Annotated in this window: 51 protein-coding genes, 1 pseudogene and 1 other annotated feature (2 of these 53 running past the window's edge); of the genes and pseudogenes, 9 read left to right on the top strand and 43 right to left on the bottom strand. The window is 27.7% G+C overall.

The genetic code is table 11. The features are described from left to right. The 16 genes from ACTG45_RS09345 to gap all read right to left on the bottom strand — a co-directional run. Window positions 1-1,188 carry the 5' portion of a hypothetical protein gene (locus ACTG45_RS09345; RefSeq protein ID WP_021384577.1) on the bottom strand. 192 nt of this gene lie to the left of the window's left edge, so 1,188 of the gene's 1,380 nt are visible here — the first part of the coding sequence; it begins with the start codon at window positions 1,186-1,188; the stop codon falls past the left edge of the window. Between the two features lie 137 nt (window positions 1,189-1,325). Continuing rightward, entirely contained in the window at window positions 1,326-2,474 is a 1,149-nt protein-coding gene (locus ACTG45_RS09340; RefSeq protein ID WP_021384593.1) for a THUMP domain-containing class I SAM-dependent RNA methyltransferase, read from the bottom strand. Between the two features lie 53 nt (window positions 2,475-2,527). Further along, on the bottom strand, window positions 2,528-3,331 hold the full coding sequence (larE, locus tag ACTG45_RS09335) for an ATP-dependent sacrificial sulfur transferase LarE (protein WP_021384585.1): 804 nt from the start codon (window positions 3,329-3,331) through the stop codon (window positions 2,528-2,530). Window positions 3,332-3,718: 387 nt separating this feature from the next. After that, window positions 3,719-4,420, bottom strand: coding sequence for a DUF4253 domain-containing protein (locus ACTG45_RS09330; protein ID WP_021384578.1), 702 nt, complete (start codon window positions 4,418-4,420; stop codon window positions 3,719-3,721). A gap of 634 nt (window positions 4,421-5,054) precedes the next feature. Then, window positions 5,055-5,417, bottom strand: coding sequence for an arsenate reductase family protein (locus ACTG45_RS09325; RefSeq protein ID WP_021384572.1), 363 nt, complete (start codon window positions 5,415-5,417; stop codon window positions 5,055-5,057). 286 nt (window positions 5,418-5,703) lie between these two features. Next, on the bottom strand, window positions 5,704-6,375 hold the full coding sequence (locus ACTG45_RS09320; RefSeq protein ID WP_021384575.1) for an amino acid ABC transporter ATP-binding protein: 672 nt from the start codon (window positions 6,373-6,375) through the stop codon (window positions 5,704-5,706). A 31-nt stretch (window positions 6,376-6,406) separates the two neighbouring features. Then, a complete protein-coding gene (locus ACTG45_RS09315; protein WP_021384590.1) occupies window positions 6,407-7,018 on the bottom strand; it encodes an amino acid ABC transporter permease in 612 nt (203 codons plus the stop codon). Window positions 7,019-7,055: 37 nt separating this feature from the next. Beyond that, complete coding sequence (locus tag ACTG45_RS09310; protein WP_479920207.1) at window positions 7,056-7,859, bottom strand: amino acid ABC transporter substrate-binding protein; 804 nt, start codon at window positions 7,857-7,859, stop codon at window positions 7,056-7,058. Window positions 7,860-7,985: 126 nt separating this feature from the next. Next, window positions 7,986-8,248: a binding site (T-box leader), on the bottom strand. 85 nt (window positions 8,249-8,333) lie between these two features. Next, window positions 8,334-9,641, bottom strand: a complete 1,308-nt coding sequence (locus ACTG45_RS09305; protein WP_479920206.1) for a YopA family protein — start codon at window positions 9,639-9,641, stop codon at window positions 8,334-8,336. A gap of 486 nt (window positions 9,642-10,127) precedes the next feature. Continuing rightward, window positions 10,128-11,237, bottom strand: a complete 1,110-nt coding sequence (gene tnpB / locus ACTG45_RS09300; protein ID WP_479920205.1) for an IS200/IS605 family element RNA-guided endonuclease TnpB — start codon at window positions 11,235-11,237, stop codon at window positions 10,128-10,130. A gap of 824 nt (window positions 11,238-12,061) precedes the next feature. After that, window positions 12,062-12,505, bottom strand: a complete 444-nt coding sequence (locus tag ACTG45_RS09295; protein ID WP_021384520.1) for a hypothetical protein — start codon at window positions 12,503-12,505, stop codon at window positions 12,062-12,064. A 220-nt stretch (window positions 12,506-12,725) separates the two neighbouring features. Then, the gene (locus tag ACTG45_RS09290; protein ID WP_021384548.1) at window positions 12,726-13,103 is read right to left on the bottom strand and encodes a C-GCAxxG-C-C family (seleno)protein; all 378 of its coding nucleotides are present in this window, start codon (window positions 13,101-13,103) and stop codon (window positions 12,726-12,728) included. A 115-nt stretch (window positions 13,104-13,218) separates the two neighbouring features. Next, window positions 13,219-13,713, bottom strand: coding sequence for a methylated-DNA--[protein]-cysteine S-methyltransferase (locus tag ACTG45_RS09285; RefSeq protein ID WP_021384502.1), 495 nt, complete (start codon window positions 13,711-13,713; stop codon window positions 13,219-13,221). A 138-nt stretch (window positions 13,714-13,851) separates the two neighbouring features. Then, on the bottom strand, window positions 13,852-18,105 hold the full coding sequence (locus ACTG45_RS09280) for a 2-hydroxyacyl-CoA dehydratase (protein WP_021384527.1): 4,254 nt from the start codon (window positions 18,103-18,105) through the stop codon (window positions 13,852-13,854). A gap of 378 nt (window positions 18,106-18,483) precedes the next feature. After that, window positions 18,484-19,653, bottom strand: a complete 1,170-nt coding sequence (locus ACTG45_RS09275) for a CD0519/CD1768 family membrane protein (RefSeq protein WP_021384537.1) — start codon at window positions 19,651-19,653, stop codon at window positions 18,484-18,486. Between the two features lie 383 nt (window positions 19,654-20,036). Beyond that, window positions 20,037-21,053, bottom strand: coding sequence for a type I glyceraldehyde-3-phosphate dehydrogenase (gap, locus tag ACTG45_RS09270; protein ID WP_021384519.1), 1,017 nt, complete (start codon window positions 21,051-21,053; stop codon window positions 20,037-20,039). Window positions 21,054-21,997: 944 nt separating this feature from the next. Here gap and ACTG45_RS09265 point away from each other — a divergent pair. Beyond that, window positions 21,998-23,368, top strand: coding sequence for an MATE family efflux transporter (locus ACTG45_RS09265; RefSeq protein WP_021384518.1), 1,371 nt, complete (start codon window positions 21,998-22,000; stop codon window positions 23,366-23,368). 140 nt (window positions 23,369-23,508) lie between these two features. Here the strand turns inward: ACTG45_RS09265 and ACTG45_RS09260 are convergent, their stop codons facing one another. Together ACTG45_RS09260 and ACTG45_RS09255 are read right to left on the bottom strand one after the other, a co-directional pair. Beyond that, window positions 23,509-24,117, bottom strand: coding sequence for an NUDIX hydrolase (locus ACTG45_RS09260; RefSeq protein ID WP_044213383.1), 609 nt, complete (start codon window positions 24,115-24,117; stop codon window positions 23,509-23,511). A 77-nt stretch (window positions 24,118-24,194) separates the two neighbouring features. Further along, a complete protein-coding gene (locus tag ACTG45_RS09255) occupies window positions 24,195-24,896 on the bottom strand; it encodes a B3/B4 domain-containing protein (RefSeq protein WP_021384539.1) in 702 nt (233 codons plus the stop codon). 225 nt (window positions 24,897-25,121) lie between these two features. On the opposite strand from ACTG45_RS09255, the gene ACTG45_RS09250 reads away from it, so the two are divergent. Continuing rightward, window positions 25,122-25,388, top strand: a complete 267-nt coding sequence (locus ACTG45_RS09250; RefSeq protein ID WP_021384565.1) for a DUF1294 domain-containing protein — start codon at window positions 25,122-25,124, stop codon at window positions 25,386-25,388. 101 nt (window positions 25,389-25,489) lie between these two features. Here ACTG45_RS09250 and ACTG45_RS09245 read toward each other — a convergent pair whose 3' ends face one another. The 13 genes and pseudogenes from ACTG45_RS09245 to ACTG45_RS09185 form a co-directional block, all read right to left on the bottom strand. Beyond that, complete coding sequence (locus ACTG45_RS09245; RefSeq protein WP_479920204.1) at window positions 25,490-25,909, bottom strand: YjdF family protein; 420 nt, start codon at window positions 25,907-25,909, stop codon at window positions 25,490-25,492. Window positions 25,910-26,077: 168 nt separating this feature from the next. Next, window positions 26,078-26,860 (bottom strand): annotated as a pseudogene (locus tag ACTG45_RS09240) (PhzF family phenazine biosynthesis protein). Between the two features lie 31 nt (window positions 26,861-26,891). Further along, the gene (locus ACTG45_RS09235; protein WP_479920203.1) at window positions 26,892-27,653 is read right to left on the bottom strand and encodes an EFR1 family ferrodoxin; all 762 of its coding nucleotides are present in this window, start codon (window positions 27,651-27,653) and stop codon (window positions 26,892-26,894) included. 568 nt (window positions 27,654-28,221) lie between these two features. Then, window positions 28,222-29,448 (bottom strand): RtcB family protein, encoded by a 1,227-nt coding sequence (locus tag ACTG45_RS09230; RefSeq protein ID WP_021384568.1) that lies wholly within the window; start codon window positions 29,446-29,448, stop codon window positions 28,222-28,224. Between the two features lie 249 nt (window positions 29,449-29,697). Further along, the gene (locus tag ACTG45_RS09225; protein ID WP_044213380.1) at window positions 29,698-30,528 is read right to left on the bottom strand and encodes a class I SAM-dependent methyltransferase; all 831 of its coding nucleotides are present in this window, start codon (window positions 30,526-30,528) and stop codon (window positions 29,698-29,700) included. Between the two features lie 353 nt (window positions 30,529-30,881). Next, a complete protein-coding gene (locus tag ACTG45_RS09220; protein ID WP_021384524.1) occupies window positions 30,882-31,784 on the bottom strand; it encodes an SPL family radical SAM protein in 903 nt (300 codons plus the stop codon). Between the two features lie 36 nt (window positions 31,785-31,820). Next, window positions 31,821-32,282 (bottom strand): pyrimidine dimer DNA glycosylase/endonuclease V, encoded by a 462-nt coding sequence (locus ACTG45_RS09215; protein WP_021384510.1) that lies wholly within the window; start codon window positions 32,280-32,282, stop codon window positions 31,821-31,823. Window positions 32,283-32,333: 51 nt separating this feature from the next. Beyond that, a complete protein-coding gene (gene def / locus ACTG45_RS09210; protein WP_021384513.1) occupies window positions 32,334-32,789 on the bottom strand; it encodes a peptide deformylase in 456 nt (151 codons plus the stop codon). Further along, the gene (locus ACTG45_RS09205) at window positions 32,770-33,024 is read right to left on the bottom strand and encodes a helix-turn-helix transcriptional regulator (RefSeq protein ID WP_021384505.1); all 255 of its coding nucleotides are present in this window, start codon (window positions 33,022-33,024) and stop codon (window positions 32,770-32,772) included. The genes def and ACTG45_RS09205 overlap by 20 nt, the downstream gene beginning before the upstream one ends. 96 nt (window positions 33,025-33,120) lie before the next feature. Next, the gene (locus tag ACTG45_RS09200; protein ID WP_479920202.1) at window positions 33,121-33,837 is read right to left on the bottom strand and encodes an ABC transporter permease; all 717 of its coding nucleotides are present in this window, start codon (window positions 33,835-33,837) and stop codon (window positions 33,121-33,123) included. Continuing rightward, window positions 33,834-34,517 carry a fluoroquinolone export ABC transporter permease subunit gene (locus ACTG45_RS09195; RefSeq protein ID WP_479920201.1) on the bottom strand — a complete coding sequence of 228 codons (684 nt, stop codon included), beginning with the start codon at window positions 34,515-34,517 and terminating at the stop codon, window positions 33,834-33,836. The genes ACTG45_RS09200 and ACTG45_RS09195 overlap by 4 nt, the downstream gene beginning before the upstream one ends. After that, the gene (locus ACTG45_RS09190) at window positions 34,514-35,359 is read right to left on the bottom strand and encodes an ABC transporter ATP-binding protein (protein ID WP_021384544.1); all 846 of its coding nucleotides are present in this window, start codon (window positions 35,357-35,359) and stop codon (window positions 34,514-34,516) included. The genes ACTG45_RS09195 and ACTG45_RS09190 overlap by 4 nt, the downstream gene beginning before the upstream one ends. A gap of 115 nt (window positions 35,360-35,474) precedes the next feature. Continuing rightward, a complete protein-coding gene (locus tag ACTG45_RS09185) occupies window positions 35,475-36,065 on the bottom strand; it encodes a TetR/AcrR family transcriptional regulator (RefSeq protein ID WP_021384541.1) in 591 nt (196 codons plus the stop codon). A 277-nt stretch (window positions 36,066-36,342) separates the two neighbouring features. Between ACTG45_RS09185 and ACTG45_RS09180 the strand changes: the two genes are divergently transcribed. Continuing rightward, the gene (locus ACTG45_RS09180) at window positions 36,343-36,576 is read left to right on the top strand and encodes a hypothetical protein (RefSeq protein WP_021384535.1); all 234 of its coding nucleotides are present in this window, start codon (window positions 36,343-36,345) and stop codon (window positions 36,574-36,576) included. A gap of 214 nt (window positions 36,577-36,790) precedes the next feature. Here ACTG45_RS09180 and ACTG45_RS09175 read toward each other — a convergent pair whose 3' ends face one another. From ACTG45_RS09175 to add, 5 genes are all read right to left on the bottom strand, one after another. After that, on the bottom strand, window positions 36,791-39,178 hold the full coding sequence (locus ACTG45_RS09175; RefSeq protein WP_479918671.1) for a cell wall-binding cysteine protease Cwp13: 2,388 nt from the start codon (window positions 39,176-39,178) through the stop codon (window positions 36,791-36,793). A 190-nt stretch (window positions 39,179-39,368) separates the two neighbouring features. Beyond that, on the bottom strand, window positions 39,369-40,124 hold the full coding sequence (locus ACTG45_RS09170; RefSeq protein WP_021384549.1) for an acyl-CoA dehydratase activase: 756 nt from the start codon (window positions 40,122-40,124) through the stop codon (window positions 39,369-39,371). A gap of 23 nt (window positions 40,125-40,147) precedes the next feature. After that, a complete protein-coding gene (locus ACTG45_RS09165) occupies window positions 40,148-41,299 on the bottom strand; it encodes a double-cubane-cluster-containing anaerobic reductase (RefSeq protein WP_479920200.1) in 1,152 nt (383 codons plus the stop codon). Between the two features lie 207 nt (window positions 41,300-41,506). Further along, window positions 41,507-42,247 (bottom strand): EcsC family protein, encoded by a 741-nt coding sequence (locus ACTG45_RS09160; protein WP_021384533.1) that lies wholly within the window; start codon window positions 42,245-42,247, stop codon window positions 41,507-41,509. A gap of 72 nt (window positions 42,248-42,319) precedes the next feature. Next, window positions 42,320-43,309, bottom strand: coding sequence for an adenosine deaminase (add, locus tag ACTG45_RS09155; protein WP_479920199.1), 990 nt, complete (start codon window positions 43,307-43,309; stop codon window positions 42,320-42,322). Between the two features lie 252 nt (window positions 43,310-43,561). Between add and ACTG45_RS09150 the strand changes: the two genes are divergently transcribed. After that, window positions 43,562-44,815, top strand: coding sequence for a sodium/glutamate symporter (locus ACTG45_RS09150; RefSeq protein WP_021384560.1), 1,254 nt, complete (start codon window positions 43,562-43,564; stop codon window positions 44,813-44,815). Between the two features lie 97 nt (window positions 44,816-44,912). Beyond that, a complete protein-coding gene (locus ACTG45_RS09145) occupies window positions 44,913-45,137 on the top strand; it encodes a FeoA family protein (RefSeq protein WP_021384566.1) in 225 nt (74 codons plus the stop codon). Window positions 45,138-45,830: 693 nt separating this feature from the next. Here the strand turns inward: ACTG45_RS09145 and grdF are convergent. The 5 genes from grdF to ACTG45_RS09120 form a co-directional block, all read right to left on the bottom strand. Further along, window positions 45,831-47,138, bottom strand: coding sequence for a sarcosine reductase complex component B subunit beta (gene grdF / locus ACTG45_RS09140; protein ID WP_079746977.1), 1,308 nt, complete (start codon window positions 47,136-47,138; stop codon window positions 45,831-45,833). Window positions 47,139-47,223: 85 nt separating this feature from the next. Further along, window positions 47,224-48,510, bottom strand: coding sequence for a sarcosine reductase complex component B subunit alpha (grdG, locus tag ACTG45_RS09135; RefSeq protein ID WP_479920198.1), 1,287 nt, complete (start codon window positions 48,508-48,510; stop codon window positions 47,224-47,226). A 280-nt stretch (window positions 48,511-48,790) separates the two neighbouring features. Next, a complete protein-coding gene (locus tag ACTG45_RS09130; RefSeq protein ID WP_479920197.1) occupies window positions 48,791-50,113 on the bottom strand; it encodes a sigma-54-dependent transcriptional regulator in 1,323 nt (440 codons plus the stop codon). Continuing rightward, window positions 50,113-52,107, bottom strand: a complete 1,995-nt coding sequence (locus ACTG45_RS09125) for an ATP-binding protein (protein ID WP_479920196.1) — start codon at window positions 52,105-52,107, stop codon at window positions 50,113-50,115. Before ACTG45_RS09125 ends, ACTG45_RS09130 begins: the two co-directional genes overlap by 1 nt. Before the next feature lie 83 nt (window positions 52,108-52,190). Next, window positions 52,191-53,438, bottom strand: a complete 1,248-nt coding sequence (locus ACTG45_RS09120) for a GntP family permease (protein ID WP_479920195.1) — start codon at window positions 53,436-53,438, stop codon at window positions 52,191-52,193. A gap of 231 nt (window positions 53,439-53,669) precedes the next feature. On the opposite strand from ACTG45_RS09120, the gene ACTG45_RS09115 reads away from it, so the two are divergent. The 4 genes from ACTG45_RS09115 (at window position 53,670) to ACTG45_RS09100 (ending at window position 56,627) form a co-directional block, all read left to right on the top strand. Next, on the top strand, window positions 53,670-54,215 hold the full coding sequence (locus tag ACTG45_RS09115) for a helix-turn-helix domain-containing protein (RefSeq protein ID WP_021384563.1): 546 nt from the start codon (window positions 53,670-53,672) through the stop codon (window positions 54,213-54,215). 13 nt (window positions 54,216-54,228) lie between these two features. Next, a complete protein-coding gene (locus ACTG45_RS09110; protein WP_479918664.1) occupies window positions 54,229-54,915 on the top strand; it encodes a YjjG family noncanonical pyrimidine nucleotidase in 687 nt (228 codons plus the stop codon). 433 nt (window positions 54,916-55,348) lie between these two features. Next, window positions 55,349-55,930, top strand: a complete 582-nt coding sequence (locus tag ACTG45_RS09105) for a TetR/AcrR family transcriptional regulator (protein ID WP_021384511.1) — start codon at window positions 55,349-55,351, stop codon at window positions 55,928-55,930. 34 nt (window positions 55,931-55,964) lie between these two features. Next, complete coding sequence (locus ACTG45_RS09100) at window positions 55,965-56,627, top strand: nitroreductase family protein (RefSeq protein WP_021384506.1); 663 nt, start codon at window positions 55,965-55,967, stop codon at window positions 56,625-56,627. A 310-nt stretch (window positions 56,628-56,937) separates the two neighbouring features. Here ACTG45_RS09100 and ACTG45_RS09095 read toward each other — a convergent pair whose 3' ends face one another. Next, window positions 56,938-57,558 carry a hypothetical protein gene (locus ACTG45_RS09095; RefSeq protein WP_479920194.1) on the bottom strand — a complete coding sequence of 207 codons (621 nt, stop codon included), beginning with the start codon at window positions 57,556-57,558 and terminating at the stop codon, window positions 56,938-56,940. After that, window positions 57,548-57,671 carry the 3' portion of a uroporphyrinogen decarboxylase family protein gene (locus tag ACTG45_RS09090; RefSeq protein WP_479918663.1) on the bottom strand. The gene runs 899 nt beyond the window's last position, so the window shows 124 of its 1,023 coding nt (coding positions 900-1,023); its start codon lies beyond the right edge, outside the window; it ends in the stop codon at window positions 57,548-57,550. Before ACTG45_RS09090 ends, ACTG45_RS09095 begins: the two co-directional genes overlap by 11 nt.

The following is a 57,671-nucleotide window of genomic DNA, read 5'->3' as shown; positions in this document are numbered from 1 at the left end:
ATTCTTACGGTCTGAATAGTCAAAATAATAAAATTTAAATACTGCTTTTTCTCCAACAAATTCTTGTTCAACAAGAATTTTATCAAATAAATTATTTGGAATAAATAATTTAAAATTATATTTATAATTATAGTATATCTGACTTGTAAATATTAAGCTTGAACTGGCATCTTCTTTTCCATTCCATCTATACCAACTTATATTTGCAGATGCTTTAGAGCTATAAGTGTTTCTATTGTTACCTGCTACTATAGGTATTTCTATAATCTTATCTTTGTCAATATCATCTACAGGTATGTAATAAGATTTAGTGATAGTTTTATCATAATCACTAAAAGCCTTTTTAATTTTTCCATCTTTCATATAAAGTATCTGTGTAATATAGTTATTATCTTTTAATATAGGAATATCAAGTACAACTCCTTTTATGGCAGCAGAGGAATTTCCAATAGATGAAGCAACATTACCTAAAGTTATATATAGTTCACTCAAATTTTTCACATTTTCAAACTTAACATAATCCTTAATTTTCATACTCCCATCAAAGTTCGCAACACTTGCAAACATTTCATTAGTCTTATTATTTAAATGAAGCATCAATATGTCTAATTTGTCATCTCCATCTATATATCCAATTTTCACTTTCATATCATTAAAATCTTCTTTATTTGGAAGCCATGACGCATCCAAGTCATACTCCTTTGTTATTTCATTATCTTTTACTTTATATATATGCATATTAGTTTTGTCCTTGGATTTAATCAATAAAACGACTTCTTTATATCCATCTGAATCCAAATCATAAAAATTGGCATATTCTATTGACTCACCATTTTCTAGAAAATGGTCACCAAGTACGTATTTTTCTCCATTATAGCTTAAAGTTACAAACCCTACCTGAGTTACATTATTACTTAAATCTTCTTTTTGCTCAAATACTACTAACTCATCAACTCCATCACCATTTAAATCCACTTTATTTATTTTTCCTACTTCTTTTGCATTAGAAGGCAATATCATAGATGAGTCTGGTTTTAATAACTGGTCAATACCATCATACAATACTTTTTTTGTATCATCATAGTCAGGTATCTTTGCTAATTGTTCTGGAGACTCAGTTTTAATATTACATCCAGTAACAAATATCATCATTAGGGCTACTACAGTAATAAGTTTTAACACTTTCATTTAACTCCTCCTAATCCTATTAATCTTGAAATTTGCTCACAAAAATCTCCTCACAATAATTAGACGTTTCAAGTCGTCATAATGTTTTACTTATTTTAATAAAAATTTATATTTTTTATCCATAAATAATGTAAAAGCTATTTATTGTTTCTAGGAGGTTTAGGACCTGGATATTGGAAAAAGTTGGTTTTTAACATACCATTATACAACTTTCTTTTTTTAGCTGCTTTTTGTCCAAACTCATATTCAAAATCTTCATAAGATGTTATCAAATAATACGACCAATTTTTTAATTTTCTAAATGCATAACCAAGCTCCTTATACAATTGTTTGACACTATCTTTGTCTTCCAATCTTTCTCCATAAGGAGGATTAGTAATTATAAATCCAAACTCATCCTCACTTTTGAATTGAGTCGCATCTCCTATGTTAAATTCTATATATTCATCTACACCTGCTATTTCAGCATTTTCTCTAGCTATATCTATACATTCTTCATCTATATCATATCCATAAATCTTAAATTTAGATTCATTATCTATCTTATTAAAAGCATCTTTTCTTACATCCCACCATATTTTTTTATCAAGAGTTCTCCATTTTTCTGATATAAATTCTCTATTTAAACCAGGTGCCATATTTATACCTATCATAGCTGCTTCAATCAATATAGTACCAGAACCACACATAGGGTCCACTAAAACTCTACCTGCTTTCCATGGTGTTAAATAAATAAGCCCAGAAGCTAAAGTCTCTCTTATTGGAGCTTTATTTGCTTTTTCTCTATATCCTCTCTTGTGCAAAGCATCTCCTGTTGTATCTATAGAAATAGTTACCTTGTCTTTGTGTATAAATACAAATATAGGGTATTTCTCTTTATCTTCTTTAAGCAAACCATCTTCCAAGTAACTTTTCTTTAAACTTTCTACTATAGCTTTTTTTACTATGGCTTGTACATCTGGTGTACTGTGTAATTTTGATTTTATAGAAGAAGCTTTTGATATAGGAAATTGAGCTCCATAAGGTATATATCGAGACCAATTTATCCTTTTCGTATTTTCAAATAATTCATCAAAACTTTTTGCCTCAAATTCAGCAATTTTAAGATGAACTCTTTCAGCACATCTTAACCACATATTTGATTTTGCTATTCCAAACTCATCAGTTTTATATGTTATTCTTCCATCTTCTGTTTTTATTATTTCATATCCTAAATTAGTAATTTCTCTAGCCAGCATTTTTTCCATTCCAAAAAAACATGGCGATATTAATGTATAACTTTTCATAAAACCTCCTGTTTCCTATGTTAATTACAAAATTTATTTATTTTTTAAATAATCTACATATTTAAATTCATACTTCCCATTTTATACCCTGACATATCTAGTGTAACATATTTAAAGCCAAATATTTTTAATTTAGTATCAACTTTGCTAAAATTGTTATTTTCAAAAAATTTACCTAACTCTTCTTGACCAACTTCTATTCTAGCTATATCTCCATGCATTCTCACTCTAAATTGAGAAAAACCTAAATCAGATAAGTATTCTTCACTCTTTTCCACTATTCTTAGTTTTTCGTCTGTTATTTGAACTCCATAAGGAATTCTACTTGCAAGACATGCAAATGATGGTTTATTGAAAGTACCTAATCCTAGTTTTTTTGAAAGTGACCTAATTTCATCTTTTTTCAAACTACTCTCCTTTAATGGACTAATTACTCCTAACTCACTCAATGCTTTAAGACCAGGTCTATAATCTCCTAAGTCATCTATATTTGTTCCATCTACTATGTACTTTATATTATGTTCTTTTGCTATCTCTTTTATTTTAGAAAATATATACTTCTTACAATGGTAACATCTATCCGCACCGTTTTCTTTAAACTCTTTTAAGTCAAAGTTTTCTATATTTAATATGATATGTTTAACACCAAAATTTTTAGTATATTCTTTAGCTTCTTCAATCTCTCTACTTGAATGCATCATTGCATGTATAGTTACAGCTATAACATTTTCTCCTAATGTATCCTTTGCTACCTTAAGTAAAAAATTACTATCTACTCCACCAGAATAAGCAACTACAACACTTCCTAATTCAAGTAGTATTTCTTTTAATTTTTCTAATTTTTCTTCTTCCTTCATAAAATCCACCTCCATATCTAGAAAAATATGAACTATAAAACGATATATTATTTTTTACATTCTTAATGATTATAACATATAAAGTATTTATTTTATAAACTAGAATTATCTTTAAACACATTAATTGTAATATCAAATAATTTTTAAAATCTGTATAATTTAAACATATTACTGTAATACACTGTATATAAAAAATAAAATAGTGTAATATAGTAATATGTTTAAAAGCCATGAAGTGTAAATAGCTCATCCTCATGGCCGAATTCACGAGTTTATTTTAACATAATTGTTTTTCCATAAGTTATAATTGTAAATCACAAAAAAGATACTATCATATGAATTTTCTAAAACTTTTAATTTAATACTTATAACTCACATGTATTTGCCTTAATCCCACCAAAAAAGCCATATTGTGGAGCGTTGTAATACTTCTTTAAGAACTTTTAATGTTTCATATCCTTGTACAATAATATCTTCACAATATAGAACTAATTCAATACACAAATCATCAAATTTTTTATTATCTTCAATTGGATTTTTTGCAGAATATTGAACTGTATCACATCCAATTGCAATTGGGAATGCTCCGTATTTTTCATACCAATATTTTGCAACAGCTACATGTTCTTCATCACTAGGACAATCATTAAATCCACCAATTGGTATATATGCAAATACTTCATATGGTTTAATTGTTGGAACTTTGGCTATGTAAACTTCGTTATTTTCTTGAAATATATCTATATTTGTAATTGGGCTGAAATTTTTATAATCATAAAAAGTGTCCTCAGAACCCATTAATTCTGTTAGCAATTCTGGAATCTCACACTTTCTAGAATCGAAGAATTCATTTACATCAATTTCATTACATTTTTCTAAGCAATATTTTCTATAGTTTTCAAGAGAACCATACTCTTTATTAATCATATCTATATTTTCTCTTAATAATCCTACTTTTTCATCAATAACTATAATTGGTGTATATCCATTTTCTTTTCCATCTTCTCTCATTTTTTCAAATAAATCATCAATATCAATATCATTGTTCACAGGAACACATTCAAAACCATATAAATCTTCAATACTCATACTTATCTCCTATTCTTTTTAGATTTAATTCTTTTGAAAGTTTTCTTTTTTTGTTGTCAAGTTTTTAAATACTATTATTATTTGTAAAATTATAAGTATAGATACAGTTTATAAAATATACTTATATAAGACAAAGGTTAATTTTATTTTTTTGTATAAATAAGATGTTTTTTATGACAATTCCCTTATATAAATATAATAGCATAAAACACATGTTCATGGTTAATAATAAGTGATTTTGTAATAATTCGTTATATATTATACTATTTTAAGTAAAATAAATGATATTCTTTGTATAAGAAATAATATGTTTATTGATATGAAGTTTTTTGGATTTAAATTTGTTAAGAATAATATTTTAATATTAGCAGATATACTCAAAAGAATAAATCTTGTTGTAATACTTAGATTCTAAATGTAGTCTTCTAAAATCCCATATAAAATTGCAGGAATCAATAAATTGAAATCAGAACTTAGATTTAATAATATATTTATATAGAACCTTACATAGTTCTTCTATTCTATAGAATCTAATAACTAGATAGATATATTTGCTAATTTATATATAAAAACCAGAGTTGATGTATAAATTTATAGGTGTATCAATTATTTTAATCAATACACCTACATACTTCTAATCTTCTTTTAATAAAGTACTTTTCCAAACATCTTCTTTGAAACCCAACAGTACATTTTCACCATCAAAAAGCAACGGTCTTTTAATAAGCATTCCATCGCTCACTAATATTTCTAAAAGCTTATCATCAGATTCAGTCTTTACAATATCTTTAAGACCTAATTCTCTATATTTCATACCACTTGTATTAAAAAACTTCTTTATATCATATCCACTAATCTTGTAAATTGACTCCAATTCGTCTTTACTCGGAGGATTCTGAACCATGTCTATATCTTCAAATTCTAAATCATTTTCTTTAAGCCAATTTTTTGCTTTTCTAACGGTAGAACACTTTGTATATCCATATAATTTAATCATTGTGTTAAAAATCCTTTCTAATTTTTTATTTTTATACCCATAATTTGTATATTATAACCAATTTATATCACAATCATTCTAAGCTTTCAACATAAAAAATTATTCTATTTTAAAATGACCATTAAATTATATTAGATATTTAAATTATTCTTTTATAATATATTAAACCTACTCAATCACTCAATATTAGATTAAATTTTCAAATAAAAAAAAGGGCATAGTGTATTTATTCTACTTAGCCCCTATTTATATTATAAATGTTCCTATAACTTCCATTTATAAAGTATTAAACAATTTTTTCTTTGATTTGAACATTTTCTACTATACCATCTTTTATACTTATAATCTTATCTGCAACATTATTTGAGAAAACAACATCATGTGTAATTATTAGTATAGTCATGCCTTTATCTTTAAGTCTGTTCATTATATTGACTACCCTTTGAATAGTATCTATATCTAGTGCAGAAGTAGGTTCATCGAAACAAAGAACCTTTGGCATTAGTGCACATGACCTAGCTATTGCAACTCTCTGCTGTTGCCCTCCTGACAATTCAAATGGATAAGAGTTTAATTTATCTTCTAAATCAACTAATCTTAAAAGTTCTCTAGCCCTCTCCTCAGCCTCTTTTCTAGGAACTTTAAAAACATTAACTGGAGACTCAATTATATTTTCAAGAACTGTCATATGAGGAAATAAATTAAAGTTCTGGAAAACCATTCCTATCTTGCCTCTTATTTTTGACATATCTTTCTTGTTTTTTATTATCTCATTATCTATTATAATCTCTCCACTATCAAATTCTTCAAGACCATTTATACATCTCAATATTGTAGTTTTTCCTGCACCAGATTTGCCAAGTAAAACTCCAATCTGACCTTCTTCTAACTCAAAAGAAATATCTTTTAGTACTTTATTTTTTTTAAATGATTTATTTAAGTTTCTGATTTTCAACATATAAAAAACCTCCTCCTATAATATTGTAACTTTATCTATAATAAGAATATTTTTTTTCAAGTAATTCAAATCCCTTAGTAAGTATAGCTACAAATATAAGATATATTGCTCCTGCCTCAAATAGTGGTAATAAACTTGCTTCTCTGTTCATTGCTATTTGAGATATCCTTAAAATATCATTTAATCCTAATATATATACTAAAGATGTATCTTTTACTAATGTGATTACTTCATTTGAAATAGGTGCTAGTATTCTTTTAAAAACCTGTGGAAAGATTATTCTCTTGTACATTGTAAATTTATCAAATCCTAGTACTTTCGAAGCTTCATATTGTCCTCTATCGATTGACTGTATTCCACCTCTAAATATTTCTGCAAAATATGCTGCATAATTTAAGAAGAAAGCTACTATTCCAGCTGTAAATCTGTCAAATACAATTCCTAAAAGAGGTAAGCCATAAAATATGACTATCATTTGTAAAAGTAAAGGTGTCCCTCTCATTATTAATATATAACATTGTGTAATACCACTTATTAATTTATTTTTTGATAATCTTAAAAATGCAACTGCAATTCCCAATGGAATTGATACTATCAATGTTATACAAAACATTGCTATAACTATCTCTAACCCTTGTAACATGCCTTTAGTGCCCCCTTCTTAACAGCTAATCTATCTTTTACTTAAACCATTTATCATAAATTTTGTCAAAAGCTCCATCTTTTTTCATTTCTTTTAATGTTTCATTTATTTTCTTACAAAGTTCTGGATTTTCTTTAGAAGTAGCTACAACATAGTCTTCTAATCCAAAGTCTTCTTTTAATACTTTATATTTATCTTCACCTTTTTGACCCATATAGTATCTAATTAAAACTTCATCACCAACAACTGCACTAGTTCTACCTATCTCTAAATCTCTAAGTGCTTTATCATAAGTATCATAAAGAACTGGTGCTCCACCTTTTAAGCTATTCATAAAATCTTTATCCTTTTCTACTGCATCAAGTGCTGTTGAACCTTGTTGAGTCCCAACTTCTTTATCTTTTAAATCTGCTTTTGAATTTGCTTTTGAATCACTTAAAGTAACTATTATCTGTTTATTTTGTAAATATGGTTCTGTATATGATACTATTTTCTTTCTTTCATCTGTTATAGAATACCCATTCCATAATACATCTACAGTTTTTGAGTCATTTAATTCAGTTTCTTTCATTGACCAATCTATTGGTTGGAACTTAACTTCCATTCCAAGTCTCTTAAATGTTTCTTTAGCTAAATCTACGTCAAATCCTACAGTATCTCCCTTTTCATCCAAGAATCCCATTGGAACAAATGTATTATCAAACCCTACAATTACTTCTTTTTTTGCTTCTTTTGAAGCATCTTTGCCCTTTTCATCATCCGATTTTGAACAACCTGCCATTCCACTTACTAAACCTAACATAATTGTAAATATTCCTAATTTTTTTAATATATTTTTCATAATATTCTCCCTCGTCTTTTAAATTTTTAAATATTTTGATTATTTTTTAAAAAGTATATCTGTTGCAATATAATTCTCTGCGCGCTTAAAAAATTATATAAAAAAAACTCCCGTCTCTAGCTTCTGCTAGAGGACGGGAGTTGACTCTCGTGGTTCCACCTCTGTTCATTAATGCCTCACGACACTAACCTCTTTAAGTACAATAAAATAATTATACTCTAGCACTATAACGGGTGCAAGGATTCCGGAAAGCTCCTAATAAAGTATCTTTACTCTTTCAGAGTTCTGCTCAAAGATGTGTTCAAAGTAAAATCTATTGCTCCTCTCACCAATCGGAAACTCTCTGTTTAAGATTAACTACTTTTACTATTTCTTTTCTTAGCATTTAATGTTGTTTTGAATTGTTATTATGATATTGATTTTATAGCATAAGGCAATATCTGTCAATATATATTTTAAAATAAATATAAAAATCTAATTCCAAGGAACAACTTCTACTTCACCATAACATCTTTCTACTAATCTATTGGAATACTCACCTCTATATCCCAAAATAAAGAGTAAAACAAGCTCAATATATCTCGTTCCTATTGAGATTATATTCCAAATATCTTCAACTTCTAACACAGCTCTATGAGTTCTCCTGCTCGGATGAACTATACTATTCCTTAAATAAATCACTAAATCTACCCCATCATCAAACTTGTTTTTTATTGTATTGTCAAATATATTTAATTCATATTTTCCATATGGTATTTTGCATATATCAAGTAATAGCCTTATATTTCTAGATGCTAAATTACAATCAAAAGCTTCATCTGTAAGTATTTTATTTTGCTCCACTAGAATTACATATGATAGAGTTTCAAGTGCAATTTGTACAGATATTATATTATTTTCCATAGTAACACTTCCAAGAGATTCTATATACCAGTCAATAACACTTTTTATAGCAGAACCATAATAAAAATCTTCTAATCTTTTACACATAAGACTTATATATTTTTCCATATTATGATAATTTGAAAGTGTATCAGACCATGTTGGCACATATCTAAAGGGAGATATCTGATTTTCATTCCATATTCTATAGACTTCATTTTCACTTCTATATCCTTTGGCTAAACAAAATCCAACATATCTTCCACACATAAAACTCAACGCTGTTGATATTCTATCTAAAAGATTTATTGTATTGTTTGTTCTAAAAATTCTACCATCTTTTCTTCTAACTCTGCCTATATGAGTTATTATTGCTCCAGATTTAGATCTTAAGTCTGATTTAAGCTCTTTTCTATAATCATATCTTTTGTCTATAGTTACAACGTAATCATTTATATCAAATTCGATTCTACCTGCATATACTTTATCATTATATTTAATGAGTTTTCCAGGTATTTTATCTAGATTTATTATATTAAAATCTACATACTCAACATAAGAATTTTTAGATTTTATACAGTCATCATTGATATATCCTTCTACATTAACATCACTTAGAGTATTTATTGTTATAGAAATAATTTTATAACCGTGAACTTCAAGAATAGCATTGTCATAATCCAAAACTAAATTTTCATCTTCATTTTCTATTTCTTCAATACAACCTATCTCTGCCTTAAAACTTATAGCTATTGGAGGTGTCATTTTATAATAAATTTTCCCATTACATCTATACTTTTTATCCAAGTATATGCAAAACCGACCTTCATAGATACTAATATCTTCATTGATACCATAGCTTAAATACTCTGATGTTATAGCATCATCAATTGCTTTCATTTTTATTCCCACCTTTGCTTTTGTATAATAACATAGGGATTGTAGTTATTTTTTATTTAGTAAAACTCAATCTATTATATAATTTAGTATATTATTTTTATTACTTATGTATCTTAATAATTTTCTATAAAAATAGCATTATTTTAGTATCATCGTTTATTTAATACATTATGTATTTTCTTTAAATTTAATTATTCCAAAACTTATATTACTTACTTGCAATTTCTACAGTTTATTACATCCTTCCTTGTAATTATAGCATAGTTTTATAATTTCATATTATCTATTTATTACCTTAGTTTTTATTCCTTTAGATATTATCACCACTATATATGTATTGTCAAAGAAAACATTTAATTTCTGAACCTCCCATGACTAAAGTCACAGGGTTCCTACTTCATAGAATTTTGCATACTAAAATATGTCTTACTAATTCTCCACAGGCTATCCCCGTAGTTCCTACGGTTCTTACATACGTTATCTATTTTAAACTGTTATTAGTCTTAATCCTTCTTTTAGTATATTTATACTTGCATTTATATCTCTATCGTGAGTTTCATTACAACAAGGACAAATCCATTCTCTTATACTTAAATTCTTCATTTCCTCGTTTTTGTATCCACATTTATTGCATATTTGTGAACTTGCAAAGAATTTACCTACTTTTACAATTTGTCTACCATACCAATTAGCTTTATATTCTAATTGACGAATAAATTCTGACCATGACACATCAGAAATAGAAAGAGATAGTTTACTATTTCTAGTCATATTCTTTACTTGTAAATCCTCTATGCAAATAATATAATTCTCTCGTATTAATTTAGTAGATAGTTTTTGTAGAAAATCCTTCCTTTGATTAGCTATATGTTCTTGAAGTCTTGCAACTTTTAACCTTGCTTTATTTCTATTTAAACTACCAATTGTTTTTCTTGATAATTCTCTTTGTAATTTAGCAAGTTTGTTTAATGACTTTTGAAGATACTTAGGATTTTCTATAAATTGTCCACAACTTGAGATACAAAACTCTTTAATTCCTAAATCTAAACCTATCTGATTATTAGTATTTTCAAATGCTTCAATATCTATATCAGTACAACATAATGATACATAATATTTACCACTTGGTTCTTTGGATACAGTAGCATTAAGTATTCTCCCTTGAGGTACTTGTTTATCCCTTACTTTAACCATACCAAGTTTAGGTAATTTTATATATTGACTAAAGTACATAATATTTCCATTTGTAAAGTTAGTTCTATATGAAAATCTATTAGTTTTCTTTGATTTAAATTTAGGAAATCCTGCATTTTCTTTAAAGAATTTTTTATATGCGTTTTCTAAATCTTTTAAAGTGTTTTGTAGTGAAAATTTTTCAGGTTCTTTAAGCCACTTTAATTCTCTTTTTAAATTGGTCAAATCAGAACTGCACTGTTTATAAGTAAAAGTTTCTTTATCATTTTCATAAACTTCTATTTTTTTAGCAAGATACTTATTATATACAAATCTACAACATCCAAAAGTTTTGTTAATTAACTCTTGCTGTTTTTTATTTGGATACATTCTAAACTTATATGCTTTTTCCACTACTATCACCTCACTTTAATTGTTTTTTATGATTATTAATATACATATCCGAGTAACTTCTATTTTTCATCACCCATTATAATATTAACAAACGTAATTATTTAAAACAATTATTTGGAAGGTTTTTATATTTATTTTTAAATAACATATGTAAGAACCGTAAGTCCTAACTTTTATCATTTTTGAGGTTGTCGTTCACATAAGTTCGCTACTACCTATGCAGTTCTCTTATGAACTTCTTACACTTTCATGCAAGCACAGACTATATCTTATCCTTCGGCATTATCCGTTAAGGTCTACCCACTTCCACTACCAATAGCTTGTAGTGTACTTCCCTCAAGAGGAATAGTCGTTGAAGTTTCTCCTATTTGGAGCTTACCTGCTGATTGCCCATTTTAAAGTACTTAGGGTTTAACCTTATACCATCTAACCAATTTTTTCTACTTTCGTAACTTTCACACTTAGGTTTATTTCATCCTTATGTTTTAGTTTGGTTAGCTTTAGGGGTTTCCAGCAATTCAAGTAGTATTGGATAGGTTCTATCCTATCTCTACATATAAGTTTCCCTATATGCTGACTACTTTAGCTACTAATTCATGACTAAAGTCACAAGTGTGCGTAGCTATTTTTTAATCAAATATCTTATAACATATTACATACATCCTCATATGCAATCTATTTACTTAAGAAACTAATACTCTTATCCTTCTCTAAATAGTATTTTAAATAAAAATAGCAGTTTTAATTTATTATTTCAAAACTGCCATCAAACTGTAAATATTCTATTTTGATGTATAAAATGTCATTATTATATTAATAGACTTTTAATAATCTCAAGCCTTAATATTAGATAAGACCTCTCTTATATCCTTTTCCACTAATGGTTTCATATTATTATTATAAATACTTGTATCTGCATTACTTAATTCCATTTGTATACGATGTATAAGATTCTTTTTATACTTTGTAATCTTAGGTAATGACTTAATAAACATTCTTGATACAGAGGGTTTTTTATCTACGATGTGACTTAAAATACAATTTATATTCATTTCAATTTTATTATCAATATCCCATTGAGCATTCGCAGCTATTAATAGCAATCCTCTTGAACGAATATATGAGCTTCTATCATCAGTCATCTCTAAGAATGAGTCAAAAAAACAATATGTAATATTTGATTTCAGACTTTCATTTTCTAAAAACAAAAAAGTTTTATATGCTTCATTATGATTTTTTGAATATAATTTATTAATAAGTAAATTTATATTTTCCAATCTTCTCATCTCCCTCATGACAAACATCTATTAAAAATAAGTATAACACATCCAAAAATAGATATAAACAAGCATCTATATTAAATAAAAATCTAAGATTATTTTAAAGTCACTTAATTTTTATTTCCAAGCAATAACTATAAAATCATTATAAACCTATTAATTTAGATGTCTATAAAAAGAAGCTATCAAATAATCTATACTTGATAGCTTCTCTTTCTTATAATTCTTTTTTTAAAGTTTCCTTTAGATTATCATATGCGAAATCCATTATTTCTCTACATGCAACTAAATCTTTTTTTAAATCTATACATAATTCTGAACCATACTCTTTTCTTACTGTTGTAGTCAAATCCTTAGCATAAACTTTAGCTTTAGTAGTTTCATCTTCATGGTTTCTACCTTTTACATATCCAATTATTATATTTGAGGCATTTACTGCACCACATAAACTAGCAACTCCACAACCTGAACCTAGTCCACTTCCTAGACAAACTGGTATGTCTGTATTAAATTCCTCATTATATGCTTTTATAACTGATTCCGCACAATTAAATCCTTTTTCATGATATTTTGATGCTATAACTTTATTACACATTAAAATTCCTCCTCATCTTTGTAAATTAGAATATATTTTTTACTATTTTTGTAAAAAACACTTCTTTTTACCATTATTATATCAAAGATTAACAATAAAAACATTTTTTTCTAGATTATATATTTTTTTCTAAGTTTAACAATATCTCTTTTAAATCAGAATGATTTCCCATATATCCACCAATATTATTTTTGCCAACTACTCTATGACAAGGTATTATTATTGGAATTTTATTGCTTTTACTTGCTTGTCCTATTGCTCTTACAGATTTAGGATTGTTTATATTTTGTGCTATATCTGAATAATACAATGTCTCCCCATATGGTATTTTTAACATTTCTCTGTAAACCGATTTTTGGAATTCAGTCCCTTCAATTCGAATATCTAAATCAAATACTTTTCTTTTTCCCTTAAAGTAATCGTCTATCTGATTTATGGCTTCTTTTAAATCTTCCTTACTTCTTTTTATGTCAATTCCTTTTTTGATATATTCATCTTTTACTTTGTTAAAGTTCTCATCTCCTATATCTATACTAACTATAAAACCATCTTCACTCAATATGTACAAATTTCCTATTTCTGATTGATAAACATCATATACTAGATTCATATAACTTCCCCCCTTTACACTAGTATACATATAATTTTTTAACTAATAAAGAGTTACCCTAAAAATAGGATAACTCTTTATTTATAATTATTTAATATATAATATTTTTTAAACTTATTAACCTTTGAAATATCAATTTTATATATTTTTAAAGGCCTTAGAAAGCATAAGTTTTATTCTGTTAAGCTGATTTACCTCACTTGCAGAAGGGTCATAATCAATAGGAATTATATTTGCATTTTTATACAATCTTTTTAATTCTTTTATAGAACCTTTACCAATTATATGATTAGGTAAACATCCAAAAGGTTGCATACAGATAATATTTTCTACACCCTCATTTAATAACTCAACCATTTCGCCTGTTAAAAGCCAACCTTCTCCAGTTTGATTTCCTAGTGACACTACTGGTTCTGTATTTTTTGCAACATTTTTTATATTGCCTGGAGCATAAAATCTTTTACTTTTATCAAGTGCTTTTTTATATACCTTTTGGTATATTCCAGTTATGTATATAAATGCTTCTCCTATAATTCTACTCTTTCTACTTCCCTCTAAGTGAGTATGTTTATAAATAGTATTGAAAGCACAACTTAAGAAGAAGTTTGTAAGGTCTGGTACAACTGCTTCAGCACCTTCTCGTTCTAATATATCTACTAGATTATTATTTGCAATTGGATGGAATTTCACTAAAATTTCTCCTACCAATCCTACTTTTGGTTTTTTTACATCGAGTATTTCTAAGTTATCAAATTCCTTTACTATATCTTTTATATTTTTAGTAAATACAGAAATTTTTGCTTTGATAAGAGAAGTTTTGCATATATCAACCCATTTTTCATATAGAGCATTTGCACTTCCAGTAACTTTTTCATATGGTCTTACCCTATAAAGTACCTTCATCAATAAGTCTCCATATACAACAGACATAAAAAGTCTATTTATTAATTTCAGTGATATATTATCCATTATTCCACTATCTTCTATTCCATTTACGCTAAGTGCGATTACAGGAACATCTTTGAATCCAGCATCATACATAGCTTTTCTTAAGAATCCAATATAATTCGTAGCCCTACAACCTCCACCAGTCTGAGTTATTGTAACAGAAGTGTTATTTAAATCATATTTACCAGATTTTAATGCTGTTATTAACTGTCCTACGACTATTATAGCTGGATAACATGCATCATTATTTACATATCTTAATCCCTCTTCAATTACATTACTATCTGTATCCTTTAGAACTTCTATATTATAACCACTTAAGTTTACAGCTTTTTCAAGAAATTGAAAATGTATAGGAGACATTTGTGGAGCTAATATAGTATGTTTGTTCGTTATTCGATTATTTTTAGCATATTGTATCCTATTTACCTTTATATCTCTAACATCTATATTTTTGCTTTCTCTTTCAAACATAGCTGCTTTTAAAGACCTCATTCTTATTTTAGCAGCACCTAAATTGTTGCCTTCATCAATCTTTATAATAGTATATATCTTCGATTTTTCATTAAGTATCTCTTGAACCTGGTCTGTGGTTACTGCATCCAGCCCACATCCAAATGAATTAAGTTGAACCAATTCCAAATAGTTTTTATCTCTCACAAAGCTTGCTGCTTTATACAATCTTGAATGATATACCCATTGATCTACAACCCTAAGAGGTCTTTGTATAGTTGCTAAGTGACATATAGAATCTTCAGTAAGTACTGCCATATCTAATGAGTTTATAAGTTCCGGCATGCCGTGGTTTATTTCTGGGTCTATATGATATGGTCTACCACATAACACAATCCCCTTCATATTTCTTTCTTTTATTTCTTTAAGTGCTCTTTCTCCCGTAGCTTGCATCTCCATTTTAAATGAATTTTGTTCATCAGTAGCCTTATCAACTGCATTATTAATTTCTTCTTTAGTTATCTTTATATCAGAAAAACTTCTTGATAATTCTTCATATAGTCTCTTTTTCAATTTTTCCTTATCATTTAGACTTATAAATGGATTTATGTAGTTTATGTTCTTATTTCTTATATTTTCTACATTGTTTTTTATTACTTCAGAATATGATATTACCACAGGACAATTATAATAATTATCTGCACTTGAATCCTCTTTATTTTCATTTGTTACGCTTGGATAAAATATATTTTTTATACCTTTTTCAATCAAGTTTTCTATATGTCCATGAACTAATTTCCCTGGATAGCAAACTGTTTCAGAAGCTATACTAGTTATACCAGTTTCATATAATCGTTTTGACGACCTATCGGAAAGCACAACTCTAAATCCCATAGTATTGAAAAAAGTAAACCAAAACGGATAATCTTCATACATATTTAACACTCTTGGTATACCTATCTCTCCGTTTTTTGCTTCTTCTTTTTCCAGTGGTTTATATCTAAAAATCCTATCATATTTGTACTTAAATAAATTTATTGGTTTTTTCTTTTCTAGTCCTATTTTTTTATCACCATAGATAGCTTCACCTTTTTCACATCTATTTCCTGAAATAAAAATTTCATTATCAGAAAACTTGTTTATAGTAAGAAGACAATGATTCGAGCATCCTTTGCATCTAGTTACACTTGATTCTAATCTTATATTATTCAATTCTTCCTTAGATAATAAAGATGTTTGATACCCACTTTCATACTTTTCTTTTGCTATAAGTGCTGAACCAAAAGCACCCATAATTCCTGAAATATTAGGTCTGATTACATTTTTCCCAATTAGTTTTTCAAAACTTCTAAGCACCAAATCATTATAAAATGTTCCACCCTGTACAACAATATTTCTACCAATTTCATTCAAATCTCTAATTTTTATTACTTTAAATAAAGCATTTTTTATTACAGAATAAGATAGCCCTGCTGATATATCTCCAATACTTGCCCCTTCTTTTTGAGATTGCTTTACTCTAGAATTCATAAACACAGTGCATCTTGAACCTAAATCTACAGGATTTTGAGAATAAATACCTTCCTGTGCAAATTCTTCTATTGTCATAGATAAAGAAGTTGCAAATGTCTCTAAAAATGAACCACAACCCGAAGAACAAGCCTCATTCAGTATTATATTGTCAATTACTCCATCTTTTATTTTTAAGCATTTCATATCTTGGCCACCAATATCAAGTATAAAATCTACATCTTTATTGAAAAATTTAGCAGCTTTATAATGTGCTATAGTCTCTATTTCTCCATTGTCTATTTTCAGTGCTTTCTTAATAAGAGCTTCTCCATAGCCAGTTACAGTTGAACTCAATATTTTAATGTCTTTTGGTAAGATATCATATATTTCGTTTATAACCTTAATAGTCGTTTTTAATGGATTTCCTTCATTACTATTGTAATAAGAATATACAAGTCTTCCATCTTCATCAATAAGAGCTGCTTTAGTAGTGGTGGAACCTGCATCAATTCCTAAATAACAATTACTTTTGATTGAATTTATATCCACATAATTTATTTTTTCTTTTTCATGTCTTCTTGAAAATTCTTCGTACTCGTTTTTATCTTTAAATAAAGGCTCTAATAAATTTACTTCTCCATCTTCGATATTCTTTATATTATCTAGCTTTTCTATTAGAGATTCTAGTTCTATGCTATCCTCATCTACTGATAATAATCCTGCTCCAATAGCAATATAAAGTTGTGCATCTTCTGGAAAAATTATATTTTCATCTTTTAAATCCAATACTCTTTTAAATGCTTCTCTAAGCTCAGATAAAAAGTATAATGGGCCACCTAAAAAGGCTACATTCCCCTCTATTTTTCTTCCACAAGAAAGAACGCTTACTGTTTGTACAACAACTGCATTAAAAATACTCATAGCTATATCAGTCTGCTTAGCTCCATCATTTATAAGAGGTTGAATATCTGTTTTAGCAAAAACACCACATCTTGAAGCTATTGGATATATAACATTGTACTCTTTTGCTAATTCATTTAATCCACTTGCATCTGTCTTTAAAAGTGATGCCATTTGGTCTATAAATGCTCCTGTACCACCTGCACATATCCCATTCATTCTTTGGTCTATTCCTCCACTTAGATATGTTATTTTTGCATCTTCACCTCCAAGCTCTATAACAACATCAGTTTCAGGATGGAAATACTCTATTGATTTTGTACTAGATATGACTTCCTGAACAAATTTTACTCCTAGTTTTTTCGATATTCCAATTCCACCTGAGCCAGTTATTACAATTTTAGTATTTATATTTCCCAATTTTTCATATATACCATTTAGTACTTCTTTAACCGATTTTTTCACATCAGAATAATGTCTTCTATATTCTTTATGAATTATATTATTACTATTATTAAGTACCACAACCTTCACCGTTGTAGAACCTACATCAATTCCTATATGAAATAATTCATCCATTGTACCCCTCCATACTTATATGCTTTTTTAATTTTTGTAAGTTCTATGGCTTTATTTTAAGTAAGTTATTCTATAATCTTTATGACTAATATTTTTATTTTATGATTGTTTTATTAATCAAGCTTACTCTACTAGGTAATTCCTAATCCTAACCTTAAATTTTAAATAAGAACATATAGTTAGTGTACTAAATTTTGTCATAAATTTCTACAGATTTTTGTTACTTTTTACATAAATATAACTTAACTCTAATATAGACTTAACATTTATATATTATAAATTATCTTCATTCATCAAAAAATGGTTGCCAGTGTACAAGCCTTCTTGTACACTGGCAACCATTTTTTTGTATATTATCTTTTGTTTAATTAATTATATTTATCCTACGAGCATGAATATAAAGTGGGCAGCAGCTCCTGCACATAAACCACCTATTGTATGAGAAAGAATCGCTTTACCTGCTAACTGTCTAGCATTTAATGCATCCATCATACCAATGTGTGTACTTAAGTATCCACTCCAACACATACCCATAGCTGTAAATACTGCTATATCATTAGGAGTTATAGCACCTGATTTTATAAATTCTGGAACTAAAGACATTGCTGCTCCAACAGCTCCCAATGAAGTTATAGGGAAAGCTATTGCTTCTGGTGATGTAAATCCGAATAATGGCTCTAATATAAATCCAAGTTTATCTCCAATAACTGGAAGTAATTTTATTCCTTCGTATGCAGCTCCTGTATAAACCTCTTGACCTGTAACAGGGTCTGTAGATGGTCCAAAAGTTAGCAACATGACTAATGTACATACTACTAGGACACCTGGTATTATAGCCATTCCCATATCTACTCCCATTTTACCACCCTCAAGAATTGCATCTAAAGCTCTTTGGAACACATTTCCTTCTCTGATTTCTCTAAACTCAGCTTTTTTCTCTAATGTTCCTGCTGCTTTATCTTCCTCTGGATTGTATTTATAAAACTTCTTAGTAAATGTCAACATTATTCTAACACTTATTACACTACCTATGACTGCACCTAGATTACCAATTAACGCTGGAAGTACATATTCTGTACCTTGAGAAATCATAAATGTTGTTAAGATAAGTCCCATACCAAAAGCTGTTCCTAAATTACATAATGCTGGAACTTGGTATTTTTTAAAGTACTGTGTGAATGTTTTATCTTTAGCAAAAGGTATAATAGCTGGATTATCTGATAAATAAGTTGTTATAGCTCCTGCTATACTAGCACCAGGCAACCCATATAAAGGCTTCATAAATATAGCGAAAATTTTATTAATTAATGCTATTACCCCAAACTCTGAAAGTAGCGCGCTTAATGCACCTGCAAGAACTGCCATAGCCATAATTAAGAAAACTGTCTCTAATAGTAAAGCATGCGCTGTACTCATTATTACTTTGAACATCATTCCTGCTCCCATAATACTACCAACATACCCAAAACCAACTACTAGTAATATTAAGAAAACAAAAGTTTCCATGCTTACTGCCTTAACCTGTCTCCTGTCTGTTAACTTCTCCATTTTGAATCATCCCTTCTTTTTCTTTTGTTGTAAAGTTTAACAAAACCTTTTCTCTTTTTAATTATACTTATAAATATTACTGTTTGCAACTTTATTTGTCATTTTTTTATCATGATTAAAATGAAAATCAGTATTTTAATAATAAAAATTTTTCAGATTTATGCAAGTTTTCGACATCTTATCCTTCATTTTAGAAAAAGTATGATTCCTTACTAATTATACACAAGTTACTCTAACGACCTAATATCCACCTATAAGTTGTAACTTGTATCTTTTACAGGAAACAAAAAAGATTATGAAAAAATTTTTCCTTCAATATTTTTCATAATCTTTTTTCTTAGTTTTATAGAATTTTTTTCAAATTTTTTTCAAAAAGTTATGTATTATTGTAATTTTTCAGCTATATATTTTACTAAATCAACTGTTCTTGATGAATATCCCCATTCATTATCATACCATGAAACTACTTTAACCATATTATCTTCTATAGCCATTGTGGATAGAGCATCTATAATAGACGACCTAGAATCTCCTCTAAAGTCTATAGAAACAAGTGGCTTGTCACAATATCCTAAAACTCCTTTTAATTCTCCTTCAGCAGCATCTTTTAATGCAGAATTTACTTCTTCAACTGTAACGTTTTCTTTAAGTTCGCACACTAAATCAACAAGTGAAACTGTTGGTGTTGGCACTCTAAGTGAAAAACCATTTAATTTTCCTTCTAATTGTGGTAATACTCTTGACACAGCTTTTGCTGCTCCTGTAGTGGTAGGTATTATAGATTCAGCCGCCGCTCTTGCTCTTCTCAAGTCTTTATGGCTCTTATCTAATATTCTTTGATCGTTAGTATATGAATGTACTGTAGTCATTAGACCTTTTACTATACCAAATTTTTCGTCCAATACTTTAGCAAATGGTGCTAGACAATTTGTAGTACAAGATGCATTTGAAATTATATTGTGTTTTTCATTATCATATTGTTCTTCATTAACTCCGATAACTATAGTTATATCTTCATTTTTTCCTGGAGCTGTTATAATTACTTTTTTTGCTCCTGCTTTAATATGTTTTTCTGCCTTTTCTCTTTGTGTAAATAACCCTGTTGATTCTATTACTATATCAACCCCAAGTTCCTTCCATGGTAATTCTTCTGGGTCATTATATCTTAATATTTTTATTTCTTTAGAATTTACTACTAAAGTATCTTCATCTTTTGCTTCTACTTCACCTCTAAAAGTTCCATAGCATGAATCATATGTAAATAAATGTGCCAAAGACTCTGTTGTTGCTCTTGCGTTTATGGCTACAATTTCTATATTATCTCCTAATTCTTCTTGAGCTATTCTTAATACAGCTCTTCCTATTCTTCCAAATCCGTTCATTCCTACCTTAATTTTCATTATGAAATGTCTCCCTCCATTACTATGTTTTTACATGATTATTGTACACTAAATAAATCATTTGTTCAATACTTTTTCTTGATTAAATAATTAAATTCTATGTTTTTTTATTGTCAAAAGAGAATTAGTGTATCATTTTTATCTATTTTAACCCTCATTTAGTATATACTTTTTATCATGCGAGGTCTGAAGTCATTTATTTTACTCAATGTCCCTTGGGACATATTTCGCCATCTTTTTTTTGAATTTTTAAACTATCTTTATATTTAAAAATATAGTACATTTATGATAAGACAAGATTGATAAAAATTATTTTAGGAAATAATTTGCTTTATGCAAGCTTTTATTAAAGTTACAAAAAATTGTATTGGTTTACTTATATAGGATTTGTTGACCCTATATTTGACATACAAGCTATTTTATCTCCTTAAAAATAGAATGTATAAAGATAGAACTGAGAATACAAGTTCAATGAAGTTATCAGAAATACTAGAAAAGGACAAGTATAACTTGAAAATTGTAAAATACGTACGCCAAATCACGTATTGACAAGTTGATTCTAGTCAAATATAATGATTGTGTATAAAAAGTAAAAATGAAAGGGTGAGTACAATGAGATTATTTGGTAAATTTTGCATTGAAAATAGCTCCGAACAGCTGTATATTATAAAACATTGTACGGAGCCTAATATGATATAAAAATTCATGAAATGGTAATTCTTCTCAAGAAAAATTGATTCTGAGTTTATTTTGAGTTTTCATATTACTTTTTCATAGGTATATTATTGTGTGAAAAAGGCTATAGACAATGTTTTGTCTATAGCCTTTTGTTATTTGAATGCGAATACTAATATCGCACAAAGCAGAGGGTACACTTTTTAAGTGCTTATCTCTCTGCTTTTTTTAGTAAGAAAAAACATAAAAATGTTAGGAGGAAGAAAAATATGAAAATAGAAGAACATGATTTAACAACAGGAAATGTGACAAAGAAACTAATTCTATTTGCTCTTCCACTTCTGCTAGCAAACCTACTTCAATCTTTTTATAGCATTGTGGATATGTTAGTAGTTGGAAGAATTGTGGGAGAAACAGGACTCGCTGCTATTAGCAATGCTTCAATGATTAGCTTTATAATAAATTCTATTTGCATTGGTGTCACAATGGGTGGAACTGTACTGATAGCACAATATAAAGGAGCTAATAACGAAAGAGAGCAAAGTGAAACTATAGGCACATTATTTTCAATATCTTTTATTTCCACTATTATTATTACCATTATAAGTTTACTTATTTATAAACCACTTTTCGGTATTTTAAATGTTCCTGATGATGCTATACAAGATGCTTGTGATTACATGAATATTATCTGTTATGGAACAGTTTTTGTTTTTGGTTACAATTCAATTTGCTCAATTATGAAAGGATTTGGAGATTCAAAAAGCCCATTGTATTTTGTGGGAATAGCTACGATTACAAATATCATTTTAGATTTACTTTTGGTTGGGCCATTTAAAATGGGAACAAAAGGAGCAGCATACGCTACCATTTTTTCACAAGGAATTTCGCTAATAATTTCTATTATTCACTTAAAACATAAAAATTTTGTTTTTGACTTTAAAATACGAAATTTTTCAATAAAGTTAGATAAATTAAGTGCCATTTTGAAAGTTGGTTTGCCTACTGTTATTCAGATGGTCATAGTAAATGTTTCTTATCTTTTAATTACAGGTATGTTAAATAACTTTGGTGTTTCAGTCGCTGCTGCGTCTGGAGTCGGCTTAAAAATAAATACATTTGCTGGTATGCCATGCTGGGCAATTGGGCAGGCGGTTACTGCTATGGTAGGTCAAAGCATGGGAGCTAGAAATATTGAACGAGTAAAAAAAATAACAAAAACAGGTATTTATCTTAATATTTTTATTACACTTGAAGTTGTGATTTTGGTGCAAATATTGGTAGAACCGATTGTTATGTTGTTTGAACCCAAAAACATTTATGTCATTAGAGATGGTATTTTATATCTACGAATTTGTTGTTCTATAAATAGCCTATTTTATGCAGTAATGTATACTCTTGATTCCTTTGCTATAGGAATTGGTTCTGCTAATGTAGCAATGATAAATGCTATTTTAGATGCTGCTGTAGTCCGTCTTCCTATTAGTTGGCTATTAGCATTTGGATTTAATTTTGGATTTATGGGTGTATATTTTGGACAAGCTCTTTCTCCTGTTTTACCAATGATAATTGGACTAGTTTATTTTATGAGAAAATCTTGGATACACAAAAAACTAATTAATATAAAAGCTAATCAATAACTTCAAAATTGTGTAAAGCTAAGAAAGTAGAAAAATTATCAACTTTCTATTTTCTTAGCCTCTTTAGTATAATTAGCCATAACTTCCATAAAGATTAACCTTAATAATTTACTCATCTATATAATCTCTTGTCTACATAGTTATTCAAATAATTTAGTTCCTAAACTTACAAACATTTGTAAAATTAAAAATGCTTTTGTGTCTATCTTATGATTGCTCTGTAAAATCTCTTTTGCTTCTTCCTGTGAAACTAAAAGCGCCTCAATCTCTTCATCTGGTTCTAAAAATTCATCTGTTATATCACCATCACATATACAATAGACAAATGCAACAGATTCATCACTCATTCCAGGTGATAAATATACCTTATCACTACTCTTATTCTTTTGAATTTCTAAAAGGGCAAGTCCTGTTTCTTCTCTAAGTTCTCTTTCAACAGAAATATCTATAGATTCGCCCTCATCAACAAGTCCTGCTGGTAATTCATATATATAGTCATTTATAGGTACTCTAAATTGTTTTATTAAAATCAGTTTTTTACTACTTTTATGAAGTGCAACTATTACAACTGCATCTGCAGTATCTTCTTCATTCTTTAAATAGATACGTTCTAGCTCTTCATTACTTTTTCTTGATGCTACCATCCAGACCTTATCTTCGTTCAACTTATTCTTATACTCAATTTCAAAAAGTCCTATAAACTTACTTTCAATCAAGGGATTTACATTCTTTATTATAGTTTTTTTCAAATTTACTACGACCTCTCTTTTTTAATACATTAAGTAAATATAAATATAATACCTTAACAAATATTTAATTTATATTATTATATTTCCATCTCTGGATTATCTTTATCTACAAAACCTATTTTAATCTCACAATCAAAAATTTCTTTTAACAACTTAGCTAATTCTTCTCTTGCAGCCATTACTTTATCTAAATTAGCATCAGTAAAACCATCTATAGGGAAAAATATATTTTTTGAACTATTAGTTATTTTTCCTTCCTCTCCTTGTCTCCATATCCATCTTCTAGTTTTTACCATATCTCCAACAGAATAAATTAATTCTCCTTCTTCCATTAATTCAACATCATTTTCTCCAAATGGAACAAATTTATCCCCTTTTTTTGAAAATCTAACATACACATCATCATTTCTAAAGTCCATATCATGAGCACCCATTGGAAGTAAATATTTTAAAGAAATAGAATTTCCTAAATCTACAATAGGATTTATATGAGGAAGTTTCTTATTCTTAGCAACTCTTGTTGTCATTGCTTCTATTGAACTCATAAATTTGTTTGGGTTCATTCCCAAGCTTCTAAAGGCTTCTCTATATGGTATGATTTCTTCTGATTCTTTCACTTTTTTATCTTTAAAGTAATCTTCTACTCTATCTATACTTATATCTAAAAGATTACTTATTCTTTCAATTTCTTTAGTATTATCTATCCCTTTTGCTACTACTACCCCAAAACATACATTTTCTAATTTATCAAAGACTTCTTTTTCTACTATAAATTTCATTTTGTCTTATCCTCCTGTTATTTACATTATTTTCTAAGTAAATTTTATCACTTTATGTCTTATAAATATACCCCCTATTTATCAATTGTTTAAGTTTTTTAAATTTTCCAATTAATGTTATATTTACTCTTCCCAAATAGCTTATATATACTAATTACAAATTTAGCTTTTAAAAACAGGACTCTTACTTTATAATGTATAATATATTTTTATGGAGGTTAGATTATGAAAAATTTTATTTTGATATATTTTATGGTTATTAATTTTATTGCTTTCTTTTCAATGTATGTAGATAAAAAAAGAGCAATTAAAAATGAATGGAGAATAAAAGAAGCCACTCTTATTTCTATGGCGGTAATTGGAGGCAGTATAGGTTCTATAACTGGTATGTATTCTTTTAGACATAAAACTAAGCATATTAAATTTACGCTTGGTATACCATTTATAATATTTCTACAATTATTATTAATATATTTTTGTATTTTAAAGTAATTGGAATACAAAATTTTATTTTTCCAATAAATTAAGGTGTATGAAACTTTTGATTTCATACACCTTTTTCTAGCAATTCATAAAAATACATATAATTAAAATTAATGGCCTTTATGTTTGGCTTTTCTCTTTTCTTGTTTCAAATTAAAAAGTCTTTCTTTTTCTTCTTCTTTCCTATCTTTAGCTAGAATTTTTTTATCCTGCTTTCTTTCTTCATATTGAAGCTTAAGAGCATTTTGAGCCTTAGTCCCTATGGTTTCTTTTTCTTGTTCTTTTTTTACTATTCTCTGCATTCTTTTGTATCCAATTTTGTCATTGTTTACATTCTTTTCTAACTTAATACTACCAAAATCTAACGAGAAAAATCTTTCAAGTATAAATTCATATACTTCTACCTCTTTAGGATCTGCTCCAAAAACTACTCTACATGCTTCATATTTTTTACCATCTTGTCTTTCAAATACACCTATCCAAAATGGTTCTTCAAATAAGACTGTCAATTTTCCACTAATCTTTTCCATTGCTAGTTCCTCCTATTTAGTTACTTTCTAAAAGAACGGACAACCAAGGAGGCAGGTTACTGACAGCAATTGCTGCGTCTGGACTACCAACCAGACTGTGTTTTTATCTTTATAAATTAAATATTATATTTTTTAATGGTACTTGTCAACATTGGTATCAATTAATCTCTAAATATCAATCTTTATTGTTCCATGCATAAACAAAACTGCTTCACCAGAAATTTTTACAGTATTATCCTCTAATAATTCACACTGAATTATACCACCACGATTAGACAGCTGTTTTGCAATCATTTTGCTTTTCCCCAATTTTTTAGCCCAATATGGAATAAGATTACAATGAGATGAACCAGTAACAGGGTCTTCTGAGTCCAATTCTGGACAAAAATATCTTGATACAAAATCTACTTTACTTCCTTGTGCTGTAACTATTACACCTAACCAATCTGTTAATTTACGTAACTTTGCATAATTAGGTGTATAATTTATAACTTCTTGTTCATTACTTAATAACAAAATTAAATCCCTTGAAGAGTAAATAGCACTTGGTATGCAACTTATCAAATCAATTTGTTGAGGTGATAATTCTATTTCAGTAGGCATTAGTTCTGGAAATATCATTTCGTATAGATTCCCATTTCGTGTAACTTCAAGATTTCCACTTTGAGTAAAAAAATTTATCTTTTTAACATTGATATCAATAAAATTTGAAATTACATAAGCTGCTGCCAAAGTTGCATGACCACACAAATCAATTTCTGCTTTAGGAGTAAACCATCTTAATCCATAACCTTACTTATTTTTAACTATAAAAGCCGTTTCTGGAAGATTATTTTCTTCTGCTATTTTTTGCATTAACTCCAATGGCAATTTCTTATCAAGAACACAAACTCCAGCAGGATTTCCTTTAAATAATTTACTTGTAAACGCATCAACTATATAATAATCCATTCCTTATCCTCTCTTTCTAATTTAAATTTTCTTATATGTATTTCTCCAGATTACTCTGTTCAACAACCATTTTACCTAATAATGTGATTGCTTGTTTAGGGCAATTATTTATACAACGATAACACATTGTACATTGCCCATTGGAAACAATACTATCATTTTTAATTACTAAATTATTCATTGGACATAAACCAATACATTTACCACATACAATACATTCGTCAGCATTTATTTTTAGTTTGTCTGTATATAGATTCGTTTTGTTAATAAAGTATAGTCTTTGTCCAAATAATCCTACAATATGACAAAAAAAACCTAACCCATCTTTTGGTGGTATCCCAGATTTCAATTTTTTAATAGATTTATTTATTTTCTTTTCTGCTTTTATTACTAGGTTTCTATTGTACTCTAAAGAATGTTTTAGTACCTTTTCATCTCCGATACTATCTGGCATTTTTAAGTGTAATCCCCCAATAGTAGTAGCACCATATTTTTTAAGCATCCTAGATAACACTCCACAGCCATCTCCACTGAATAAAGCCATGGTTGCAATAATAAAAATACGTTTACCATTCCACAAATTTGAATGACTAATTATAAAATCTTTCAGTATTTTAGGTACATTACTATATTGTACAGGATAACCAAAAACAATATCTTCGTGATTGTGGATGTGTTTTAAAAGTTCGCTATCTTCAATAGAGTAAGAATTTGCTGTTGTATCATATTCTTGTAAAAATTTTTCTACACAATATCTTGAATTTCCTGTTCCACTAAAATATATTCCTATCATCAATCTTCTCCTATAACTAAGATTATATAGCTTTATTCTTAAAAGTTTCACTCTTTAATTTGCAATTTTATCATCTAAATTAAGCAATTAATTTAGATGATAAAACGCTTTATTTTATTTATCTTAATACAATATTCTAGATATGCTATTAAATCATCTTTTGAAGAAAAGTGCCAATATAATTCTTTTGATAGTGCTTTTCTACGATAATTCTAATGATTTTTCTCTAAACCACATTGTAATAGTAATGATTGTTGCAAACATTTCAGTTACAATCTTAATACCTAATGTCATAAATGAAATATTATCATTAACTAAAACATTATTTCCAATACTTTTATTGATTCTCGATTAAATAAATGAATTGTTTTAAAAATAGACTATATAATATCCCATTGTTTATCAATTGTCAAGTTTTCCATAAAAAATATTTGAAAATTTATTTGTATTATTAAATAAAGTCTTATTATTAATTATTAATAAAAAAGGAGCACTATTTTTATAGTACTCCTTATATCCAATCTTCCTATACATTAACTTTTATATATTATTTTAATCTTAAGTATTATTAATTTGATTTAAAATTATAAATAGGTTTCAATATATTAATTATGTTAACTGTATCTCTTATATTTTCTACAATCTCATCAATTGGTTTGTATGCTTGAGGTGCTTCATCAATAGTCTTAATATTTACACTTGTTGTAAATATATTTTTCATAGACTCTTCATAATCTTTCATATTTATACTTCTTTTTGCATCGCCTCTTGAAAGTATGCGTCCTGCACCATGAGGTGCAGAATTAACCCAATCTAAATTTCCTTTGCCTACTCCCAAAATAACACCATCTCTCATGTTTATAGGAATTAATAATTTTCTACCTTCATATGCTGCGATAGCTCCTTTTCTCAATATCTTATTTTCAATTTCTATATAATTATGTATAGTTTGAAAATATTCTAAATCATTAAATTTAAGACCTATGCACTCTTCAATTATCCTTTTAGCCATTGTATATCTATTTAATTCGGCATATTTTTGTATAATATCCATATCATGAAGATAATCCTCCATTAATTTTCCTTCTAAGTAACATAAATCTTTTGGTATTTTAGGGGTAAAGTTATGTTCTTTTTTAAGCTTTATCAATGTATCTTGAATCTCATCTTCTCTATTTTCCTTTTTATATTTTTCTATAAGTTTTTTGCTATCTTCTTCAAAGTCATTGTTAGCTCTTATATAATAATCATAAGCTTTTTTTTGATAACATTTTGCTACTCTATTTCCAAGATTTCTACTACCTGAGTGTATTATTAAATATTTATTTTTTTCATCATCTTCATCTAATTCAATGAAATGATTTCCTCCTCCAAGACTTCCAATTGCTCTGTTATACTCCTCAGTTGCTTTTCCTATATCTTTTAAACAGTATAATGATTCTATCTCTTTTTTATAATTTGCTTTACTATATTTATTTATATTAAATCCATGAGGTATTTTCTCTCTTATAAAATCATCTATTTTTTTTAAATCTAAATTAATTTTGCCTAGATTTACACACAAAACGCCACAACCTATATCAACTCCAACAAGGTTTGGAACAACTTTATCTTGTATTGTCATGACAGTTCCTATTACACAACCAGAACCTGCATGGCAATCTGGCATTATTCTTATCTTAGAATTCGTTGTAAACTCCTGATTACATAATTCTATTATCTGACTTATAGTTGTACTATCTACATTGTCTGTAAATATTTTTGCTTTATTACACTTCCCTTGAACCTCTAACATCAATATCACATCCTTTTTAGCTATTTTAAGCTATATGTTACTTTTAATAGCATTAATTGTTTTAAAAGATATCTAAATAAACTTTATATAGAAATAACAATCTAAATATTAACTCTTACTTTTGTATAAGTAAATTTATAATGTATTAAAAGTAACATAAAAATTCCTATTTTTCAATATGTGTGCTTTTCTTATGGTATTTTATTATTATCGGTTTCAAGTTTTTATTTATTCATTCAGAAATATCTATTATTTTTGTAAAACCAATCCCATAGTCATACTGTCATCAGAATACACTTCACCTTTGACATTACTAAAAAATTCAACAGATTTAAATCCAATATCTTGAATTTCTAATAAGAAACTTTCTTTTGAAAAATAGTGATTCCAAATATAAAATACATTTTCATGTTTTTCTGTTATCACAAGAGTTTGCTCGAGTGTATTATAATCACTGTATTTACAATTATCTTGTATACACATATATCTTTCACTACTCCAAAATCCCCCATCTTCATTTATTTCCCAACTCTTAATCTCTTCAAAATCATTGTATTTATTTATTGTAAATACATCTAATATCAGTTTTCCTCCAGGTTTTAAACTTTTATAAATTTTCTCCATTAGCAATCTTCTGTCTTCAGTTGATAAAGCTCCATAATCACAATAAATTAAAGTAGCTAAATCAAATTCTTCATTGTAATTCATACTTAAATAACTTTGAAATAAATAGTTTATATTTAAATTTGTTTCTTTATTTCTATTTTGTGCATATTTAATAGAACGTTTTGAGAAATCAATTCCAGTTACCTTATAGCCTTTTTGTGCAAATCTCTCTGCATATAATCCTGGACCACATCCTAAATCAATTAATTTAGGATACTCTTCTGGACTTGCAACTGTAACTATCCAATTTACAGAATCCTCAATAAAGTTAAAATTTCTACTTGCTCCTTCAAAGTCAACATCTAAATGAGCTTTTAATAATTGCTTTGAAATATACTCGTCATTCCAAAAATTAATTTCACTTCTTTTGTAAAGCTCTGGTCTTTCTAAATACATACATAATTTGTTTAACAAAACATACCACTCCTTAAAATTTTTATTTTTAAAATAAAAAAACCACAGAGTTTACTCTGTGGTTTAACTTCAAAAAGATGAGTTTAAATAAGAGTAAAATAGAACCAAATATTTTTAAGCACAACAATAAAACTGTAGTTTTACTTTGTTTGCTTATTAAATTTGATTTTATTCACTCTTTTCCAGAAATACTTATATCAACGATTTTATAATATCAAGTATCTCCGAACAACATCATCCTTTCATATTTTTATTTTATGAATTAATTATATATTTAATATTTATATATGTCAATAAAATTTAATTTAAATAGTTTACAATCATTTCACTAAAAATATTTTTTATATCTAAAATTAATCAAAAAAAGATAACTGTACATCTCGTGAGTTTTTTAATTTTTCATTCATTACCTTAGAATAACTGCTTGATAAAGAATACTTGTTTCTAAGTTCATTGACCATTTTATACAGTTGATTTTTATACTCTCTATTAGCTGACCCCGTACTATATAGTGTTGATAATTTATTAAATAATTCAGGAAACTCTTTTTTAACAAAATCAAAAAAGATACCTCTAGTTAGACCTCTTAAGTACAAGGTACCAGGCAAAACGTAATGTACATTACATTCTTTTGCATGTGTAAATAAAGAATTTATATTATCAAAATCATCTGTAATATACGGTATAATTGGCATAATATGCAATCCAATTGATGCGTTAGTTTTTCTAAACTCTTTTAACATATTAAATCGTCTCATTGAATCTACACCATTTGGCTCTATAAGTTTTTGTATATCTTTATTTACGGTTGTGATTGTAGATGCTATATTTATGTATGTAATCCTAGACAATTTATCAATCAAATCATAATCTCTCAAGATTAAATCCGATTTTGTTGAAATAATAGCTGGTGTCTTATACTTTATTAATAGATTTAATATTTCTGGCATAATTTTATAATCTTCTTCTATTGGTTGATAACTATCTGTAACACCACCTATATTAATTACTTCTCTATTCCACTTACTGCTTCTAAGTTGTTTCTCAAGTTTTTCTACTATATTCGTTTTCACATAAATCTCTTCAAAGTAATTATTAGAATTAATATATTTATGAGAATAAATAGCATAACAGTATTTACATCCATGCTCACATCCTCGATAAATATTTAAATCCCATTTATAGGGCATACTTCTTTTTAATTTATTACAAGCTATTTCACAATTTATTGGAATATATTTCACCTTGTTATACAAATAATCACCTCTTTATATACAATAATATCACAATAATTAAGGTAGGTAATTTCCAGACCATAGTTTATAATCTTCACCGTATTTATAAAGTAATATATTCCATTCATTCATTGGTATTCCTCCACAGGTTGCTTTTTCTTCTAAATTATATAAACACTGTTTTAAATATATTTTATTATGCCAAGAATTATATAGATTTTCTAAATTTAAACTATGTACCTTAGATACATCATTTGAAAAATTGTTATTTTCCCATTTTAATATGCTAATATATTTAAGTTCATTAGGTTTATAATTTCTCTTTAACATTTCATCATGTATAACTTTTGTATAAAACTTAAATTCATCTATACTATAATTCAACACCTTATTAACTAATAGATGATTTGGTGTACCTTTTTTATCTATAGAACCTTTTATAGCAAGTAGTTCTCTCCATTGACTTACTAATTGATTTTTAGGTAATACATCAATTAAATCCTTATGCCATAATCTCATAATTTAACTCCTTACTATAAAATATTTTCTAAGTTTAATCCTAAACCTATATTATAATTTTACACGTTCAATAATTTTATCTGTAAAAACTATACCATTTAAATGGTCTATCTCATGACAAAGGCATTTTGCCATGAAACCTGAACCTTTAATTTCTATTTTTTCTCCATACTCGTTTAAAGCTTGTACTATAACTTTTTTGGGTCTTTTTAATTTTCCCCATATTTCAGGAAAACTTAAACACCCTTCAACAACAATTTGTTCTCCTTCTTCTTTAACAATTTCCGGATTAACAAGCTTAATAAGACCATCTCCTAAATCTATAACAACTAGTCGTTTTAATACTCCTACTTGGCATCCAGCTAATCCTCCACCATTTGGTGTGTTATACATAGTCTCTGCCATGTCATTTAATATCTCTCTTATTTTATTATCTACATTTTCTACATACTTACTCTTTTTTCTTAAAATTTCATCATCAAAAGTTCTAATCTCTCTTAGAGCCATAATGTTCCCCCCTACTTATCTGTGCCCTTGATTTTCTTTCACTTTCTTCAAATAAAAATACACTTTCAATTGGCTCATTAAAAACGTTTGAAATATCATATGCTAACCATATTGAAGGTTCGTTTTTACCAGTTTCTATAGCATTTATCGCCTGCCTAGATGTTCCAACTAATATACCTAGTTGCTCTTGTGTTAAACCTAATCTTTCTCTTAATATCTTTATTTTATTTTTCATACATACTCCATTCATGTAATGTTAACCTTACATTTCAAATGTAACATTTTTTAATCTCACTGTCAAGTTAACCTTACATTCATTCAATAAATTGTCTTATTTAATTATTTTTTTACTAAATTTTTTAAATAGCAGAAAAATCCATACTAATGATATAAAAATTGAAATAAACACATATATATAATTATTCTCTTTAAACGCTTTTGACAACCAAAATGTTGGCAAGAAAAATAGAATATATTGAACTCTATTTAAAATAAAAAATGGTGCTAAAATACCCATTATAAAAACACCTGATAATTTAGTAATAGCCATTCCTTCCAATTTATTTGAAGATAAAGAAATCACCAACATTGATATGATGATTCCTTGTAATAAAGATATTAAAGAAATTGATAAGTTTGACAAGAAAGAAATTTTAGTTAAAGAAAAAAACATTAGTAAAACTACTGTAATAATAAATGCTAAAATAGCTGGTATTCCAAGTCGTGAAATAAGATAACCAGTTTTACCAAGTGGAGTTACTATTAAATACCTTGAAATATTGTCATCAATTTCTCCTAGTATGACCATTGTAGAAGCAAAAGAGAACATAAATGGTGTAATAAAACCCATAAGTAAATCAAACATTAAGAAATATGGCTTCAAATTTAATTGATAATAAAATTTATCAAACAATATATCCTGTATTAATGGTATTCCGAAACTTATAAATGCTACACATAGTATTGGAGAAACACATACCACAAAAAGCATAGCATCTCTTTTAATTTGCTCAAACTCTTGTTTGAAAGCATTCATAATTTTTGTCATAATTTTACTCCACCTACCTTTTTCCAACTACTGCGAACAAAATAATAAGTTACAAAATAAGTTATTATTAGCATTAATATTAAAATAAAAATGTTAATTATTATAAAACTTTTATCCCCACTAATAAGAGAAATACATATATTAAAAGGATAGAAATCTACATATGTTTTTGTATCAATAAGTACATTTAGTATTGGTGGAATAAAACATATAATCTCAATAGGAATAGTTAAAACAATAAACTTATTTAAGCTAGATGCTTTACTAGCAACGATTAATCCAATCAAAGAAAATATAATGGAAGAAAAAAAAGTTCCTATAATCGATATTATAATATTATCTAAATTTACTGATATAGCAATAAACATGGCTACAATACTAGATATTATTCCTAGTGAAATCACCTTTGATAAAATATATTCTGACACTTTTACTGGAGATACAGCCAAAGAATTTAAAACGTGTTGACTTTTCTCAAGGAGTACAATAGCTCCCATAAAAAACAATCCCATTGCTGCTGGGTCAGAATAAATCATAATTATAGCTATTTTTTCTCTCATAAAAGTAGGAAATACATTGATAACACAGATATATATAAGACTTAAAATGATGTATAAAAAATAAAAACCATATTTAAATTGAAACTTTACATCTCCTAAGATAAGATTTTTTAGTCTCATTGTAAATTCCTCCCTGTTATATCAATAAAAATATCATTTAATGTTGGTTCACTACTATGTATTGATAAAAGTTTATTTTTTTCAATAAGCATATTCAACTTTTTATCATTACTAGTATTATTTAGAAAACATTCAGAAGTTTTTTCTCCATTATCAAAATAAGTATATTTTATTTTTATAGCTCCTTTTGACATAATAAGATTATGTGGTGTATCTAGTGCAGATATTCTTCCATTTACAATAAAAGCTACCCTATCACAAAGCTCCGTTGCATCTAACATGTTATGAGTTGTTAAGATAATGGTTTTACCCTTAGATTTTTCTGATAAAATTATATCTTTCATAACTTTACTATTTGATGGGTCAAGACCACTTGTTGGTTCATCTAAAAATAAAATATCTGGATTATGTAATAAAGCTTTTATAAAATTTAGTCTAGATTTCATGCCTTTTGAATACTCAGATATCTTTTTATTTGCTTCATTTTCTAAACCTACTGATTTTAATAACTCATCAATAGATAGTAATTTTTTTGAATATAAAGAACCAAAATATTTTAGATTTTCTATTGCAGTCAATTTTTCATACAAACTTGGAAATTCAAAATCAACACCTATGTTTTCATAAAATTTATTTGAACATTTTTTACTTTCTATTCCATTAACAAGCACACTCCCCTTGTAATTAGTTATCATACCAATTAGAATCTTTTGTAATGTTGATTTTCCTGACCCAGATGGACCTAAGAATCCTAGTATTTCTCCTTTTCCTACTTTGAAATTAATATTTTGTAAAAAATCTCTATCTGTATAACTAAATGATAAATTATCAACTTTAATCATTTTATATTATCCTTTCTACTTTTTTTGACTATTTTAATTATATAGTCAATAAAATACAATTTTTTTGTTTGTTAATTATTCTTTACAAAAATAATTAGCAAACAAAAGTTAAACTCTACTCCATAAGTTGTATAACTAACCCATGTATCATCAATCTTAGAGCATCTTCAAAACAATCACTTCCAATTTCTCGTTTATATAACATAGTAAGAAAAACTGCCCTAAAAGCTCCACTAAAGCTTTCTATATCTTTATTTTTTGAATTTGGTATATAAGATATAATCTCTCCAAGCTCAAAATCATCGTGTTTAAAATGTTCTTCTATTATAGAATCTGGTAACTTTCGCATTAATATTTCAAGTTCTCCATTTACCATAATATTTAAAATTGTAGTTCTATCTACCAGTCTATAAAATTTCATAAATATGTCTGTCAATTGCTCACATGTAATGTTTTCATCTATTCTCTCTATTTCGTACACAATCTGTTTCTGTATAGAATCATGTATATCTCTAAGTACCTCAAAAAAGAGCAATTCTTTTGATTGAAAAAATAAATAAAAAGTTCCTTTTGGAATTTTTACTCGTCTTACAAGCTCATCAACAGTAGTCTTTCTGATACCATATTGCTCCATACATAAACGTGCTTCTTCTTTAAGTCTTTTTATTATATACTCTCTTTCTTTATCAGAATATGATTTAGGCATCTTTTCTCCTCCATTTTGACTAAAATACTTTATACAGTCAATATAGTACTTTTTTTATTACCTGTCAATAGCTTTATTGATATACTTGAAAATCTTCGAAGATTCTGAATTTTTTATAGCCTTTTTTATTATATAGTGTTATAATATAAGTATAAATAATATATTATTCTAATTTTCATATCTATTTGCTTATTTTTTAACTTAGTTTCTAATAGAAGTAATCATATTCATCTTTTTAAAAATTTCATTTTTAATAAAAAATAAAGGAGTTGATTTCATGACTACTACTACAAAGAACCGTTTTCAAGATTATGTTCAAGAAAACTTAAATAAATATGTTGAAGTACATTCTTATTTTAGCAGTTGTCCTCTATATGGTGAAATTATAGAAGCAGACAGCTTATCAATTACACTTTGCTCAAGATATATAGACGAATCTAATCCAACTTTAAATGAAACTTACACATTATATTTACCATTAAGCTCAATAATATCTATTAGAACACTATAAAAAGTTAATTGTATATGGGTTATTTATATATAAAATGTAAGATTTTCTGTATAAAATAACCCTTTTTATTTGTGCTTTAAACATATAATGTACAAATTTAAAGCTGAAAATAAAATTTTCTAATTATTGATTCTTTTATTCATCAATAATTTAAAATAATTATTTTCAGCTCTTGTTAATAAAAATTACTAATACATATTAATATTTAAGTATCTTATTTAGCACTCTTTAATTTTACTAGCTCTTTAAATGCATTTTGATTTGCTCCACCACCAACTTGAGTTACTTTTTCTAAAGTCTTATTTTTAAGAACTTCTTTTTGGCTGTCAGCTAATTTATCACCAACTAAAATTACTGGTGAACCAGTTTTAGCTCCTAGAGGACCAACTGCCAAACCATCTATTAAATCATTTTGGCTCTTAATTCCATTTTTAACTACAAATGCATTTTTTAAAGTATCTTTTTTATAAAAATTATCTATTATTTTTGAATTAGTTTCATCTCTACTACTACCAGATAATCTAGTTGGATTTTTCAATTTACTCTCTAGATTGCTTGATAAAGATACTGTTCCTCCAATAATATAAGATTTATCTATATTTAATGAATTTAAAAATTCATCTGCTCCCTGCAATTCGCTTTTTTCATTTGCAAGTATAATTGGTATATTGTTTTCTGCAGCAGCAGCACCTACACTAATGGCATCAGCTAATCCCTTTACTCCATTTACAACTGCTATTTGAGAAACACTTTTTATACTATTTAATTTTTGAGCTAATAATAAGCTTGTCTTGTATCTATCACTTCCTGATATTCTCTCTGTTGATATATTTAAATTTTTCAATTGCTGTTCAGTTTCTTTACTTATAGAATTTTCTCCACCTATTAAGTATACTTTCTTAACACCTAATCTTTGTATCTCAGCCTTAGTCTTTGAATTCAAAGCTTCTTTTTGTGTTAATAGTATTGGTGAATTGATAGCAGATGTAAAAGGAGTTGCTGCCAATGCATCCACTATTGAACCTCCATTTACTAAAACCACATTTTCTGAAGAATTGAAACCATTTTGACTAACTTTGATGGCAGTTTCATATCTATCACTACCAATTAAAGACTCATTTGGTATACTCTCGCCAGAAGACTTTTCTGTAACAGCTTTTATAGTAAAATTACATGGATAGAAGTTGCTATCTCTATTTATATCAAAGAATTTTCCACTACTATCTATAACATAACTTTCACCTAAATTAGCTTTTGCTTTAAATGTATCATATCCTGGTACATTTGATTCAGAACCTATAGTTGACTCTCCATTTTTTGCCTCTATGCTGACTACAATTGCTCCCTTTCCTGCTGGTATATCAAAAGAATCAATTGGAACTGTTATGTATCCTGAATATTGGGCAGTACCTTCTTTTAATTTTTTCATATTATTTTCTTGAGGTATACCATTTACTACTGGAGCATAATATACTTCATATTTTGCGCCTATACTTTCAGTTAGAAACATTACAGATTTTAGAGTTTCATCACCTCTATTAAAATCAAATACATTTGCAGCTGTTATCTTATTTGAAATTAAAGGAACAATACTTGCATAGTCATGTTGATACATTTTCTCATCATCATTTGGTTTTTGACCACCTTTGATTGAAAAGTTGTCTATATCAGACATAAGTGTTTTATCTTCATAAGATATCCAGAAATATCCATCCTCAGAATTGTAATCTCCCCAACTATTTTTTATTAGCCAAGCACCATTTTTTGAGGGTTTAATGTTTGCATTAAAATTGTCTTTAGAATAGTTATCATCCCAACCTACAATTGAAATAGCATGATTAGTATTAAAGCTTTTCGTTGGGCAATAATATGAATTTTGATTTTCACTTTGATATTTAATATCTTCATAGTAACCAGATGTTACTGCTCCATACTGTAATATAGCATTTTTTGTAGAATTCATATCATTACTTACACACACGGCATCTGTCACGTTAAAAACAGTCGGTGCTGTATTCATATTAGTTGGTTTTGTGGCTCCTTGTGCTTTAGACACTTTACCATTGTATGGAATGTCTTTTTCCAATTTAGGACCTGACCAAGATGTTAAATACCCCATAGCTTCATAATTTAAAGCACCATCCATATCATTTACAGTCCATCCATATTCACCCTCTGAAGCCCACCATCTTAGGTGTTCTTCTGATAAATCGTAATCTCCATAGTTATTTAACTTCAAGAAACTCTCTAAAGTTGCCATTGCAGCGAAATCCCAACATATTCCTAGATTCTCTTGATTTTTTACTGATGTCATAAGCCCTAATTTTCTAGGGTCATAAGATGCTGGAGCTGTTCTTCCTTTACTTCGGATTTGAGTACCTTCCAGTTGATATGGGTTTGGTATAATACCATTATATTTTTCTGTACGTCCATTTTTAGCATCTTTTAGATATTGTTTATAGGTTTCACTGTATTCTGCTTTTTTTATCTGATTCAATGTATTACTACTGTCAGCTGATACAGGAATTGTTGACATTACTAAAATAGATATTAAAAATAGTGCAACAAATCTTGCTGCTTTTTTTGAAGCAAATTTTTTCACGCTTTCTCCCCCTTACTTCGAGTTAATTTTAAAAACTTTAATGTTATGTATGACTAAATATAAATTATTTATAAATATATAATCATTTAAATCAATTATACCAAAGTTCTCCTTTGGAAATAAACAAAATAAAATAAAAAACTGAATTTATACCAAATAAATCCAGTTTTTGTTTTATTTTTAATATATTTTATCTAAATCCTATTACAGCAGCCCCTAAGGCTCCCATTATCTGAGTATCTTCTGCAATAAAAATTTTTTTATCTAATATTTCTTCTATCATTTTTACTAATTCTTTACTCTTTGCAAGTCCTCCAGTAAATGCAACTTCGTCTATTATCTCACCTCTTGCAAGCATTGAAGTAGATTTATTTGCAATAGATTTAAGTATCCCTGCTGCTACCTCTCCAGTAGAAATATTTTGAGCCAAGAGACTTACAATTTCAGACTCAGCAAAAACTGTACACATACTAGATATATTAACTGGATTATGTCCTTGAGCTAATGTATCAATGCTTTCTATATCGCTTCCCAAAAGATTAGAAGTAATTTCTAAGAATCTACCAGTTCCTGCAGCACACTTATCATTCATTATAAAATTAAATACATTTCCATCTCTATCTAAGTTTATAACTTTACTGTCTTGACCACCTACATCTAAAATGGTCCTTATATTCCTATTTAAAAAATAAACACCTCTAGTATGACAAGTTATTTCTGTTACTTTCTTGTCAGCAAAATCCATTACTCCTCTTCCATAACCTGTACCTACTACTTTTTTTATATCTTTTTTATCAATTTCACTACTTAACAACTCATAGACCTGTTTAGATGTACTTTTAGGGCTCCATCCAGTTGGTATAATTATCTTCTTAATAATTTTTTCACCATCGAATAATACACCTTTTGTTGCTACTGACCCTGAGTCCACTCCTATACTAAACATAATTCCTCCTATTTTATGTATTCCTACAACATCTCTACAAACGCTTCAAATCTAGTTCTCAATTGTTCAGTATCTGATTTGGAATAATCAGTCTCAAGAGACATAAATGGCTTGTTTTTTTCTTTTGTAACGAACTCTTTTATTCTATAACTTTCTATATTAAATGTATGACATGCTTGTAAAACTACGTCTATTACAGCATCTACATTATATTCATCTATTATTCTATCTAATAATTCAATACGATTATCATTATTCATCATACAAGAACATCCTATGTTTATATACTTTTGTGTTAAAGCATCATATACGTCTTCTATTTCTTCATCAACCAATAAATCGTTTGATCTAATAGCTCCACAAAGTTCATACGCTACAACTGAAGCTCCTGCATCTTCTAAAGTCTTAACTATTTTTTCGCTTATTCCACCAATAGGAGAACCTGTTATCAATATTCTTGGTTTGTCTTTTTTAACTGGACATTCTCCTTTTTCATATCTTTCTTTCATATCATCTATAACTTTTCTTAAAGATTGCTTAAGTTCTGTACGGTCAAATTTAAAACCTGCTTGATATAAAACATTATGTAGCTCAAGTCCTGTAAGTGCAGATGGTTGTAATTTACCAAGTGCATAAAATTCTTTTAAAAGTTCTCTTTCTTCATTTTTGTCTTTTATAGCAGCTCTTATATCATCTTCTGTTATAGTCACACCTAAATATTTCTCAACTTCATCTTTTAATCTTATCATTTCATCCTTCCAAAGCTTATAGGCAAATTCACCTTTTGAGGTATTTGGTAGATGCATTACATAAGTTGGTTTAACTTTTGCAAGTTCTTCATACATCTTTTTCTTACCATCACAAGTAGTTTCTCCTATTAACAAATCAGAAAAATAGAAATATGGACAGGTATCTGTTATTGCATGTCCATAACTTGATTTTATTAAAGGACAAAGATTTCTTGGAAGTACTCTTTCTGCATCTGGTATTGGCTCTTCACTAACTCCACATACACCTACTACAGTTGCTCCAGCTGCCATTGGAATTTCAACTGGAGTGAAGGTACAGAAAACTCCAACCATCTTTTTCCCACTTTCCTTAAGTTCTTTTGCATTTATAAATCCCTTTTGTCTAGCTTCATTAAAGCTATCAAATTGTTTTGGCAAATTTGTCATGAAAATATTCCTCCCAATTACTTTTCTTCATAGTTTAGCTTGTATTTTTAACAGTAAAAACTAAATTTTTCCATTAAAATACAAGTCTCTACATTAGATTCTATCATGCTTTACCTTTTATCCATAATCGTTTTTATCAATGCAAATCCAAGTATATATAGATATATTGTATAATCAATTTTATCTCTTTTTTATCTATTGTTGTACTTATAAATTAAGTTCTCTAATCCTCAATCTATAAGCATATACAGCAGTTTCATGCAATTTATCAATTAATTTGCCATTTACATAAAATCCTACAAATGCTCCTATTCCAGGCATTAGTTGCAAAAACTTAGCTAAATCTAAATAATCTCTGTATTCTTGTTGAAATGTCCTCCAATCAAAATCGTTGATATCTTCTGGTAAACACTTTACATACTCATCCCAGTTACTCATCAATTTAAAAGTTTCATTTATATGTTGTTGGCTAGAGAAAGCCAATTGCAATATGCTTAATATATAAATTCTTTCTCTGTAATCTTTAACATCATATCCATATATTGAAGCAACATCATATAAAAATTTTATTTTAATTCCTAGAAGTAATGGAAAATCAGAAAGACCTAGAAGAATTCCTCCTGCCCCTGTCCCTGCTCCTTCAATCATTGCTGTAGTTTTGTAATTTTTTGCTTTTTCTAAAACTAATTTTTCTCTTTCTTCTAATGACATATTTATGATTGGTGATTTTGTAGCGTATTTGTACCCAAACAATACAGTCTTTGTCATTCCCTTTATTGAAGAAGTTATGACTTCATGGTATTTATCTGGCAATACTCCATTAAATTTATTTTGTATACCCTTTGATGCCTTATCGAATATAGAAGGTTTCTTTAATATATTTCTCTTCCATTCTTCAAGTTCTTTTTTAGCTAGTTTAATATAAGAGACATCTTCATAACTTTTCACGTTTTTTCTCCTACTCTAATATATTTTTATTGATTCATTTAAGTAGATTTAAAGTTCAAATAGCTTAATCTATTAAATTAAACTATTTAAATACTTTTTAGTTTCTTTATCTGCAAAACTGGCTTCTACTGTATTTCTATACATTATTTTATAATCTTCTACTCCTAATTTAAATGTATTAAATATAACATTTAATTCTGAATTTAAACTTATATCTGATACAGTTCTGTTATCAGTGTTTATACTTACATGTAAATTATCTTTATAAAAATCATAAAATGGATGTGTCTCATAAGAATCTACCGTCTTAGTTTGTACATTACTAGTTGGACATAATTCAAGTAATACTTTTTTATCTTTAACTAAATTATACGCCTTTTTATGTTCATTAATTTTTACACCATGACCAATTCTATCAGCTTTTAAAATATTTATAGCATCTAAAACATTTTCTCCACTTGCAGCTTCTCCTGCATGTACTGTAACTTTATATCCATATTTTCTTGCCAATTTAAAAGCATCCTCATATTCCTTGCAAAAGCCTTCTTTCTCTGGTCCACATAAGTCTACTGCGACAACACCTTTATTTACAAATGATTTTCCTTCTTCAATTACTAATAATGCCTCTTTCGAAGTCATGGTTCTCATGCATCCTAATATTAAATTTCCTTTTATATCATAAATACTTTCAGCTTCTCTAATTCCTTCGATTATACTCTCTATTATGCTTTTAATACTCATGCCTTTTTGTGTGTGAAGTAATGGTGCAAATCTAATTTCAATGTATTTTACATTTTCTTTATCTGTATCTTCCAAAAGTTCAAAAGCAATTCTTTTTAAATTTTCCCTAGATTGCATTACTTTTAAAGGCAAATCAAATTTTTCTAGATATTCATCAAGTGAGGTACAATTAGAAGAAACTTTTGCTAGTTTTTTTATTTCATCAATATTATTTGAAGGTAAATCTATTTTCTCCTTAATAGATATATCAAACATGGTTTCTACTCTGACACTTCCATCTAAATGGCAATGTAAGTCTATCTTAGGTAAATTTTCAAACATTTTATCCTCCTACTATACTTATAAATACTATTCTCAACATATTTTTAAATCTTATTTCTATTATATCAATATACTAAGGTTTTTCATGCTAAAAAAGTTATATCTATTTAAAATATTTTAATTTATGATTATCTAATTATATCTACTGATTTTTTTTAATATACATTTATTAATATACGTTTAATAAAAAAACTAATACATAAGAATTTGAGTTATACAATAAATATTTCAAATTACAAAGGAGGATTTATTTTGCTTACCTTAACTTTTGATATGGTACAAACCCTGACACTATCTATGTTATTTTTTTTAATTGGTAATTTATTAAAGAATAGAATTAACTTTTTAAATAATTTCTGTATACCCGCTCCAGTAATAGGAGGTCTTTTATTTTGTTTTTTAAATTTGTTTCTTAAATATTTTAATATAGCAGATATATCTGTAAGTGGAAATTTAATGCCAAATTTTATAACCTTCTTTTTTACAACAATAGGACTTGAAATAAGCATAAACCTTATAAAAAAAGGTGGTAGTGTATTATTTAGATATTGGATTTTATGTGGAGTGTTAGCATTTTGTCAAAATATCCTAGCTATTACAATATCAAAAATTATAAAACTTGAACCTCTTTTAGGACTTATGTGTGGGAATGTATCTATGGAAGGTGGTCATGGTTATTCTGCCGCATTTGGACTTACAATAGAAAATCTTGGTGTAAATGGAGCAGTTGGAGTTGGTCTGTCTGCTGCAACAATAGGGCTTATTATAGGTGGTATATTAGGATGTCCTGTAGCTAGATTTTTAATAAATAAATATAAATTAAAACCCTCAACAAATATAGATTTATCAAGTTCTAAATACAACAGAAAATTAAATGGACTAGGTAATAAGTTTTTTAGAAGCAAAAATAGAATAAAAAACAATGACTTTTCTCAAACAATAACTCCAACTATATTTTTAGAACAGGTACTTATCATATTTATTTGTATAAATACAGGAGAAATCATAAGTAGAATCTTTTATATAACGTTTAATATTCTTCTACCTTCTGTTGTAACTTGTATGTTCTCAGCCGTTATCTTTAGAAATTTAAACGATAAGATAAATATACTGGAATTAAATTTTAAACTTATAAACTTTCTAAAAGAACTTTCATTGGGAATTTTTTTGACTTTATCTCTTATGAATATAGATTTATTTGAATTATCTACACTATTACCTCCTATTCTCCTAATCGTAACTTGCCAAGTAATTTTTATAATCCTATTTTCAGTATTTATTTGCTTTAGAATTCTTGGAAAAGACTTTGATTCTGCCATCATAATAAGTGGTTTGATTGGACATGGGATAGGAGCTACTCCAAATGCTTTAGCAAATATGAGCTCTTTGACACAAAAATATGGTGATTCTCCAAAAGCATTTTTAGTAGTTCCACTCGTAAGTGGATTTTTGCTAGATGCTATCAGTATCCCCTGCATATTATTTTTCATAAACATACTAAGTTAGTATGTTTATTTTTTTGTTATATATTGACAATTTGCTATTTTTGTTATATATTATAAATATAGAATTTGATAATGATTTTCATTAGGAGGTGTTAATAATGACTGTTTACAATTTGAAACTTGGACAAAAGGGAGTTATAGACAATATAGCTGGTAATGAAAAACTTATGAAGAGACTTCTAGCTTTAGGATTAATAGATGGCACTGAGGTTGAAGTTAAAAAGATAGCTCCTCTTAATGACCCTATAGTGATTAGATTTAGAGGATTTGATTTGGCTATTAGAAAATCCGATGCAAAGAATATAAATTTAAAAAACAATTAATATATAAGAATAAAAAAGAGATTTTAAAATCTCTTTTTTTATGTGTATAGATAATCTTAAATTGATACTACATCAGTATAAAAATTATTAATACAGACTTATAAATAATACTCTTATAAAACTACATATAAATATCCATAGATATATTAATTACAAATAAATATATCTATGGATATTATTCCTTAATAGTACAAAATAAAAACTATTTTTATAAGTAAACTATATTGACTAACTCACGACTAAAGTCACAAGTGTGCGTAGCTATTTTTTAATCAAAAATATCTATATTATATGATAGATTATTCTACTTCATATATGATTGTATATTTTCTTTTAGATGATTTAGCATATATAATTCATCATCACAAATTGCAATTGAAATCAATATATACACCTTCTTTCTTGTTATTATTCTAATTATTATATAAAGTTAATTTTTTCTATTCAATTAATCTGTTCTAATATGTTGAATAGATGTTCCGAAATGTAATAACCTCACTTTTCATAGTATATCTAATTTAAATTTGTGTATCAAGATTATAGTAAATTAATTTATCATTTTATAAATTTAATTTAAGCAGTACAAATAATTTTTACTATTTTCAATTTGTATAATAAAAAAAGATATCATAAAATAATTTCAAAAACTATTTTATGATATCTTTTTAATCTAAGTGTTGTGTTATATTTTTATTATTCAAATACTGTTTGAGTTTCTATATCCTCTTTTAGGGCATTTAGAGCTTTTAAAACTATATTCTTTCTAATCTTTTTACTTTCTTCTTCTCCTAAATTAGGATTTCCAAGTGGGTATGGTATTCCTACTGCTGGAACAATTCTGTTAGCTCCTATTGTAAGTGATATTGGTACAACAGTACAAATATGAACAACTGCTATACCAGCTCTTTCTATCTCTTTTACCATCGTTGCTCCACAACGAGTACAAGTGCCTCATGTAGATGTTAAAATTACAGCATCAACATTATCTTCCAATAATTTCTTAGAAAGTGATTCCCCAAATCTTTTAGAATTTCCAACACTTGTTCCTGTTCCTGTGGTAGTGATAAAATAATTTGCTAATTCTCCAATTACACCTTCTTTTTCAAATTCCCTAACTACATCTAATGGCACAACCAAATTAGGATTTTCAAGAACATATGCTCTATCATAACCTCCATGTATAGTTGTAAATTCTTTATTTGACATAGAACTCATATCTGTTAAATCATAAATTCCATACTTGGTAGCACTTGAAGACTCAATTTTATCTGGATTATCAGTTGGAACTATCCCTCCAGAAGTTACTAGTGCAAGTTTTATTTTAGATAAATCCTTAATAGGTTTCATAGGTGTAACTCTGTCAAATTCAGGCATCGGATACTCAGTCTCAAAATTTTCTCCTTGCATCTTCTTAACCAACATATCAATGGCTCTTTCAGAACCTCTGAGTTCGTGGAAGAAATTTTTTCTTATTCCTCTCATTATATATCCTTCTTCTTCAGGAGGTCCTATTTCTTCTCCTCTAACCAATTTAAGACCTAGCTTTGTCATTATTGGAACTACCTTTCTAAGACTAGCTGCCGAATTTCCTGTAGATATTATGTGTAAATCTAACTTAAACATATCTACACCAGGATTTTCTTTATACATTCCTGTAATTACTGGAATATTTAACTCCTCTTCAACTGCTTTGCAAATAGCGCCACAAGCTACTCCATATCTACCTGCATTAAATGCAGGTCCTGCAATGAATAAATCTGGTTTTTCGTCTTTTATCATTTTTAAAAGTTCTTGAGTTGCACTTTCAATATTTTCACCAAAATAAGTATCTCCACAAATTACAGTTGAAATTATCTCTGCATCATCGTCAAATTGACTTTGAAATGCCATTCCAGGTCCTACTACTCCATCCCTTTTCTCTGGCGGAATATCTGCTTTTTCTTCTCCTCCTATACCAGCAAAGAAATTATTTATATAATGAACCACTCTGATTTTACTCATCTCTTAACCCTCCAAATCACTTTATAGTTATTACATTAATTAGACCAATGATTACTCTAACAAAACTCTATATTCAACCATTTATTTAATAATATCTTGCTGTCAGATGATTATAACCATTTGCTATAGTTGAAGCTATTATTATTTGTAACTCTGCATCCATGCTTCCATCATCATTTAAGCATCCTTTATACCCGCCAATCATCATTTCAACATATTCTAAAGTTCCTATAATTTTCTCCATTGCTGGAAAATGGACCACTAAGTTTCCTTGACCACAAGAAACAACTGCATCTGCTTCTTTAGTAGCATCTGCTATAGACTGACTCTTTCCATCTTTTCCAGGGAATTCATCTGTTATCAAAACCACATTTGCTCCAACTTCACTACACTTTCTACAGTTCATCATTAAGTCAGTATCTGGATTTCCATAACCTTCTTCTGTAACTAGTACTCCATCAACACCCAAAAACTCTATTAATTTTGCTACCATATCAGAACTTCTCTCTTTATCAACCAAGAATACATTTTCATTGGTCAAAATAACACCTACAAAATTTAAATCTTTTCCATGTCTTTTATATAAATCATGTATAACTGGATTATTTAAATGATGGAATGTGGTAACCTTATCACATGGTGCTACACAGTTTCCAGATATTATAGCTCCATCCATTATCTCAGTTGGATACATAAAAGTAGGAACTATTTGTTTAGCATCGACTCCATAATAATAGGTATCATGTAAAAGCCCTTGTGATTGCAACATATGAACATATGCTACTGTTGGTAGATTTGGGTATTCTTTTACTTGTTTTAATAATGGTTTTGTCTCATATACAATTATTTCATCTGGCTCAACTTCTCTTCCTGCTTCACCTATATATGCGCCTATTTTCAATCCAGCAATTCTAGCTGCTTCTTCATAATCATGAGTATCTATACCATCTTTTGCCTTTATAACAATACATACATTATTTGTTTTTGAAAAAGGTGTATATTTAGCAGTAGGCCCACTCATATCAATTACACCTTCTTGAAAGCCAACTATATTTCCACAAGTTACAACACAGGCTCCTAAAAGTACATGTGTTCTTCCACTCCCTACAGTTTTTACTTTGTTTATAATTCCAGGAAATATTTTACTGTCATCTCCAATTTTAACTCTAGGTTCTATCACATCTTTAACTGGAGCTATTCTTACTGATTCACCAGGTCTTGCAAGTTCAACATTTACACTTACAATCCTTTCATCTTCTAAGGCTATCTTTTCTATTTCTTTACTATTCACATATAGTACTCCATTTTTTACTTCTGTCTTTTCTCCAAATTCAACATTTTTTATAAATATATTCCCTAGCTCTAGCTTCATATGAAAATCCCCCTTAATATATTTAATCGCAATTAAAAGTATTTGTTATTATGTTTATTCATATATAAAGCATTTTCTATGCCAATTATTTAAAATCTATATTATATATATTGATGTCATAGATATTTTCATTTCTAATCTTTATAAGTATTGAATTTAGCAATAATTATTGTAAATCTTAATTTTAAAAATTATAATAAAAAAAGATAAACAGATTTTTCTGCTTATCTTTTAATAAAGTTTGAGAAATTTTTTTCTCACTTAATGAGAAGTTTTTTTCTCACTTGATATTATATTCTGATATTTTATTAGTTAATTGTCTTCTGCTAATCTCCAATTTTTTAGCTGTGTTTGAAACATTATTTCCACATAAAGATAAAACCTTTTCAATATACTCACACTCAAATTCTTTTCTTATCTCCCTTAGAGGCCTAATACTTATTTTATCATCTATATGCACATTATTTGATATTAAATTTAAATTATCTTTTGATAAATTACCTTCTTCACTTAAAACTACAAGCCTATTTATTATATTTTTTAATTCTCTTATATTTCCTGGATAATTATAATTTAATAAAAAATCCATTACTTCCTTATCAACTGAACATACCTTTTTATCATGTTCAATTTGGTACTTATTTAAGAAAAATTCTATAAGTGTATTTAAATCTTCTCTTCTACTTCTTAACGGTGGTATAGTTATTGTTATTGTACTTATCCTATAAAAAAAATCTTCTCTTATACTTCCATTTGATATTTCTACTTTTGGTTCCTTATTCATTGCACAAATTAACCTAAAATCAACTTTAATTGATTTATTACTTCCTATTCTTTCTATAGATTTATCTTCCAGTGTTCTTAGTAATTTTACTTGAACATTTAAAGGTATATCTCCTATTTCGTCCAAAAATAAAGTTCCTTTATTCGAAAGTTCAAATCTACCTTTTCTACTATCCACTGCTCCTGTAAAAGAACCTTTTTCATGACCAAACAACTCAGACTCCAATAAATTTTCTGAAAAAACACAACAATTTACAGGCACAAATATCTGATTTCGTCTTGGACTTATACTATGTATATACCTAGCTAGTATATCTTTGCCTACACCAGACTCCCCCAAAATTAACATATTAACATCTTTACAAGCAGCTTTTTCTGCTATTTTTATGACATCATTAAAATTTCTGTTTTTGGATTCTAAAGTAAACTCTAAATTATTCTTTTGTGTAGAAAACGACATTTTCACTACTTTTACCTTTTCAATTTCTTCTAATAAATTTTCAATAGGATTACTCTTTATAAAATAAGATAGAGCACCTCTTTTCATAGCATCTACTGCATTTTCAATACTTCCATATCCTGTAACTAATATAACTTCTATACTTTTATTAATAGATTTAATTCTATCTAATAGCTGTACTCCATCCATATTTTTCATCATAACATCAGATAAAACCAAGTCATAATTCTTATCTTTTTTAATGATATTTATAGCTTCTTCCCCACTTATTGCTATATCTACAAGATATCCATTCTTTTGTAGAATTTTTTTCATTACCGTTCCATACTCTAACTCGTCATCAACTACTAGTATTTTCATTATATAGTCACCTCTTTATTTAGTGGAATCTTTATATGAAAACAAGTTCCAATACCCAATTTACTTTTTACACTTATATCTCCATTATTCTTTTTAATCTCATTATAAGTAATATATAGGCCTAAACCAGTCCCTTCACCTATTGGCTTTGTAGTATAGAAAGGATTAAATATATCCTTCAAAGCATTTTCTTTTATTCCCTCACCATTATCTTTAAAATCTATAAACAAGTAACCGTTTTCTACATAACAGTCTATAATAATCTTCCCACTTTCATGTATTGCATCTACTGCATTAGAAATCAAATTTATAAATACATGTTTCAATGATTCTCCATTTATATAGCATACTAAATTCTTATCACACTCTATTTTTACTTCAATATTCTTTAACTGTAAGATTTTATATTGAAGATTGACTATATTTTCAATAAAACTTCTTATATTTATATTTTCTAGATTATCGTCTGATATCCTTGCAAAATTTAACAAGTTTGTTATTATATTACTTGCTCTATCTACATTGCTTTCTATAGATTTTACACAGTCATTTACTTCCTCCATTGTAACATTATCTTTTAAAAGATAACAATTGTTTCTTATTATTCCTAAAGGATTTCTTATCTCATGTGCTACACCAGAAGCTAGCTGCCCTATAGATATCATTTTATTTTCTCTAAGTAATTTTGCATCTACTATTTTATCATTCGTTATATCTTTAATGAGAACCACTATGTACTCAATATTATTTTTTTTATATTCTACAGGAAAAGTATTTATCTTTAAAATCTTATTATGTAATTCAATTTCATTTGTTTTATGTGCATTGTCAGAAAATGTATTTTCAATAATTCCCTTTATCATGTTAATTAAATCTTCTCTTTTATAACTTATTTCGTCTACAAAATCATATAGAACTTTATTGGACTCTACTATGTTGTAATTTTCATCTATAAGCATTATTATATCTGTAATACTATTAAATGTAGCTTCTAAAGTTTTTTTATTTTCCAGTACTTCTTCTGTTTTTCTTTTTATTTCTATCTTTAATAAATATGTATAGCTATAAAATATATAAATTGATATTAAGATTATACCTATAAAAAGATAAATACTTGGTACAATTCCTCTCTCATACAATACATCATCAACATCATTATATGCAGGATACCATTTTTTCTTTAAGTCTTTATATACACCATTTTTTTGAAGTTTAAAAATTCCTTTATTTAAAATACTGACCAATTCTTCATATTGTTTAGGTACAGCAAGAACAGCCTTTTTAGTATAAATAGGACTAGTTAAAATATTGTATTTATTTGAAAGTCCATAATTGCTTATATAATATTGTAATACTGGCTCATCACCTACAACTGCGTCTACCCTTCCTGACATTAAATGATTAACCCCAGTCTTTATATCTGGAGTTAATACTATATTTATGTTTCCAACTTTTTGCTTTAAAAAATTTATAGAATAGTCACCTTCTGGTATTGCTATTGTCTTTCCCTTTAAATCCATGTAACTATTTATATTTTGAGATTTCTTATCTTTTAATATATTTGCACTCAAAGTATATATTGGGTCAGTAAATATAAATTTCTTTTCCCTTTCCTTTGATGGAATTAAATCAAAGAATTTGATACTATCATCTACCGAATTTACGAAAGATTCTTTCCACCAAGTATTTGGCTTAAAATAAAAGTCTCTACCAATTTGAATTGACAGAGAATTCATTAAGTCAACAATAATTCCCTTATATTGTCCATCTTCATTACCTTTATACCTCAAAGGAGGAGAACTTTGGTCAGAGCTATACATCAAATTCTCATGTCCTTCTAACCATTCTTTTTCTTCTTTTGTAAATGGCAGTGATTTTTTAATATATTCAAATACATCTAGATTATATTCCGTATTTACATACATATTTGTAAGTGAAAATACCACTAAAAAAGAATAAATAATACCCATAATAACTATCTTTTTTTTATTCACTTTAAAACTCCAATCTTCTTTTTTATTATTAAATTCAATATTTAATAACAAAATCCTACTTTTTCATTAAATATTTGTATTTATTATAGGATTAATTGAATAGCTGTTGAAACTATAGTCATTACTATTCCTATTAATGCTTCATATGGAATTAATTTAAATCTTTCTCCTATATCCATATTTATACTTCCTGCACTAGTATGGAATAATGAACCATGTGGCAATTGCTCAAATACACTAGAACCTGCATTTACAATTGATGCACCTGAAATAGGCGATAAACCACCATTTATTATAGCATCAGAAAAAGTTGATGATGCTATAGTAGCTCCAGCTGTTGATGATGCTGTTGCTAATGACATAAGTATACCTGAAATTGGTGCTAATAAAAATTGTGGCATATTTAAAAATTGTAGTATACTTATCGTACTCTGTTGCAATTCAGACACCTGTATAATTCCTGCAATAGTTCCTGTTCCAAGTAATAATATACAAACTCCTTGCATCTTAGATAATCCAAAAGCTAAATACTCTCTTGAATTGTTCAAATTTCCTGTAACAATTAAAGTTACTATTCCCCCTATTGGAAGAGCTATCATAGGGTCTATGACTATTGGAGATATATTTCCCAAAAACAATAAGAAGATTGCCACAATTGGACCACATAATGATTTAAATAAACTTGGCAAATCCTCTCTTTGCTCCAAGATTTCATATGATTCTATTTTATTACCTTTATTTGTTAACATACTTGCCAAGATAACTGTAATCACAACTCCAACAATTGCTGGAATTATATTTGCAATCATAACACTAGATAAATTGACAGAAAAATTTCCTGCCACTGCTATAGTATTGGGGTTTGGTGATATTATATTACCTGCTTTTCCTCCTCCTAACATTGCTAAGAGTATTGATAGTTTAGAATAATTTAATTTTCTACCTATATATAAGCCTATAGGTGCTACTGTTATTATAGATACATCTAAATTCACTCCTACTCCAGCAAGTACCATAGTTGAAGCAGCAATTGAAAGCAAAGCTCTCCTTTCACCTAATATTTTCACAATCTGTTCTGATATCCTATCTACTGCCCCTGTTTTTATTAGACTTCCAGCTAATACACCTGATGCTAAAGCTCTAAGAATTGATGGTGAGATATTCATAGCTCCAGTTGCCATAAAATCTACAGTTTGTGTTATGTTTGCTCCTCCAACTATTCCTCCAATAAATGCACCTAACATTAAACTATAAACAGCTTGAAATTTTTTTATAATTAAAATAATTGCTACTAATAAGCCAAATATAGCTCCAAAAGTTGTTATTTGCATAATACTCCCTCCTATCATAAGTTAATTATTTTTTACTTAATTTAATTTTATTTAAATATATTTTAAGTATTCTGTATCCTATTGTCAATTATATTTTAATTTATTCAATTAGATTGAACATTATTTTTTCAAAAATCCATTCAATATGTTATAATAATTTCATACTGTATAATCTTTTATTTGATTATTTTAGGGTAATATTTTTTAAAATGAAAAAGAAGGGATATTTATATGAATGATTTAAATTTAGGAGAAAAAATAGCTGAAGTTCGAAAAAAACAAAATTTAAGTATTCGAGATTTAGCAAAACTAGCTGATGTTACACCATCATTATTAAGCCAAATAGAAAGAGGCCTTGCTAATCCATCTGTAAATTCATTAAAGTCTATAGCCTCTTCTCTAAATGTTCCTCTATTTACATTTTTTGTATCTGAGGTAGACAAAAAAAGCTTAATAGTAAGACACGATAGTAGAAAAAAAGTTATTTTACCTGGAAGCAATGATGTTGTATATGAAGTTTTAATTCCAGACTCTAGTAGTAATTTAGAGTTTGCAATTATGGATTTAGCTCCAAATACTTCTTCTTGTGTAGATAGAATTACTCACAATGGAGATGAGATTGCATATGTTTTAGAAGGAGAAGTCAAACTTTTTATGGATGATGATGAATTTACTCTATTTAAAGGCGATAGTGTTAAAGTTCCTTTAGGAACGAAACACAAATGGCAAAATAATTCAGATAGTGAAAGCAAAGTAATTTTTGCAGTTATCTTATAAAGGAATAAAACTTATGAAAACATATAAATTTATATTTTTTGATGCAGATGATACTTTATTTGATTTTAAGAAGAGTGAATCACATGCTTTTAAAAGGCTTCTATCTAAGTTTGGTTTGAGACTTGATTATGAGAAATGCATAAAAATATATAGAAATATAAGTGATAAACTTTGGCTTGACCTTGAAAAAAATATTGTAACTTTAGATGAACTTAAATTACTTCGATTTAAACTTTTTGCAGATGAAATGAAATTAGATACTGACCCTAAAATTCTTAGTAAAATGTACTTAAGTTTTTTAGGTGAATGTACATTCTTAATTCCAGGTGCAGTCGATATGTTATCATATCTCAAGAAAAAGTACACAATAATTATAATAACAAATGGAATATCTGAAGTTCAAAACAGAAGACTTAAGAACTCAGAAATAAAAGAATATATTGATGGAATTGTTGTGTCTGAAGAATTAAAAATATCAAAACCAAATCCTGAAATATTTAAATATGCTCTTAAAAAATTTGATTGTGATGATAAATCTTCTGTGTTAATGATTGGTGATAGTTTGACATCGGATATTTTAGGAGGAATAAATTCAGGAATAGATACTTGTTGGCTAAATTCCAATAACAGTATAAATAATACTAGCTATGCACCAACTTATGAAATAAGTAGTCTGCTTGAATTGAAAGAAATTATTTAGTCTGTAAATCACTACATATTAAGTAGAATATTATTATTTTGTAATAATTTTTTGTTATATAAACTTTGATTATATTTCACAAGTTAGAAAATGTCAGTATATCCTGTGTTTATAGGCTCTACTGACATTTTCTATATCAACTTATATTCTTATTCTTCTTTAACTATAAATAACATTTTAAAATGTTCAAAACCCTCTGCCTACATGATTAAATACTCTATCTAAAGCATCCTTAGTTCTCTGTTTTTAATTACTTGTGTATTATTTATTCAAAAATACATATGACTAGATAAAAAAATAATAACAATATGATAAGTCAATTTACAATTTTAGGTGACTTAATAAATCTTCATCTCAATATTGACACATGTTAATATAGGTGCTATGCTATAAATATGTTAACATGTGTTAATATTTAATAAGGAGGCTCATATTGAAAAAGAAACCATACCATCACGGCAACCTGCATACAGAATTGATTGAAGGTGGGTTAGCTCTCATTCATGAAGAAGGCAAGGGAAATTTTTCGTTGCGAAAGCTGGCAAAAAGAGTAGGTGTATCACCTACTGCCTGTTATAATCATTTTACTACAGCAGAACAGCTACTGTCAGAAATGAAGAATTATGTTACGAAAAAGTTTTGTGAAGCATTAACTGAAAATCTGAATACTTCTAAAGATTATCTATCTCTAAGCTTAGGAAAATCATATGTGAACTTCTTTGCAGAAAATCCACACTATTTCACTTTTATCTATGATAATGATGATTATAACATACGATTGACAGAAGATTCATTTGAAGGAGATTTTCAACCTTTTCTTATTTTTAAAGAAATAGCAACACAATGTATGGAGCATATCCAAGTACCAAAAGAAAATATTCATAATAATTTAATCGTCATGTGGGCAACAGCACATGGACTTGCTGCTATGGCCAACATGAAAGGCTTTCACTATGAAGGCGATTGGGGAGCATTGACTGAAACACTTCTAGAAACAAAAATAGATTTATTTTAGAATGAATACTCTAAATTGGAAAGGAAAAAATAAAATGACTATTTATGAGGCTATGATAAACCGCCATTCTGTTAGAAACTATCAGGATAAAAAAATAGAAAATAATAAGATTCAAACATTGACAGAAGAAATCACTCTCTGCAATAAGGAAGGTTCTTTAGATATACAACTCATTACAGATGATGAAAATGTATTCAAAGGTCTGATGGCACACTATGGAGGCTTTCGCAATGTTAAAAATTACATTGCACTAGTGGGACCAACTGGAGATAAGCTTGATGAAAAACTAGGTTATTATGGTGAACGTATCGCTTTAAAAGCACAACAACTGGGATTAAATACGTGCTGGGTTGCAGTAACATATAAAAAAAGAAAGTGTAAGGCTATTATTAAAGATAATCAAACATTGGTATGTGTACTGGCAATTGGATATGGAGTTACACAAGGTACAGCACATAAATCTAAACCTATGTCTCAAGTGTGTAATGTTAGTACGGATATGCCTGCTTGGTTTGAAAAAGGTATGGAAGCCGTATTACTTGCACCTACTGCAATGAATAAACAGAATTTTATGATAACATTAGAAAGCGAAAAACCTAGATTCGAAGTAAAGGAAAGTAAGTATAGCAATATAGACCTAGGAATCATTAAATATCATTTTGAATTGGGAGCTGATATCACTTTAGAAAAATGGTAATAAATCTTATATTTATTTAGTAAAGGCTTACAAAAAGAGCTGTTTACATTTGATAACATATAAAATAGCTCTTTTTTAGTATCTGAGGTATAAAAATAGCCATCCACTTCTGAACGGCTAAAAATCGACTATGGAACATCTTTTTTGAATATCTTTTTTATGGCATTTTGTAATCTATATACTTTATTCAATTTTTACGTTTCAGTACTGATATGATGCAATGTATTTTTGCTATGTTTTTCAGCTTACAAATGTAACTAAAAAAATCATTGCTATTCATACATAAAACAAGTTTCAATCTTGAAGATATCTAAAAGCATTTTTGAGGACATTTACTACATCTTGATTCGAGATTTTCTTCATCTCCCATTAAAATAAGCATTGCAACACTCTTTATAGGTGATAGTTGATGATAATTATTGATTTCTATTTCTACATTATTATATTTATTTTTTATATAGTTATAAATATCTCTTTGTTTCTCAACCTCAAAATCTTTATCTCCTGGATATATCTCATATGATATATTGAGATTACTATATTCTTTTTTTAAGTATCTTTTTATTTTTTCATTAATACAATCTAAGCATACTACACCTATTTTATCCAAGGCTAACCCTGCCATCATATTGCAATTTTTCATATAGTCATTCATCTTGATGTCACTCTTATCTCCTATTGTGTACAGTATAGCAAATGCTTTTTTACACTTTTTAGGCATTCTATTAATGTCAACTTCACTTATATATATCTTAATATCTAAATTATCATTTATATTTTTTATTTCTCTCTCAACAATTTCACTAATCGTATCTGGAGCTTTCCTATTTCCATACCCTAAAAACTTTAACACAATATTTTTATCTATAAAAATATCTTCTAAATTTAGATATTCTAAAAAAGATTTATTTTCATTATTATTATAATTCATTAATATCAATCCTATCTAATTCTTTATAACTAATTCTTCCTGCCTTTATAGCTGCTTGTAAATTTTCTACTGGAGTGGTATTTAAACAGTTACATCCAAAGTTACATAAGAAA

It is taken from the genome of Clostridioides sp. LIBA-7602, from assembly GCF_056688945.1.
Note: the sequence above shows the minus strand (reverse complement) of the source record. Positions and strands in the feature narration are given on the sequence as shown.

Bases quoted from the DNA above. Each gene is read 5' to 3' on its own strand.
- ACTG45_RS09340 (WP_021384593.1), bottom strand. From the start codon at position 2,474: ATGAAAAGTTATACATTAATATCGCCATGTTTTTTTGGAATGGAAAAA.
- larE (WP_021384585.1), bottom strand. From the start codon at position 3,331: ATGAAGGAAGAAGAAAAATTAGAAAAATTAAAAGAAATACTACTTGAA.
- ACTG45_RS09330 (WP_021384578.1), bottom strand. From the start codon at position 4,420: ATGAGTATTGAAGATTTATATGGTTTTGAATGTGTTCCTGTGAACAAT.
- ACTG45_RS09325 (WP_021384572.1), bottom strand. From the start codon at position 5,417: ATGATTAAATTATATGGATATACAAAGTGTTCTACCGTTAGAAAAGCA.
- ACTG45_RS09320 (WP_021384575.1), bottom strand. From the start codon at position 6,375: ATGTTGAAAATCAGAAACTTAAATAAATCATTTAAAAAAAATAAAGTA.
- ACTG45_RS09315 (WP_021384590.1), bottom strand. From the start codon at position 7,018: ATGTTACAAGGGTTAGAGATAGTTATAGCAATGTTTTGTATAACATTG.
- ACTG45_RS09310 (WP_479920207.1), bottom strand. From the start codon at position 7,859: ATGAAAAATATATTAAAAAAATTAGGAATATTTACAATTATGTTAGGT.
- ACTG45_RS09305 (WP_479920206.1), bottom strand. From the start codon at position 9,641: ATGAAAGCAATTGATGATGCTATAACATCAGAGTATTTAAGCTATGGT.
- ACTG45_RS09290 (WP_021384548.1), bottom strand. From the start codon at position 13,103: ATGTGTAATAAAGTTATAGCATCAAAATATCATGAAAAAGGATTTAAT.
- ACTG45_RS09285 (WP_021384502.1), bottom strand. From the start codon at position 13,713: ATGAATCTAGTATATGATGTTTATCAATCAGAAATAGGAAATTTGTAC.
- ACTG45_RS09280 (WP_021384527.1), bottom strand. From the start codon at position 18,105: ATGGATGAATTATTTCATATAGGAATTGATGTAGGTTCTACAACGGTG.
- ACTG45_RS09275 (WP_021384537.1), bottom strand. From the start codon at position 19,653: ATGGAGAAGTTAACAGACAGGAGACAGGTTAAGGCAGTAAGCATGGAA.
- gap (WP_021384519.1), bottom strand. From the start codon at position 21,053: ATGAAAATTAAGGTAGGAATGAACGGATTTGGAAGAATAGGAAGAGCT.
- ACTG45_RS09265 (WP_021384518.1), top strand. From the start codon at position 21,998: ATGAAAATAGAAGAACATGATTTAACAACAGGAAATGTGACAAAGAAA.
- ACTG45_RS09255 (WP_021384539.1), bottom strand. From the start codon at position 24,896: ATGAAATTTATAGTAGAAAAAGAAGTCTTTGATAAATTAGAAAATGTA.
- ACTG45_RS09250 (WP_021384565.1), top strand. From the start codon at position 25,122: ATGAAAAATTTTATTTTGATATATTTTATGGTTATTAATTTTATTGCT.
- ACTG45_RS09245 (WP_479920204.1), bottom strand. From the start codon at position 25,909: ATGGAAAAGATTAGTGGAAAATTGACAGTCTTATTTGAAGAACCATTT.
- ACTG45_RS09235 (WP_479920203.1), bottom strand. From the start codon at position 27,653: ATGATAGGAATATATTTTAGTGGAACAGGAAATTCAAGATATTGTGTA.
- ACTG45_RS09230 (WP_021384568.1), bottom strand. From the start codon at position 29,448: ATGTTAGAGGTTCAAGGGAAGTGTAATAAAGCAAAAATATTTACAGAC.
- ACTG45_RS09215 (WP_021384510.1), bottom strand. From the start codon at position 32,282: ATGAGATTATGGCATAAGGATTTAATTGATGTATTACCTAAAAATCAA.
- def (WP_021384513.1), bottom strand. From the start codon at position 32,789: ATGGCTCTAAGAGAGATTAGAACTTTTGATGATGAAATTTTAAGAAAA.
- ACTG45_RS09205 (WP_021384505.1), bottom strand. From the start codon at position 33,024: ATGAAAAATAAAATAAAGATATTAAGAGAAAGATTAGGTTTAACACAA.
- ACTG45_RS09200 (WP_479920202.1), bottom strand. From the start codon at position 33,837: ATGACAAAAATTATGAATGCTTTCAAACAAGAGTTTGAGCAAATTAAA.
- ACTG45_RS09195 (WP_479920201.1), bottom strand. From the start codon at position 34,517: ATGAGACTAAAAAATCTTATCTTAGGAGATGTAAAGTTTCAATTTAAA.
- ACTG45_RS09190 (WP_021384544.1), bottom strand. From the start codon at position 35,359: ATGATTAAAGTTGATAATTTATCATTTAGTTATACAGATAGAGATTTT.
- ACTG45_RS09185 (WP_021384541.1), bottom strand. From the start codon at position 36,065: ATGCCTAAATCATATTCTGATAAAGAAAGAGAGTATATAATAAAAAGA.
- ACTG45_RS09180 (WP_021384535.1), top strand. From the start codon at position 36,343: ATGACTACTACTACAAAGAACCGTTTTCAAGATTATGTTCAAGAAAAC.
- ACTG45_RS09170 (WP_021384549.1), bottom strand. From the start codon at position 40,124: ATGTTTAGTATAGGAGTGGACTCAGGGTCAGTAGCAACAAAAGGTGTA.
- ACTG45_RS09165 (WP_479920200.1), bottom strand. From the start codon at position 41,299: ATGACAAATTTGCCAAAACAATTTGATAGCTTTAATGAAGCTAGACAA.
- add (WP_479920199.1), bottom strand. From the start codon at position 43,309: ATGTTTGAAAATTTACCTAAGATAGACTTACATTGCCATTTAGATGGA.
- ACTG45_RS09145 (WP_021384566.1), top strand. From the start codon at position 44,913: ATGACTGTTTACAATTTGAAACTTGGACAAAAGGGAGTTATAGACAAT.
- grdG (WP_479920198.1), bottom strand. From the start codon at position 48,510: ATGAAGCTAGAGCTAGGGAATATATTTATAAAAAATGTTGAATTTGGA.
- ACTG45_RS09130 (WP_479920197.1), bottom strand. From the start codon at position 50,113: ATGAAAATACTAGTAGTTGATGACGAGTTAGAGTATGGAACGGTAATG.
- ACTG45_RS09120 (WP_479920195.1), bottom strand. From the start codon at position 53,438: ATGCAAATAACAACTTTTGGAGCTATATTTGGCTTATTAGTAGCAATT.
- ACTG45_RS09115 (WP_021384563.1), top strand. From the start codon at position 53,670: ATGAATGATTTAAATTTAGGAGAAAAAATAGCTGAAGTTCGAAAAAAA.
- ACTG45_RS09110 (WP_479918664.1), top strand. From the start codon at position 54,229: ATGAAAACATATAAATTTATATTTTTTGATGCAGATGATACTTTATTT.
- ACTG45_RS09100 (WP_021384506.1), top strand. From the start codon at position 55,965: ATGACTATTTATGAGGCTATGATAAACCGCCATTCTGTTAGAAACTAT.
- ACTG45_RS09095 (WP_479920194.1), bottom strand. From the start codon at position 57,558: ATGAATTATAATAATAATGAAAATAAATCTTTTTTAGAATATCTAAAT.